Annotated in this window: 44 protein-coding genes and 2 tRNA genes; 28 read left to right on the top strand and 18 right to left on the bottom strand. The window is 66.9% G+C overall.

Features of this window, described 5'->3' with window-relative positions; genetic code table 11:
* Positions 1-134: 134 nt before the first annotated feature.
* Together uraD and puuE are read right to left on the bottom strand one after the other, a co-directional pair.
* Positions 135-677, bottom strand: a complete 543-nt coding sequence (gene uraD / locus FZ029_RS29530) for a 2-oxo-4-hydroxy-4-carboxy-5-ureidoimidazoline decarboxylase (RefSeq protein ID WP_149273413.1) — start codon at positions 675-677, stop codon at positions 135-137.
* Between the two features lie 8 nt (positions 678-685).
* Positions 686-1,603, bottom strand: coding sequence for an allantoinase PuuE (gene puuE, locus FZ029_RS29525; protein WP_149273411.1), 918 nt, complete (start codon positions 1,601-1,603; stop codon positions 686-688).
* A gap of 309 nt (positions 1,604-1,912) precedes the next feature.
* Between puuE and uraH the strand changes: the two genes are divergently transcribed.
* From uraH to FZ029_RS29505, 4 genes are all read left to right on the top strand, one after another.
* Entirely contained in the window at positions 1,913-2,263 is a 351-nt protein-coding gene (gene uraH / locus FZ029_RS29520; protein ID WP_149273409.1) for a hydroxyisourate hydrolase, read from the top strand.
* 124 nt (positions 2,264-2,387) lie between these two features.
* Positions 2,388-4,157 (top strand): glyoxylate carboligase, encoded by a 1,770-nt coding sequence (gcl, locus tag FZ029_RS29515; RefSeq protein WP_149273407.1) that lies wholly within the window; start codon positions 2,388-2,390, stop codon positions 4,155-4,157.
* A 163-nt stretch (positions 4,158-4,320) separates the two neighbouring features.
* A complete protein-coding gene (locus FZ029_RS29510; RefSeq protein WP_149273405.1) occupies positions 4,321-5,241 on the top strand; it encodes a LysR family transcriptional regulator in 921 nt (306 codons plus the stop codon).
* A 113-nt stretch (positions 5,242-5,354) separates the two neighbouring features.
* A complete protein-coding gene (locus tag FZ029_RS29505) occupies positions 5,355-6,098 on the top strand; it encodes an SDR family oxidoreductase (protein ID WP_149273403.1) in 744 nt (247 codons plus the stop codon).
* Here the strand turns inward: FZ029_RS29505 and FZ029_RS29500 are convergent.
* The gene (locus FZ029_RS29500; protein WP_149273401.1) at positions 5,979-7,067 is read right to left on the bottom strand and encodes an AraC family transcriptional regulator; all 1,089 of its coding nucleotides are present in this window, start codon (positions 7,065-7,067) and stop codon (positions 5,979-5,981) included. The genes FZ029_RS29505 and FZ029_RS29500 overlap by 120 nt on opposite strands.
* Before the next feature lies 1 nt (position 7,068).
* Complete coding sequence (locus FZ029_RS29495) at positions 7,069-7,902, bottom strand: IclR family transcriptional regulator (protein ID WP_149200122.1); 834 nt, start codon at positions 7,900-7,902, stop codon at positions 7,069-7,071.
* 121 nt (positions 7,903-8,023) lie between these two features.
* Between FZ029_RS29495 and FZ029_RS29490 the strand changes: the two genes are divergently transcribed.
* From FZ029_RS29490 to FZ029_RS29460, 7 genes are all read left to right on the top strand, one after another.
* The gene (locus FZ029_RS29490) at positions 8,024-8,887 is read left to right on the top strand and encodes a GntR family transcriptional regulator (protein ID WP_247892555.1); all 864 of its coding nucleotides are present in this window, start codon (positions 8,024-8,026) and stop codon (positions 8,885-8,887) included.
* Between the two features lie 42 nt (positions 8,888-8,929).
* Positions 8,930-10,693, top strand: a complete 1,764-nt coding sequence (gene oxc, locus FZ029_RS29485) for an oxalyl-CoA decarboxylase (RefSeq protein WP_211104254.1) — start codon at positions 8,930-8,932, stop codon at positions 10,691-10,693.
* Positions 10,694-10,738: 45 nt separating this feature from the next.
* The gene (gene frc, locus FZ029_RS29480) at positions 10,739-12,013 is read left to right on the top strand and encodes a formyl-CoA transferase (RefSeq protein ID WP_149200121.1); all 1,275 of its coding nucleotides are present in this window, start codon (positions 10,739-10,741) and stop codon (positions 12,011-12,013) included.
* Between the two features lie 364 nt (positions 12,014-12,377).
* Positions 12,378-13,577 carry an ADP-forming succinate--CoA ligase subunit beta gene (gene sucC / locus FZ029_RS29475; protein ID WP_149273400.1) on the top strand — a complete coding sequence of 400 codons (1,200 nt, stop codon included), beginning with the start codon at positions 12,378-12,380 and terminating at the stop codon, positions 13,575-13,577.
* A gap of 1 nt (position 13,578) precedes the next feature.
* Positions 13,579-14,454: a succinate--CoA ligase subunit alpha gene (gene sucD / locus FZ029_RS29470; protein ID WP_149273398.1), complete on the top strand. Its 876-nt coding sequence runs from the start codon at positions 13,579-13,581 to the stop codon at positions 14,452-14,454.
* A gap of 122 nt (positions 14,455-14,576) precedes the next feature.
* On the top strand, positions 14,577-15,524 hold the full coding sequence (locus FZ029_RS29465; protein ID WP_149200118.1) for an IclR family transcriptional regulator: 948 nt from the start codon (positions 14,577-14,579) through the stop codon (positions 15,522-15,524).
* 406 nt (positions 15,525-15,930) lie between these two features.
* Complete coding sequence (locus FZ029_RS29460; protein ID WP_149273396.1) at positions 15,931-16,929, top strand: NAD(P)H-quinone oxidoreductase; 999 nt, start codon at positions 15,931-15,933, stop codon at positions 16,927-16,929.
* A 30-nt stretch (positions 16,930-16,959) separates the two neighbouring features.
* On the opposite strand, the gene FZ029_RS29455 is transcribed toward FZ029_RS29460, so the two are convergent.
* From FZ029_RS29455 to FZ029_RS29445, 3 genes are all read right to left on the bottom strand, one after another.
* Positions 16,960-18,429 (bottom strand): hypothetical protein, encoded by a 1,470-nt coding sequence (locus tag FZ029_RS29455; RefSeq protein ID WP_149273394.1) that lies wholly within the window; start codon positions 18,427-18,429, stop codon positions 16,960-16,962.
* A 12-nt stretch (positions 18,430-18,441) separates the two neighbouring features.
* Positions 18,442-19,161, bottom strand: a complete 720-nt coding sequence (locus tag FZ029_RS29450) for a BON domain-containing protein (RefSeq protein ID WP_247892554.1) — start codon at positions 19,159-19,161, stop codon at positions 18,442-18,444.
* A gap of 108 nt (positions 19,162-19,269) precedes the next feature.
* Positions 19,270-20,106, bottom strand: coding sequence for an N-acetylmuramoyl-L-alanine amidase (locus FZ029_RS29445; RefSeq protein WP_149273392.1), 837 nt, complete (start codon positions 20,104-20,106; stop codon positions 19,270-19,272).
* Between the two features lie 269 nt (positions 20,107-20,375).
* Between FZ029_RS29445 and FZ029_RS33260 the strand changes: the two genes are divergently transcribed.
* Positions 20,376-20,543, top strand: a complete 168-nt coding sequence (locus FZ029_RS33260; protein WP_167393191.1) for a hypothetical protein — start codon at positions 20,376-20,378, stop codon at positions 20,541-20,543.
* Between the two features lie 265 nt (positions 20,544-20,808).
* Here FZ029_RS33260 and FZ029_RS29440 read toward each other — a convergent pair whose 3' ends face one another.
* Positions 20,809-21,195: a hypothetical protein gene (locus tag FZ029_RS29440; protein WP_109074646.1), complete on the bottom strand. Its 387-nt coding sequence runs from the start codon at positions 21,193-21,195 to the stop codon at positions 20,809-20,811.
* A 221-nt stretch (positions 21,196-21,416) separates the two neighbouring features.
* On the opposite strand from FZ029_RS29440, the gene purU reads away from it, so the two are divergent.
* Positions 21,417-22,283: a formyltetrahydrofolate deformylase gene (gene purU, locus FZ029_RS29435; RefSeq protein WP_149273391.1), complete on the top strand. Its 867-nt coding sequence runs from the start codon at positions 21,417-21,419 to the stop codon at positions 22,281-22,283.
* Positions 22,284-22,307: 24 nt separating this feature from the next.
* Here the strand turns inward: purU and FZ029_RS29430 are convergent, their stop codons facing one another.
* The gene (locus FZ029_RS29430) at positions 22,308-23,111 is read right to left on the bottom strand and encodes a response regulator (protein ID WP_149273389.1); all 804 of its coding nucleotides are present in this window, start codon (positions 23,109-23,111) and stop codon (positions 22,308-22,310) included.
* An 885-nt stretch (positions 23,112-23,996) separates the two neighbouring features.
* Here FZ029_RS29430 and FZ029_RS29425 point away from each other — a divergent pair.
* Both FZ029_RS29425 and FZ029_RS29420 read left to right on the top strand, forming a co-directional pair.
* Positions 23,997-24,500 carry a hypothetical protein gene (locus FZ029_RS29425; RefSeq protein ID WP_149200111.1) on the top strand — a complete coding sequence of 168 codons (504 nt, stop codon included), beginning with the start codon at positions 23,997-23,999 and terminating at the stop codon, positions 24,498-24,500.
* A 355-nt stretch (positions 24,501-24,855) separates the two neighbouring features.
* The gene (locus tag FZ029_RS29420) at positions 24,856-26,490 is read left to right on the top strand and encodes an AMP-binding protein (protein ID WP_149273387.1); all 1,635 of its coding nucleotides are present in this window, start codon (positions 24,856-24,858) and stop codon (positions 26,488-26,490) included.
* Between the two features lie 9 nt (positions 26,491-26,499).
* On the opposite strand, the gene FZ029_RS29415 is transcribed toward FZ029_RS29420, so the two are convergent.
* Positions 26,500-27,411: a ChbG/HpnK family deacetylase gene (locus tag FZ029_RS29415; protein ID WP_247892553.1), complete on the bottom strand. Its 912-nt coding sequence runs from the start codon at positions 27,409-27,411 to the stop codon at positions 26,500-26,502.
* A 33-nt stretch (positions 27,412-27,444) separates the two neighbouring features.
* Positions 27,445-28,407, bottom strand: coding sequence for a DMT family transporter (locus FZ029_RS29410; RefSeq protein WP_149273385.1), 963 nt, complete (start codon positions 28,405-28,407; stop codon positions 27,445-27,447).
* 401 nt (positions 28,408-28,808) lie between these two features.
* Between FZ029_RS29410 and FZ029_RS29405 the strand changes: the two genes are divergently transcribed.
* The 8 genes from FZ029_RS29405 to FZ029_RS29370 all read left to right on the top strand — a co-directional run bounded on the left by FZ029_RS29405 (position 28,809) and on the right by FZ029_RS29370 (position 36,820).
* On the top strand, positions 28,809-30,407 hold the full coding sequence (locus FZ029_RS29405) for an ABC transporter substrate-binding protein (RefSeq protein ID WP_149273383.1): 1,599 nt from the start codon (positions 28,809-28,811) through the stop codon (positions 30,405-30,407).
* Between the two features lie 221 nt (positions 30,408-30,628).
* Positions 30,629-31,639: an ABC transporter permease subunit gene (locus FZ029_RS29400; protein ID WP_109074654.1), complete on the top strand. Its 1,011-nt coding sequence runs from the start codon at positions 30,629-30,631 to the stop codon at positions 31,637-31,639.
* A 9-nt stretch (positions 31,640-31,648) separates the two neighbouring features.
* The gene (locus FZ029_RS29395) at positions 31,649-32,572 is read left to right on the top strand and encodes an ABC transporter permease subunit (RefSeq protein WP_188052112.1); all 924 of its coding nucleotides are present in this window, start codon (positions 31,649-31,651) and stop codon (positions 32,570-32,572) included.
* A gap of 4 nt (positions 32,573-32,576) precedes the next feature.
* Complete coding sequence (locus FZ029_RS29390) at positions 32,577-33,566, top strand: ABC transporter ATP-binding protein (RefSeq protein WP_149273381.1); 990 nt, start codon at positions 32,577-32,579, stop codon at positions 33,564-33,566.
* Entirely contained in the window at positions 33,566-34,591 is a 1,026-nt protein-coding gene (locus FZ029_RS29385; protein ID WP_149273380.1) for a peptide ABC transporter ATP-binding protein, read from the top strand. Before FZ029_RS29390 ends, FZ029_RS29385 begins: the two co-directional genes overlap by 1 nt.
* Positions 34,592-34,682: 91 nt before the next feature.
* Positions 34,683-35,630, top strand: coding sequence for a lysozyme inhibitor LprI family protein (locus tag FZ029_RS29380; RefSeq protein ID WP_149273378.1), 948 nt, complete (start codon positions 34,683-34,685; stop codon positions 35,628-35,630).
* 96 nt (positions 35,631-35,726) lie between these two features.
* The gene (locus FZ029_RS29375) at positions 35,727-36,215 is read left to right on the top strand and encodes a YajQ family cyclic di-GMP-binding protein (protein ID WP_149200103.1); all 489 of its coding nucleotides are present in this window, start codon (positions 35,727-35,729) and stop codon (positions 36,213-36,215) included.
* A gap of 197 nt (positions 36,216-36,412) precedes the next feature.
* On the top strand, positions 36,413-36,820 hold the full coding sequence (locus FZ029_RS29370) for a hypothetical protein (protein WP_149200102.1): 408 nt from the start codon (positions 36,413-36,415) through the stop codon (positions 36,818-36,820).
* Between the two features lie 17 nt (positions 36,821-36,837).
* On the opposite strand, the gene FZ029_RS29365 is transcribed toward FZ029_RS29370, so the two are convergent.
* A complete protein-coding gene (locus FZ029_RS29365; RefSeq protein ID WP_149273376.1) occupies positions 36,838-37,053 on the bottom strand; it encodes a hypothetical protein in 216 nt (71 codons plus the stop codon).
* A gap of 373 nt (positions 37,054-37,426) precedes the next feature.
* On the opposite strand from FZ029_RS29365, the gene oxlT reads away from it, so the two are divergent.
* Positions 37,427-38,722 carry an oxalate/formate MFS antiporter gene (oxlT, locus tag FZ029_RS29360; protein ID WP_149273374.1) on the top strand — a complete coding sequence of 432 codons (1,296 nt, stop codon included), beginning with the start codon at positions 37,427-37,429 and terminating at the stop codon, positions 38,720-38,722.
* A gap of 13 nt (positions 38,723-38,735) precedes the next feature.
* Here oxlT and FZ029_RS29355 read toward each other — a convergent pair whose 3' ends face one another.
* From FZ029_RS29355 to FZ029_RS29345, 3 genes are all read right to left on the bottom strand, one after another.
* Complete coding sequence (locus FZ029_RS29355) at positions 38,736-39,626, bottom strand: S49 family peptidase (RefSeq protein WP_149273372.1); 891 nt, start codon at positions 39,624-39,626, stop codon at positions 38,736-38,738.
* 63 nt (positions 39,627-39,689) lie between these two features.
* Positions 39,690-40,412 carry a methyltransferase gene (locus FZ029_RS29350; RefSeq protein ID WP_247892552.1) on the bottom strand — a complete coding sequence of 241 codons (723 nt, stop codon included), beginning with the start codon at positions 40,410-40,412 and terminating at the stop codon, positions 39,690-39,692.
* 44 nt (positions 40,413-40,456) lie between these two features.
* Positions 40,457-40,663: a DUF2007 domain-containing protein gene (locus tag FZ029_RS29345; protein ID WP_109865295.1), complete on the bottom strand. Its 207-nt coding sequence runs from the start codon at positions 40,661-40,663 to the stop codon at positions 40,457-40,459.
* A 117-nt stretch (positions 40,664-40,780) separates the two neighbouring features.
* Here FZ029_RS29345 and FZ029_RS29340 point away from each other — a divergent pair, with 117 nt between their 5' ends.
* The 3 genes from FZ029_RS29340 (at position 40,781) to FZ029_RS29330 (ending at position 42,291) form a co-directional block, all read left to right on the top strand.
* The gene (locus FZ029_RS29340; protein ID WP_109153361.1) at positions 40,781-41,797 is read left to right on the top strand and encodes a polyprenyl synthetase family protein; all 1,017 of its coding nucleotides are present in this window, start codon (positions 40,781-40,783) and stop codon (positions 41,795-41,797) included.
* A gap of 133 nt (positions 41,798-41,930) precedes the next feature.
* A tRNA-Pro gene (locus tag FZ029_RS29335) sits at positions 41,931-42,007 on the top strand.
* A gap of 207 nt (positions 42,008-42,214) precedes the next feature.
* Positions 42,215-42,291: transfer RNA gene (locus FZ029_RS29330), tRNA-Pro, on the top strand.
* Between the two features lie 59 nt (positions 42,292-42,350).
* Here FZ029_RS29330 and FZ029_RS29325 read toward each other — a convergent pair.
* The 3 genes from FZ029_RS29325 to FZ029_RS29315 form a co-directional block, all read right to left on the bottom strand.
* Positions 42,351-42,755: a carboxymuconolactone decarboxylase family protein gene (locus tag FZ029_RS29325; RefSeq protein ID WP_174757516.1), complete on the bottom strand. Its 405-nt coding sequence runs from the start codon at positions 42,753-42,755 to the stop codon at positions 42,351-42,353.
* A gap of 171 nt (positions 42,756-42,926) precedes the next feature.
* Complete coding sequence (locus FZ029_RS29320; protein WP_149273369.1) at positions 42,927-43,727, bottom strand: metallophosphoesterase family protein; 801 nt, start codon at positions 43,725-43,727, stop codon at positions 42,927-42,929.
* A 99-nt stretch (positions 43,728-43,826) separates the two neighbouring features.
* Positions 43,827-45,269: a tetratricopeptide repeat protein gene (locus tag FZ029_RS29315; RefSeq protein ID WP_149273367.1), complete on the bottom strand. Its 1,443-nt coding sequence runs from the start codon at positions 45,267-45,269 to the stop codon at positions 43,827-43,829.
* Between the two features lie 124 nt (positions 45,270-45,393).
* Between FZ029_RS29315 and FZ029_RS29310 the strand changes: the two genes are divergently transcribed.
* Positions 45,394-46,656 (top strand): ABC transporter substrate-binding protein, encoded by a 1,263-nt coding sequence (locus FZ029_RS29310; RefSeq protein ID WP_149273365.1) that lies wholly within the window; start codon positions 45,394-45,396, stop codon positions 46,654-46,656.
* Positions 46,657-46,833: the final 177 nt, after the last annotated feature.

Below are 46,833 nucleotides of genomic sequence, written 5' to 3'. Positions count from 1 at the left end.
AAAAGCCCCGCGCCGCGGGGGTGGGGGGGCCCCTCTTTTTTGGGGGACCCCCCCCCCCCCCCCGGGGGGGGGGGGGGGGGGGGGGGGGGGGGGCGCGGCGGGCCTACACCAAAAATCCTACATGTGCGTCCCCCTCACCCCATCCCTCTCCCCGGGGGGGAGAGGGGGAGTTCCACCAGATCGTCCAACCGGAACCCCGCGATCCTGTAGATCTCCTCCAGCGCCCGGCCGAACTCCACATCCGGAACGTTCGCCACGCGCTCGCGCATCGCCGCCAGGATCTCCTGCTTGCTGCTGAAGCGCACCGCCATGATGAAGGGGAAGCCGAAGCGCTCGCGATAGGCGCGGTTCAACTCGCGCTGTTCCTGCGCTTCGGCTTCCGTCAACTCGTTCAGGCCGGCCTTCGCCTGTTCGGTCTGCGAAAAGGCGGTCAGGTTGGCGGCGCGGGTCGCGCGGTCGGCAAGGTCGGGGTGGGCGAGGATCAGCGCGCGCTGCCGCTCCGTCCCGGCATTCCGGACGATGTCGGTCATCGTCGCACGCAAGCTGTCCGTATCGGCGAAGGGACGCTTGTCCCAGGCGGCCTCGGCCACCCAGGGGCTGTCCTCGAACACCGCGCCCAGCGCCGCGACGAAGGCGGCGCGGTCCATCCGGTTCAGATCGTCCAGGCTGTAGGGCATGGAGGGCCTCACTTCGCGGTGTAGGGATGTTCGGCGATCCAGTGGCGGGCGATGTCGAGCCGGGTCGCCACCCACGCCTTGTCGTGACTGCGCACATAGTCGAGGAAGCGCGCCAGCGCCGCGGCGCGGCCGGGACGCCCGACCAGACGGCAATGCAGGCCGATGGACATCATCTTCGGCGCCGTCTCGCCCTCCGCATAGAGCGTGTCGAAGCTGTCCTTCAGATAGGCGAAGAACTGGTCGCCGCTGTTGAAGCCTTGGTTCGTCGCGAAACGCATGTCGTTGGCGTCGAGCGTATAGGGCACGATCAACTGCGGCCGGCCATGGCTGTCATCCCAATAGGGCAGGTCGTCGGCGTAGGAATCGGCGTTGTAGACGAAGCCGCCTTCCTCCGCGACCAGCCGCCAGGTGTTCGGGCTGCACCGACCCAGATACCAGCCGAGCGGCCGGGTGCCGATCACACGGGTATGGACCTCGATGGCGCGCATCATATGCTCGCGCTCCACCTCGGGCGGTAGATGCTGATAGTCGATCCAGCGCCAGCCGTGGGTTGCGATCTCCCAGCCGGCGGCCTTCATGGCGGCGACCACCTCCGGATTGCGCTCCAGCGCCATGGCGACGCCGTAGACGGTGACAGGCAGGTTGCGCTCGGTGAACATCCGGTGCAGCCGCCAGAAACCGGCGCGCGAACCGTATTCGTAGATCGACTCCATGTTCATGTGACGAGCACCGAGGATCGGCTGGGCGCCGACGATCTCTGACAGGAAGGCCTCCGACGCGGCGTCGCCATGGAGGACGCAATTCTCGCCGCCCTCCTCGTAATTGATGACGAACTGCACCGCCACCCGGGCGCCGCCCGGCCAATTGGCCTGCGGCGGGGTGGCGCCATAGCCGATCATGTCGCGGGGATAGGCGGTCTCGGTCATCGTCGTCTCGCTTGCTGCGGTCGAAGCGGGGACTACGCTAAGCCATTGGCGGCAGGGGGTTCAATCGGCAGTTTGGGCGGCGGATCGGGCGCGGGACTGAAGACAGTTTCCGGATTTCGGAGGGTGGGCAGGGGTAGGGGGCTGATCTATCGTCGGCTGACGATGCCCCCTCCCTAACCCTCCCCCGCTTCGCGGGAGAGGGAACTCCGCCGAATTCCCGCAAAGCTCCTGCCCCCTCTCCCGCGGAGCGGGGGAGGGATGGGGAGGGGGCACGCGAAGCAACCACCCAACTCCAAGGAGACCACCACCATGGGCCGCCTCACCACCCACGTCCTCGACATCGCCGCGGGCCGTCCGGCGCCGGGCATGCGCATCCGGCTGACGGCGCTGGATACCGGCGCCGTTCTCGGCGAGTTCACAACGAACGCCGACGGCCGGCTCGATGCCCCGGCGCTCCAGGGCGAGGATTTCAAACCCGGACGCTATGAATTGCTGTTCATGGCCGGCGAATATTTCCGCCGCATCGGCGTCATCTCCGGCGACGGCCCGGACTTCATCGACGAGGTGCCGCTGCGCTTCGGCATCAAGGACGCTGCCCAGCATTACCATGTGCCGCTGCTGGTTTCACCCTGGGCCTATTCCACCTATCGGGGCAGCTGACGCCCTCTGCCCCCTTCGCGCCGCTTTCCAGCCTGTGGAAAAGGCAACCCATTGATTTGCCGCACCCACCATCCGCGCGCTTAGCTGTCCTCAGGAATAATCGCGTTTGGTGAGGAGTCGAGCGATGGCGAGAATGACGGCGGCGGAAGCGGCGGTGCGGGTGCTGGAGCGGGAGGGCATCGACGTCTGCTTCGGCGTCCCCGGCGCCGCGATCAACCCCTTCTACGCGGCGATGCAGCGGCGCGGCACGATGCGCCATGTGCTGGCCCGCCATGTGGAGGGCGCCTCGCACATGGCCGAGGGCTACACACGGGCAAATGCCGGCAACATCGGCGTGTGCATCGGCACCTCCGGCCCGGCCGGCACCGATATGATCACCGGCCTCTATTCGGCGATCGCGGACTCGATCCCGATCCTGTGCATCACCGGACAGGCGCCGCGTGCGCGCCTGCACAAGGAGGATTTCCAGGCCATCAACGTGCCGGACATCGCCCGGCCGGTGACGAAATGGGCGCTGACCGTGCTGGAGCCGGCCCAGGTGCCCTACGTCTTCCAGCAGGCCTTCCATCTGATGCGCAGCGGCCGGCCCGGCCCGGTGCTGATCGACCTGCCGATCGACGTGCAGATGGCGGAGATCGAGTTCGACGACGAGGCCTACGAGCCGCTGCCGGTCTACAAGCCGGCGGCCACCCGCCAACAGGTCGAAAAGGCGCTGGCGATGTTCGCGGCGGCTGAGCGTCCGCTGGTGGTGGCCGGTGGCGGCATCATCAATGCCGATGCCTCCGACAAGCTGGTGGAGTTCGCCGAGCTGCTGGGCGTGCCGGTGATCCCGACGCTGATGGGCTGGGGCACCATCCCCGACGACCATCCGCTGATGGCCGGCATGGTGGGGCTGCAGACCGCCCACCGCTACGGCAACGCGACGATGCTGAAGTCCGACTTCGTGCTGGGCATCGGCAACCGCTGGGCCAACCGCCACACCGGATCGGTCGAGGTCTACACCAAGGGCCGCAAGTTCGTGCATGTCGACATCGAGCCGACCCAGATCGGCCGGGTGTTCATGCCCGATCTCGGCATCGTCTCGGACGCAGGCGCCGCGCTGGACATGTTCATCGCGGTGGCGAAGGAGTGGAAGGCTGCCGGCAAGTTCAAGGACCTCGGCGCCTGGGTCAAGGACTGCCAGGGCCGCAAGCGGTCGATGCACCGCCGCAGCGACTTCGATCAGGTGCCGATGAAGCCGCAGCGCGTCTATCAGGAGATGAACAGCGCCTTCGGCCAGGACACCACCTACGTCACCACCATCGGCCTGTCGCAGATCGCCGGCGCGCAGTTCCTGCACGTCTACAAGCCGCGCCACTGGATCAACTGCGGCCAGGCCGGCCCGCTGGGCTGGACCCTGCCGGCGGCGCTGGGCGTCCGGGTGGCCGATCCGAAGCGGCGCATCGTCGCCCTGTCCGGCGACTACGACTTCCAGTTCATGATCGAGGAGCTGGCGGTCGGCGCCCAGCACAAGCTGCCCTACATCCATGTGCTGGTGAACAACGCCTATCTCGGCCTGATCCGGCAGGCGCAGCGCGCCTTCCAGATGGACTTCCAGGTGCAGCTGTCCTTCGAGAACATCAACGCGCCGGAGATCGGCGTCTATGGCGTCGACCATGTCGCGGTGGCGGAAGGGCTGGGCTGCAAGGCGATCCGCGTCACCGAACCCGACCGCATCCAGGACGCCTTCGCCCAGGCCCAGGCCTGGATGGACGAGTATCAGGTGCCGGTCGTCGTCGAACTGGTGCTGGAACGGGTGACCAACATCGCCATGGGCACCGACATCGACAACGTCACCGAGTTCGAGGAAACCCTGGACCTGCCGGTGGAGGAGGGCGAGACCGTGCTGGTCTGACGATCCTATCCGTCTGACGAAAGCCGCTGGGACGCCGATGCGCTCCGGCGGCTTTCTTTTTTGACGGATTTGCTGCATCGCGCAAATTCCCTCGCCGGAATGCGCGTGCTAGCGTTCCTGCCGCACCTGAGAACTACCGGTCCGGCAGGGAGTCCGCGCGAGCATGGCGTTGCTTGAGAACATGCGCATCTTCGTCCGCGTTGTCGAGCTGGGCAGCCTGTCGGCTGCCGGACGGAACCTGCGCATGTCGCCGGCCATGGTGAGCCACCGCATCCAGCAATTGGAAACCCATCTCGGCGTCCGGCTGCTGAACCGCACGACGCGGCAGTTGCAGGCGACCGAGACCGGCATGGACTTCTACCAGAGCTGCCTGGAGGTGCTGGAGGCGGTGGAGCGTGCGCACAGCAGCATCGCCGCCGGGTCCGGCGTGCCGTCGGGCAGCGTGCGGGTGACGGCGCCGCTGGGCTTCGGCCGCCGCATCCTGGCGCCGTTGGTGCCGGACTTCTGCGCCGCCCACCCGCTGGTGGAGGTGCGGCTGCGGCTGTCCGACCATCTGCTCGACCTGCTGCGCGAGGCGGTGGACGTGGCCGTGCGGATGGCGGCGCTGAAGGATTCCAGCTTCGTCGTGCGCAAGATCGCGGATGTGCGGCGCGTGCTGGTGGCCGCCCCCTCCTACCTGTCGGAGCGCGGGGTCCCTTCGATGCCGGCGGACCTGTCCGGCCACAACTGCCTGCTTCTGCGCTTCCCCGGCACCCAGCAATATCAATGGAGCGTTCTGGAGAATGGCGAGCCGGTGAAGCTGCCGGTGTCGGGCCGCTTCGACGCCGATGACGGCGACGTGCTGACCGGTTGGGCGCTGGACGGCCGCGGCATCGCCATGAAGCCGCTGTGGGAGGTGGCGGAGCATCTCGCCAGCGGAGCCCTGGTCCCGGTGCTGCCGGACTTCCCGCCGGAAGCGGTGACGCTGGCGGTGCTCTATCCCCATCGCGCGCTGGTGCCGGCCAAGGTGCGGGCCTTCGCCGACCACATGGTGCCGAAGATCAAGGCGGCGCTGACGGCGATCTCGCCCGATACGATCCAGTAGGGCGGTGAGTACCGTCATTTCCTGAACGATCGCGCAGATCTTGCGAACGCCGGCGCATTCAGCGTTCGGCGCCCGGCGTCTATCGTTTCCGTCCACCACAACGGAGACGACTCATGAACACCTCGACATCCACTCCGAAGGTCGTGGCGATCACCGGTGCCAGCAGCGGCATCGGCGAGGCGACGGCCCTGCGTCTGGCCGCGTCCGGCGCGAAGCTCGTCCTCGGCGCCCGCCGGGCGGATCGGCTGGAAGCGCTGGCTCGACGCATCGCGCAGGCCGGCGGCGAAGCGGTCTTCCTGCCGACCGATGTCCGTCGGCGCAATGACCTGACCGCTCTGGTCGGGCTGGCGTGCGAGCGGTTCGGACGGCTCGATGTCCTGATCAACAACGCGGGGATCGGTCCGATCTCGCCGCTCGACGAACTGCGGGTCGAGGATTGGGAAGACATGGTCGACGTCAACATCAAGGGCGTGCTCTACGGCATCGCCGCGGCGCTGCCGGTCTTCCGCGCCCAGGGAAGCGGCCATTTCGTCACCACGGCATCGACCGCTGCACACCGCACGGTGCCGACCATGGCCGTCTATGCCGGGACGAAGGTCGCCGTCCGCACGATCTGCGAAGGGCTGCGGCAGGAGGCCGGCGAGACACTTCGGGTGACGGTCGTGTCGCCGGGCTTCGTTCGCACCGACTTTATCGACGGCATCAACAATGCGGAGGTGCGGGCGAGGCTTGCCGCATCACGCGACGCGCTTGGGATCCCGCCGGACGCCGTCGCCCGTGCCATCGCTTTCGCCATCGACCAGCCTGCCGATGTCGACATCAACGAGATCATTGTGCGCCCCACCGCGCAGGCCTGACCGCCGCGTCGAAAGAGCGGTTGCCGCATGCCGGTTGCGGTAGAGGCTCGGCGCCATCCCGAAGGTTCGCTTGAAGGCGTTGCTGAAAGCGCTTTCCGACAGGTAGCCGAGCGACAGGGCGATGGCCGACACCGGCGCCGTGCCGCAGCACAGTTCCCGTTCGGCCAGCCGCATGCGCCAGCTCAGCAGATAGGTGAGCGGCCCGACCCCGGCCGCCGCCTTGAATCGCACGGCGAACACCGTCCGCGACATGCCCACCGCCCGTGCCAGTTCCCCGAGTTGCCAGGCGCGGCCGGGGTCACCGTGCATCAGCCGCAGGGCGGGAGCGAGGCGTGCGTCGCGCAACGCGCCGGCCCAACCGGGACCGAGCGGACCGGATGCGGCGAGATGGGCGCGGATGATCTGGACGAACAGCATCTGCGCCAACTGCGCGGCCACCAGCGTGGTGCCCGGCCGCCCGCAGGCCAGTTCGGTCCCGAGCTGGTCGAGCAGCCAGCGCATGGCCGGCGCCTCCGGCGCTCCCGACCGAACATGGATCAGCGGCGGCAACACGTCGCGGAACAGGTGGCCACGGATTGGATCGAGCGTGACATGCCCGCCGACCGCCAGGAACTCCACGCCGTTGCCGACCGTCACCCGGTCACCCTTCGTCGGATCGCCGGCCGCCGCGGCAAAGGCGACGGCGCCGTCCGCCGCCGGCAGGTCAAGGTCGCTGCCGAGCCGAAAGGGCCGCTCCGCGCCCAGCATGATCACATCGCCGGTGTCGAGGTGCCGCGGCTCATCGATCCCGTCCACGGCCAGCCAGCCGTTGCCCGTCATGATGGCGATGAACTTGATCATCACCGGCGGCGGAAAGCGCAACGCCCAGTTCCCGCCAGCCTCCAGCCGGCCGGACACGGCGCAGCGGCTGCCCGCCAGCGTCAGGATGTCCGAGAGTGGATCGCCGTCCGCAAAAGGGCGGACCTCCACATCACACCCCCCGTGAGCGCACCAGCAGCACCCGCGCCTCTTCCGCCGCGCGGGTCAGGTGGGGCAGGAACTGCACCTCCATCTCCGGGCAGGTGACGCGGGCGGCCTGGGCGCTGATGTTCATCGCCGCGACCACGCCGCCGGTGGCGGTGCGGATCGGCACGGCGATGGAGCGCAACCCCAACTCCAGCTCCTGGTCCACCAGTGAGAAGCCGCGGTCGCGCACCCGCTCCAATTCGCGCTTCAGGGCGTCGGCCGCAGTGATGGTCCGCTCCGTGTAGGGCTTCAGCGGCACCCGCGCCAGATAGGCGTCCAGTTCCGATTCCGGCAGCGCCGCCAGCAGGACGCGGCCCATCGAGGTGCAATAGGCGGGCAATCGGCTGCCGACATTCAGCCCGACCGACATGATCCGTTTGGTCGCCGCGCGGGCGATATAGACCACGTCGTCCTCGTCCAGCACGGCGGCGGAGCAGGATTCCTGCACCGCCCCGCTGACCTGTTCGATCAGCGGGTCGAGGATCGTCGCCAGCGGGGCCGACGACAGGAAGGAATAGCCCAGCGCCAGGATCTTCGGCCTCAGATGGAAGGTCCGGCCGTCCGACCCGGCATAGCCCAGCTGCATCAGCGTCAACAGGCAGCGCCGCGCCGCCGCCCGCGGCAGCCCGGTGATCTTGGCGATGTCGGCGATGGTCAGGTTCGGCTCCCGCTCCGTAAAGGCGCGAATCACCGACAGCCCACGGGCCAGAGAGGTCATGAAGTTCGGGTCGGACGCTTCCTCCGCCGCGCCGGACGACGGCTCGTCCGCGGCCTTGGCCAGATGCTGAGTGTCGGCCATGCGATGGCTCCTTCCCCGAAGAGCGGTCCTAGAACGGCCAAATTAGGGCGATTACCGCGCAATATCCAGAAAAATCGAACAAAACCACCCGAAACTCCGTCTGCGGCAGAAATAGTTCGAGGTGCCCGCAATTGATGTTGCGGGTGTCTGGCATCTGGTATACCGTATCGATAATTCAAAACGACGCGCCGCTCACAACGACGCACCAGAGGGCGATCATCCGAACGCTCGCACAGGAACGCTCACGACAACAAGCGGCGCCGATGGCGTCGGCGCGCAAAGGGTCGGAAACGTGATGAACCGAGAACGATTCAGTGTCGAACCCCTCGAACAGGGGATGAGCTTCAAGGCGAAGGCCTACCAGTCGCTGCGACAGGCCATCACGCAGATGAACATCTACGGTCAGAGCAGCGAGATCAGGTTGGACGAACGCCGGCTGTGCGAAGCGTTGGGTGTCAGCCGCACCCCGGTGCGTGAGGCTATGGCGCTGCTGGAACAGGAGGGGTTCATCCGCTCCCAACCGCGGCGCGGGATCTTCGTGGTGCGCAAGACGAAGGCCGAACTGGTGGAGATGATCACGGTGTGTGCCGCCCTGGAAGGCATGGCGGCACGCCTGTTCGTCGAAAACGCCACCACGGAGAAGCTGGAACTCCTGCACGCCGCGTTCGACAAATACACGAAAGCCGAGTTGGCGGAACATGTCGCGGAGTATTCCGACGCCAACATCGTCTTCCATCAAAGCATCGTCCAGGCTTCGGGCTCCACCCTGATCTCGGACCTGACCGACCGCTTCTTCATCCATATGCGTGCGATCCGCCGCGCGACGATGGGCCTCGGCGACCGTGCCGACCAGTCCATCCACGAGCATCGGGACATCATCGAGGCGCTTGCCGCCCGCGATGCCGATCTCGCGGAACGCCGCGTCCGGGAACACACGCTCGGTCTCGCACAGTACGTGGAACGGCATTGCGCCTTCCTCGACTAACCGATCTTGAACCTTTTGGAGCCTCGGGGAGGAGTCACCCATATGTCTACTGCGGCTGCAACGATCACTAAGAACCAGGCCACGGAAGCATCTGTTGTCGAAGACGCGCCGGCGCTGACCGACGGCTTCCAGCTCGTCATCGACGCGCTCAAGCTCAACGACATCAACAACCTGTATGTCGTCCCCGGTATTCCGATCTCCGACCTGCTGCGCATGGCGCAGGCCGAGGGCATGCGCGTCGTTTCGTTCCGCCATGAACAGAATGCCGGCAACGCCGCCGCCATCGCCGGTTTCATGACCAAGAAGCCGGGCGTCTGCATGACGGTGTCGGCGCCGGGCTTCCTGAACGGCCTGACCGCGCTGGCGAACGCCACGACCAACTGCTTCCCGATGATCCTCATCAGCGGCTCGTCGGAGCGCGAGATCGTCGATCTGCAGCAGGGCGACTATGAGGAGATGGACCAGCTTGCCATCGCCAAGCCGCTGTGCAAGGCCGCCTTCCGCATCCTGCACGCCCAGGACATCGGCATCGGCGTGGCGCGTGCCATCCGCGCCGCCGTGTCGGGCCGTCCGGGCGGCGTCTATCTCGACCTGCCGGCCAAGCTGTTCTCGCAGGTGATGGACGCCGCGGAAGGCGCCAAGTCGCTGGTCAAGGTGGTCGATCCGACCCCGGCGCAGTATCCGTCGGCCGACGCGGTGAACCGCGCGCTCGACCTGCTGAAGGGCGCCAAGCGTCCGCTGGTGATCTTCGGCAAGGGCGCCGCTTACGCCCAGGCCGACGAGACGATCCGCTCCTTCGTCGAGAAGAGCGGCATTCCCTTCCTGCAGATGAGCATGGCCAAGGGCCTGCTGCCCGACACGCATCCGCAGTCGGCCGGTGCCGCCCGTTCGCTGGTGCTGCAGGAAGCCGACGTGGTCATGCTGGTCGGCGCGCGCCTGAACTGGCTGCTGTCGCACGGCAAGGGCAAGACCTGGGGCAAGCCGGGCTCCAAGAAGTTCATCCAGGTCGACATCGAGCCGCGGGAGATGGACAGCAACGTCGAAATCCACGCTCCGCTGGTCGGCGACATCGCCTCGGTCATGGAAGTGATGCTGAAGGGCATCGAGGGCGGCCTGACTCCGCCGACCGAGTGGATGGCCACCGTCGCGGCCAAGCGTGAGCAGAACGTCGCCAAGATGGCGCCGAAGCTGATGAGCAACGCGTCGCCGATGAACTTCCACGGTGCGCTGGGCGCTCTGCGCCGCGTCATCAAGGAGCGGCCGGACGCCATGCTGGTCAATGAGGGCGCCAACACCCTCGACCTCGCCCGCGGCATCATCGACATGTACGAGCCGCGCAAGCGTCTGGATGTCGGCACCTGGGGCGTCATGGGCGTCGGCATGGGTTACGCCGTCGCCGCGGCGGTGGAGAGCGGCAAGCCGGTTCTGGCGGTGGAAGGCGACAGCGCCTTCGGCTTCTCCGGCATGGAGGTGGAGACGATCTGCCGCTACAACCTGCCGGTCTGCATCGTCATCTTCAACAACAACGGCATCTATCGCGGGACCGACACCAACCCGACCGGCGGGGCCGACCCGTCGCCGATGGTCTTCGTCCCCGGCTCCCGTTACGACAAGATGATGGAAGCCTTCGGCGGCGTCGGCGTCCATGTCACCAACCCGGACGAGCTGTACCGCGCGGTCAACGAGGCGATGGACAGCGGCCGTCCGACCCTGATCAACGCCGTCATCGATCCGGCGGCGGGCACCGAAAGCGGCAACATCGGCAGCCTGAACCCGACGAGTTCGGTCCGCAAAATGCCGTCTTAAAAGAAACGCCGACCACACGACACTAAAAAGCAGGGGGAGAGATACATGGGCAAGGCACTTCAGGGCGTGCGGATTCTCGACTTCACGCATGTGCAGTCGGGGCCGACCTGCACCCAGTTGCTCGCCTGGTTCGGCGCCGACGTCATCAAGGTCGAACGGCCGGGCGAGGGTGACATCACCCGCAGCCAGCTGCGCGACCTGCCGGACGCCGACAGCCTGTATTTCACCATGCTGAACCACAACAAGCGGTCCATCACCCTCGACACCAAGACGCCCAAGGGCAAGGAGGTGCTGGAGGCTCTGATCAAGACCTGCGACGTGATGGTCGAAAACTTCGCCCCCGGCGTGCTCGATCGCATGGGGTTCACCTGGGAACGCATCCAGGAACTGAACCCCGCGATGATCGTCGCGTCGGTCAAGGGCTTCGGCCCCGGGCCGTTCGAGAACTGCAAGGTGTACGAGAATGTCGCCCAATGCGCGGGCGGTGCCGCCTCGACCACCGGCTTCGACGACGGCCCGCCGATGGTCACCGGCGCCCAGATCGGCGACAGCGGCACCGGCCTTCATCTGGCGCTGGGCATCGTCACCGCGCTGTACCAGCGCAAGGAAACCGGCCGGGGCCAGAAGGTGCTGGCCGCCATGCAGGACGCCGTGCTGAACCTGTGCCGCGTCAAGCTGCGCGACCAGCAGCGTCTGGCCCACGGGCCGATGAAGGAATATCCGCAATACCCGAACGGCGAGTTCGGCGACACGGTGCCGCGCGCCGGAAACGCGTCGGGCGGTGGCCAGCCGGGCTGGATCCTGAAGTGCAAGGGCTGGGAGACCGATCCCAATGCCTACATCTACTTCATCGCCCAGGCGCCGGTGTGGAAGTCGATCTGCAAGGTCATCGGCAAGGAGGAGTGGATCACCGATCCCGACTATGCCACTCCGGTGGCGCGCCTGCCGCGCCTGATGCAGATCTTCGGCACGGTGGAGGAATGGACCAAGACCCTGACCAAGTTCGAGGTCATGGACATCCTCAACAAGTACGACATCCCCTGCGGCCCGATCCTGTCGATGAAGGAGATCGCCGAGGACAAGTCGCTCTACGAGACCGGCACGCTGGTCGAGGTGGAGCATCCGACCCGCGGCAGCTACCTGACGGTCGGCAACCCGATCAAGCTGTCCGACAGCCCGACCGAGGTCACCCGCTCCCCCCTGCTGGGCGAGCACACCGACGAAATCCTGCGTGACGTCCTGGGTTTCGGTGAGCGTGAGATCGTCGAAATCCGCGACAGCGGCGCCATCGGTGCCGTGGAGCGGTTAGCGGCGGAGTAAGGTCACTCCATGATGCCCCCTCCCTAACCCTCCCCCACCTTCGGTGGGAGAGGGGACTGCCGCCGCCCTGGCGCTTACTCCCTCTCCCGCGAAGCTCTCGCACAAAGCTACGCTTTGTGCTGACGCGACAGGCGGACCATAGGTCCGCTGAGAGCGGGGGAGGGTCGGGGAGGGGGCAAAACGTTGCACCCATAGTGTCTTCAAATACTCCACCGCGCCTCCCTCTCCCCCGACCGTCCCCTTCCCGGTCGCCCGAGAGCCGAAGCTCGCAGTTTTTAAAAATCCGCCGCCCGTCAGCCGATGAATTCCCGGCTCCCCGCGGCCTCCAAAAGACAATTCCCGAACAGGGTCAGAGACGCAAATCATGAACATTCACGAATATCAGGCCAAGGATCTGCTGCGGGGGTACGGCGTCGCCGTTCCGCGCGGCGGCGTGGCCTTCACCCCGGAAGAGGCTGCATCGGTCGCCCGTGAACTCGGCGGTCCGGTCTGGGTGGTGAAGTCGCAGATCCATGCCGGTGGCCGCGGCGCCGGCCGCTTCAAGGACAACCCCGAGGGCAAGGGCGGCGTCCGCGTCGTCAAGTCCATTGAGGAAGTCGGCAAGAACGCCGCCGAGATGCTGAACCACGTCCTGGTGACCAAGCAGACCGGCCCCGCCGGCAAAGAGGTCAAGCGCCTCTATGTCGAGGAAGGCGCCGACATCAAGCGCGAGCTGTATCTCGGCCTGCTGATCGACCGCGCCACCGGCCGCGTCACCATCATCGCCTCGACCGAAGGCGGCATGGAGATCGAAGAGGTCGCCCACAACACGCCCGAGAAGATCGTCAAGGTCGCCGTCGACCCGGCCACCGGCATCCAGGGCTACCACACCCGCAAGGTCGCCTTCGCGCTGGGCCTGGAAGGCAAGCAGGTCGGTGCCGCCGCCAAGTTCATCCAGGCCGCCTACAAGGCGTTCGTGGATCTGGACTGCGCCATCGTCGAGATCAACCCGCTGATCGTCACCGGCGCCGGCGACATCCTGGCGCTCGACGCCAAGATGAGCTTCGACGACAACGCCCTGTTCCGCCACAAGGACGTCACCGCACTGCGCGACGAGGCGGAAGAGGACCCGGCGGAGATCGAAGCCGCCAAGCACGAGCTGAATTACGTCAAGCTCGACGGCAACATCGGCTGCATGGTCAACGGCGCCGGCCTCGCCATGGCGACGATGGACATCATCAAGCTCTATGGTGCCGAGCCGGCCAACTTCCTCGATGTCGGCGGCGGCGCCACGAAGGAGCGCGTCACCGCGGCCTTCAAGCTGATCCTGTCCGACAGCGCGGTCGAAGGCATCCTGGTCAACATCTTCGGCGGCATCATGCGCTGCGACGTGATCGCCGAAGGCGTGGTCGCCGCGGCGCGCGAAGTGCACCTGCACGTCCCGCTGGTGGTGCGGCTGGAAGGCACCAACGTGGCGCTGGGCAAGAAGATCCTGGCCGAATCCGGCCTGCCGATCCTGTCCGCCGACAATCTGGACGACGCAGCCAAGAAGATCGTCGCCGCCGTCAAGAAGGAGGCCGCGTGAGATGGCTGTTCTCGTCGACAAGAACACGAAGGTGATCTGCCAGGGCTTCACCGGAGCCCAGGGCACCTTCCACTCCGAACAGGCCATCGCCTACGGCACCAAGATGGTCGGCGGCGTCACGCCCGGTAAGGGCGGCGCCAAGCACCTCGACCTGCCGATCTTCGACACCGTGTCGGAGGCGGTCGAGAAGACCGGCGCCAACGCCTCCGTGATCTACGTGCCGCCGCCCTTCGCGGCCGACGCGATCCTGGAAGCCATCGATGCCGAGATCCCGCTGGTGGTCTGCATCACCGAAGGCATCCCGGTGCTGGACATGGTCCGCGTCAAGCGCGCGCTCAATGGCTCGGCAACCCGCCTGATCGGCCCGAACTGCCCCGGCATCATCACGCCGGATGAGTGCAAGATCGGCATCATGCCGGGCCACATCCACAAACGCGGCAAGATCGGCATCGTCTCGCGCTCCGGCACGCTGACCTATGAGGCCGTCGCGCAGACCACGGCGGCCGGCCTTGGCCAGACCACCTGCATCGGCATCGGCGGCGACCCGGTCAACGGCACCAACTTCGTCGACAGCCTGGAGCTGTTCGTGAAGGACCCGGAGACCGAGGGCATCATCATGATCGGCGAGATCGGCGGCGACGCCGAAGTCCGCGGCGCCGAGTTCATCAAGGCCTCGGGCACCAAGAAGCCGGTTGTCGGCTTCATCGCCGGCCGCACGGCTCCTCCGGGCCGCCGCATGGGCCATGCCGGCGCGGTGATCTCCGGCGGCAACGACACCGCCGACTTCAAGATCGACTTCATGAAGTCGGTCGGCATCGCCGTCGCCGACAGCCCCGCCAGCCTGGGCTCCACCATGCAGTCGATCTTCAAAGGTTGACCGATACCCGCGGGACCGCCGTCCGCGACGGTCCCGCGGTTTCAGCGAAGCTTCTGTCACTCACGCCATCAGCCGCAACAGACAGGCGCAGCCAAAGCGCCGGACCCCGAGGGAGATGGGACATGAAAGCGCAAGCCCGCACGAGCAGCATGACCTCCAACAGCATGACGGCCGGCACCATGGCACGCCGCATCATTCACGACGACCCCAGCGAGGGCGCCGCCGCGATCATCAAGACCGCGATCATCGAGACGCCGCGGGTGAAGAACGACAACGGCAAGGACGCCAAGGCCGATCGCGGCCAGGTGGTCCAGTCGCTGTGCCGCGCGCTGAACATCCTGACGATCCTCGGCTCCAATGACGGGCCGATGACCCTGACCGAACTGTCGGAGGCCGCGAACCTGTCGCCCTCCACCACCCATCGCCTGCTGACGACCCTGCAGTACGAGCGCTACGTCCGCTTCGACCAGAGCGCGCGCGGCTGGGTGGTCGGTGTGCAGGCCTACATGACCGGCGCCAATTTCCTGAAGACCCGCAATCTGGTCGACGTCGCCCGTCCGCGCATGCGCCGCCTGATGGAGGAGAGCAGCGAGATCGTGAATCTCGCCGTCGAGGAGAATGGCGAGGCGCTCTATCTGGCCCGCGTCGGCGGCCCCCGCGCCGCCCAGGTCGCGGTTCCGCAGACCGACCGCACGCTGCTGCACTGCTCGGCCGTCGGCAAGGCGCTGTTGGCCGGCATGCCGGAGACCAAGGTCCAGACCATCGTCACCCAGCGCGGCATGCGCCAGTTCACCCGCAGCACCCTGTCGTCGCTGCCGGCGCTCTACCGCGACCTGACGCTGGTCCGCACCCGCGGCTATGCCCTGGACCAGGAGGAGCGGGTGTCCGGCCTGCGCTGTGTCGCCGCCCCGATCTTCGACGAGAATTCCCGTGTGATGGGCGCCCTGTCGCTGTCCGGCTCCAGCCGGCGCATCGAGGACGCGCGGCTGCGCGCCCTGGGCGAGATGGTCAAGCGCGCCGCCGCCGCGGTGACGCAGGAACTGGGCGGCCGCGTGCCGGTTCCCAACTGACCCGTCCACCGAAGGGACAAACAGACGCCAAGAGCTGACGGCAGGTGGTGCACGTTGGCATTCCTCCCTGGCGCACTCAGGGCCGCGTTCCTCACGGAGCGCGGCCTTTTTTCTTAAGAAAAGAGCCATTTCCACGGAATGGAAAAGCGGCCTTTTTCTCGGGTAAATCGGGCCGATCGGTGCGATTGTCTGTCTCGGGAAAGGCGTTCCTTTCTCATCGGGCGGATGTGTTGTTTTGCATGTTCGCGCTTCTCTCGGAGACTGGCCGTGCTGTGTGCAGCACGGCCATTTTTTTGACTTTTCCGCAGGACGAAATCGGATCCATCGCCGCGTGGACGGGTGGTCCGCAACGGCGACACAGTGCCCCCAAACCCATCACGACGACAGGGCAGGGGGGACGACCCGAATGACAGACTCCAGAAGCATGACGGCCATCGAGGTGAGTCAGCCCGGCAAGCCGGAGGTGCTTGTCCCGGCGCGCCGCCCGGTCCCGGACCCGGCGCCGGGCGAGATCCGCATCGCCGTCCAGGCGGCCGGCGTCAACCGGCCCGACGTGCTGCAGCGGCTGGGCAAGTACAATCCGCCGCCGGGCATCACCGACATCCCCGGCCTGGAGGTGGCGGGTACCGTCGACGCGCTGGGCGAGGGGGTGGAGGGTTGGCAGGTCGGCGATCCGGTCTGCGCCCTGCTGGCCGGCGGCGGTTATGCCGAGTTCTGCGTGGTGCCGGCGGCGCAATGCCTGCCGATTCCTGCCGGCCTGTCGATGGCCGAGGCGGCAGCCCTGCCGGAGACCTTCTTCACCGTCTGGTCGAACGTGTTCGAGCGCGGCGCCCTTCAGCCCGGCGAGGCGTTGCTGGTCCATGGCGGCACGTCCGGCATCGGCACCACGGCGATCCAGCTGGGGGCGGCCTTCGGCGCCCGCGTCTTCGCCACCGCCCGCGGACCTGAGAAATGCGATGCCTGCGTCCGGCTCGGCGCCGAACGTGCCATCGACTATGCCGAGGAGGATTTCGTCGCGGTGGTCAAGGAGGCGACCGGCGGTGCCGGCGTCAATGTGGTGCTGGACATCGTCGGCGGCGATTACGTCGCCCGCAGCATCGACGCGCTGGCGGTCGAGGGCCGCTATGTCTGCATCGGCTTCGTCCGCGGGGCGACGGCCAACGTGAACTTCTTCCCCGTCATGACCAAGCGGCTGGTGCTGACCGGCTCCACCCTGCGGGCGCGCCCGATTGCCTACAAGCAGGCGGTGGCCGACCAGTTGAAGGCCCGCGTCTGGCCGCTGGTGGCCGCAGGCAAGGTCAAGCCGGTCGTCCACGAGGTCTTCCCGCTCGCCAACGCCGCCGACGCCCACCGGCTGATGGAGAGCAACCAGCATGTCGGCAAGCTGGTGCTGGCGGTGGGGTGAGGGAGTTCCCTCTCCCGTCAATCCAGCACCTCAATCCAACATCGGCAGGCCGGTCTCGATCCTGACCAGTGCGGCCAGCAGCGGGGCGCCGATGTCGCGGCGGACGAAGTTGCTGGCCTTTTCCGCCGCGTTGATCGCCTGCTGGAAGGTGCGGCGCCAGCGGTCGTCGTTGTAGAAGGCCTTTTCCGCCTTGGCCCGCTGCGCCAGCAGGCCGGGGCGGCGGCCGGCGGCATCGTCCGCCAGCTTGGTCAGGCGGTTCATCAGGTCGTTGGCGACGGCCGGCTCGCCGCGCTTCATCGCCCCTTCGATCAGCTCTGCATAGGCCTCGCCACGGGTGTCGATGTCGGTGACCTGTTCGGCATAGGCGACGGCCATCGCCGTCTCGCCGCGCTTGGCCAGCCGCCCGAGCACCGCCGGGATCGTCCACGGGTTCTCGTCCTGCACGGTGCTGAGCAGGCCCAGCGCCAGCTTCGGCTCGCCGATGTCGGCCGCCGCCACCGCCAGCTCCGGCGGGCAGCAGTCGCCGCGGGTTTCCTTGAATTTCGAGAACTGCGTCTCGACCGTGTTCAGGAACAGGGTGCGGGCCTGCGCCTCCTTGCCGGCGCGCAGCAGCGTCTGGGCGACCAGCCCCAGCTCCCACGAGCAATTGTGGCTGGAGGCATAGCCCTTGGCCTCGTCGGCCAGCGCGTTGGTCAATGCCGCGTCGCCGCGCCAGGACGCCGCCTTGGCGATGTCGGCGAGGTTGTAGATCCGGGTCGAGCAGTCGTTGATCTGCCGCGTGATGTCGAGCGCCAGCGACGTCTGCCCCATCAGCGACAGGGCGCGGGCGACGAACAGATCCTGGCCGGAGCTGTCGGCGACGCCGCCGCGGCGCACCGCGCTGACGAAGGGCGCCATGATCTCCTTGGCGCGGCCGGTGTCGCCCAACTGCTGGTAGGCGACCGCCAGCGACAGCCAGTCCCAGCGCGCGGCGGTGATCGGCGTCTCCACCGGCGGCAGCATCTCGCCGATGCGGTGGAGGAAGCACAGGCTGTTCAGCGCGTCGTTGCAGACCAGCGCCCGGATGCGCGAGCGGAATTCGTAGAAATCGAAGTCGCCGACGAACTGGTTGGTGACGAGCTGCACCGCCAGCGGACTGTCGGGGTATTTCGTCACGATCTCGTTGAACAGCTTGTCGGCCTCCTTCAGAAGGCGCGACTCCTCGGCGACGTCATAGGTGTTGTCGGCCTGCCGGATCAACTGCAGCGCCTGGACGAACAGGCGGTTGGCCGGACCCGGCGTGCCGGCGGCGGGGGAGTCCGCCCCGCCGCCATCCTGATCCTGGGCCATCACATCTTGCGCCACCACCTCCGGGGCTCCCGGTATGCCCTGCGCTGCCCCCTGCGTCGCCGCATCCTGCGCCAGAACGGGACCGGCCGCGACCGCCGCCGGCAGGATCAGGGCTGCGGCGACGGCGGCGGTGCGGAGAACGGCGAGGACGCGGGATAGGGCGGAGGCCATGGCGGTCGGGTTTCAACCCTGGAGGTTTTGGTTTGAGAGCAGACGCACGTAGCTGACGACGCGTTGAACGTTGGGCACCGAACGGGCGTGCTGGAGCACGTTGTTCAGCTCTTCCTGTGAACTGGCGACACCCATCAGATAGACAACACCATCGACGGTATCGATGCTGTAATTTTGGCTATGAATATTCGCATCGAACGTGATCCGGCTGCGAATCTGGGTTGAAATCCAGGTGTCGCGCGCGGTGTCGACGATGCTGGACCCGTTGTCGATCTGGATTTCGTTGATGACTTCCTTGACGCCGTCGGCCTGCCAGGCGAGACGCACCGCGTCGAGGCGCATCTGCGCGTCGGCGGCGCGGCCGGTCAGCAGCACGCGGCCCTGGTCGACGGTCAGGCCGATCCGGTTGGTCAGGTCGATCGAATGCTGCAGCCACAGCGAATTGATGCGGGCGCGGATTTCGGTGTCGCTGACGAAGCCGCTGAAACCGCGCTCCTGCGAGGCCACGACGGCGGCGCCGCCCGCGGTACCCAGCACCAGCGGCCCGCAACCGGCCAGCGAGGTCCCTGCGGCGCAGGCAAGTGCGAACATCGTCCAAAGGCGGCTCAAACCCGTCACAGCGTGCCTCCCTTCGCCTGCGTGTCGAGCGCCGGGAAAATGCGGCGCGCGGCCGGAAAAAGTCACGGCGGAACGGTCTTTGCAATGGGGAAATTCAGGGCTTTCACCAGTCATCGTCACTTTGTCCCGAGGTGATGCACGGATGTTGCAGTCGCTGCGATTGCGAAGGAGCGGCCGCGCCGGAAGTTTCGCCGCAGCGTCTCGTGCAGTCTCGGGGCAAATTCAGGCGAAAGCTGGGCTGGAGAGTACCCTTGCGATCTCGCGGGCCAGGACGCGCGAAACCACCCGCCGCGCCGTGGCGTCGCGCAGGATTTCCTCGTCCCTGGGGTTGGACAGGAAGCCGGTCTCCACCAGCACCGACGGCACGTCCGGCGCCTTAAGCACCGCGAAATTGGCCGAGCGCATCGGGTTTTCCAGCAGGTGCAACTCCTTGCCCGCGCCTTCCACCAGAAGCTGGCGGGCGGCCAGCGAGGCATGGCGGGTGTGGCGCGCCGTCAGGTCCAGCAGGATGTCCTTGACGATCCGGCCGCCGCCGAGCGATCCCGGCTTTCCGAACCGGTCTGCCTGATTTTCCTGTTGGGCGAGGCGCGAGGCGAAGGAGTCCGACGCTTTTTCCGACAGGATGTAGGCCGACAGTCCGCGTGCATCGGCATTGGGGGCGCTGTCGGCGTGGATCGACACGAACAGGTCGGCCCCGGCCTCGCGCGTCAGCGCCACCCGCTCGTCCAGCGCCAGGAAGCGGTCGTCGCGCCGCGTCAGCTTTACCGCGACGTTGGTCCGGTCGGCCAGGATGCGTGCGACCTCGTGGGCGATGTCGAGCGTCACCTCCTTCTCGAAGGTGCCGCGGGTGCCGATCGCGCCGGGATCGTTGCCGCCATGGCCGGGATCGAGCATGACCAGCCGGGGCCGCGACGGACCGCCGCCGGCCGGTTTGCGGCCGGGTCGCGGCTCCGCAGCCAGGGCCGAGTCCGGCGGCTGGGCCAGGGCGAGCGCCGCCGTGCCGAAAGCGGTTAACCAAAGTTTGCTCAGCCCGAGCCCAAGCAGCTGTCGTCGATCCATCGCCAGAAATACCATGCTGCAAAGGTGGGGAGACCGCAGCGTCAGGTCGCCCGACCCGCTGCGTCACCCGTTGGTCTAGCCCGATTCATTAACCAATGCGGCTGCAAAAAAGTATTGTCAAGACCGGGCAGGTTACCGTTTCTGAATATTTGTGAGCCTCCGGTCATATGGGCACACTTGAAAGGCTGAGAATTCGACAGAGGTGATTGGTTGCTTGATGACCGATTGAAAAAGCGCTAAAATTTTAGCGATCAGCTCGGGAGGTGTCGATGTTGAGGAAAGCCCTGTTCAACATCATCCGGCAAGAGCAACGCGATATCGAGGACAAGCTCGAACGCGAGGAACAGCAGCCCAGTCCTGACGTCCGCCGGATCGTCGGCCTGCGGCAAGAGGCGACCAGCCTGCGTCGTGAGTTGGAACATTTCCACGACGTGTAAGTCCGGGTGACGGCCATCATCCGGCCACCGGGCGTCGCTATGGAAGGTTGCCACTGAATATGTGACCGATCGGTCGCGCCCCTTCTCCGCAGGATCGCGGAGGAGGGGATTTTTGTTTCTGCGTCCCGGCGGGAGCCGCTCTCGGCCGTCATCCCCGCGAAGGCGGGGAACCAGGAAACCTTTCTGGCAAACTGCTGAAATGGCTGGATTCCTGCCTGCGCGGGAATGACGGCCGAAGGAGCTTTCCTTAAAAAATGCCCGCGCCTCACCCCAGCTTGGCGTATCCGCGCTCGATCACCCGTTCGGCGGCTTCATAGACGGCCAGCATCTCCTCGTAGGCCGCGCGCAGCCGGGCGAGGTCGGTGACGGTGGAGGAATCGGGATGCCGGGATTCGGACATCTTCAGGCCGGCGCGGATATAGTCGGCGCGCAGTTCCGCCACCCGCACCGCCATGCGCAGAAAGCTGTCGCGGTCCAGGTTCGGCAGTTCGCGCCCGATGACCTCGCAGTTGGCCTCCAGGATCGCCGCATCCATGTTTTCCAGGAAATGGCGGATGCGCTGGCTGCGGCTGCTGTCGGCGGCATCCGCCGTCATCAGCTTGTCGACCTTGCCCTTGGTGTATTCACCGATGATCTTGCCGCCGGTTGCCATGGGTGACCCCGCCTTCCCGATGCCGGCCAGTCCGGCCGCCGCCGATTGTCGCACCGCCGGCGCGTCCGCGCCAGAGCGGCGTGGGGAGGGCGGGTTCGGGGGCAATCCTGCGTGACGGTGCAGCCATGTGCGCATCCGCTCATGAAGCGGGTGCAACATCGCGGCGTTCGTGCTAGGGAAGCTTCCCCCTTATTCTTGCTGTACGCCATGGTGGACGCGCGATGTCTGAGACCGGCTCCGACTATATCCTCACCGTTTCCTGCCCCGACACCGTCGGCATCGTCTTCGCGGTGTCCGGCTTCCTGGCGGAGCGGAGCTGCAACATCATCGACAGCGCGCAGTTCGGCGACCGCATTTCCGGCCTGTTCTTCATGCGCGTCAGCTTCAACGGCAATCCGACCGGGCCGACGAAGGAGCAGCTGGAGGCCGAATTCGCCGCACAGGTGGCGGAACGCTTCGGCATGACCTGGCAGATTCATGACGCTCGCCGCCGGCCGCGCGTGCTGATCATGGTTTCGAAGTTCGGCCACTGCCTGAACGACCTGCTGTACCGCTACCGCACCGGCTACCTGCCGATCGAAATCCCGGCCATCGTCTCCAACCACCGCGACTTCTACCAGCTGGCGGCGTGGCACAACATCCCGTTCCACCACCTGCCGGTCGGCCCCGACAACAAGGCGCATCAGGAAGCCCGCCTTCTGGAGATCGTGGACGAGGAGAAGGTCGACCTCGTCGTGCTCGCCCGCTACATGCAGGTGCTGTCGGGGGCCTTGTGCGAGCGGATGGCCGGCCGGGTCATCAACATCCACCACAGCTTCCTGCCCAGCTTCAAGGGGGCCAAGCCCTATCATCAGGCCCATGCGAGAGGCGTGAAGCTGATCGGTGCCACCGCGCACTATGTCACTTCCAACCTCGACGAAGGCCCGATCATCGAGCAGGAGGCCGAGCGCGTCGACCACACGATGACGCCCGACGACCTGGTGGCCATCGGGCGTGACATCGAGAACATCGTGCTGGCCCGCGCCGTCCGCTATCACGTGGAGCACCGCGTGCTGCTGAACGGCAACAAGACGGTGGTCTTCCGCTGAAGCCGGACCAGGCGGCGCCGCCCCTCAGTGGGGCTGCGCCGTCTCGCGGGCGTCTTCCGGCTGGGGCATGAACACCGCGCGGGTGATCGCCTGTTCGATCTGGTCGCGGGTGAAGGGCTTCGGGATGACCGGACCCAGATGGTCCAGCCCGTGCTTGGCCAGATCATCCGGAAAGGCGGTGACGAAGATCACCGGCAGGAACCTGCGGGCCCGCAACGCGCGCGCCACCTCCAGACCGTTGTCGCCGTCGGCGAGCCGGATGTCCATCAGGGCCAGCGTCGGCCGGTGTTCCGCCGCCAGCGACAGCGCCTCGTCCATCGTCGCCGCGTTGCCGCAGACGATGTGGCCCATGCCGCGCACCGTTTCCGCCAGATCGAAGGCGATGATGGCATCATCCTCGACGATCAGGATGGTGGCGGTCAGCCGGGCGCGGACACGTTCGCGGGCGTGGTTCAGCCGCTCCATCGCGTCTTCCGGGGCGATGCCCAGGACGGCCGCGGCCTCGCTGACCGGCAGATCCTCCAGATTGACCAGAAGGTAGAGCCGACGGTCGGTCTCCTCCAGCGTCATCAGCGCCGATTCGACCGGATGGTACGGCGCCACCGCCGGGGGCGAACCTTGTTCGTCCTGCAACTCGTTCAGATGGCGATAGAGCGTGCCGCGGGACAGGTCGCCGCCACGGCCGGTCTCCGCCTCGTCCGCCTCCAGATACCATTCCAGGGTGCGGGTCACCAAGGCGTCCCCCCGCCCGTTCGTCCCGGTCAGCGCGCGGGCATAGCGGCGCAGGTAGGGCAAATGCTGCATGAAGTGACCGGTGTACTGCTCCATCTCTCTCCCCGTGCCTTTCTGCGGCGCGTGTTCCTGGCATCCACCCGACATGCCGCCCCGGATACCCGATGCGGCCGGTGCAACCCGATCCTTCCGGGCTTGGGTGTTCGGCGACGAATCCCGGCGACGAATTCCGGAGGTCGGTTCCCGCCGGAGGTCGCGACGCCGTCGACGCTGCTTCCACAGCAGACTGACGCATCGCGACCTGCAACGGTCAAATTCATATGGCGCAGTCCACGGCCTAACGGGAGTGAACCCGAAAGATTTATTCGAGATACCTGCAACGGATTACTCAGTATGCATGGTATGCAACAGGGCATGACAGGGTCCGGCCGGCCCGGCCGGCGGCCTATGACCACCGCCGCATAGGGGGTTGCGGAGGGGAGGATTTAACCGTTCCGAAAGACTTACCGGCCTACTCTGACTTTGCCCTCCGGCATCTGCTGTGCATCTGCCGTGTGAGGGCGAGGCGAGTGTTCCCGATCCTCGTACGCGCCGGCCACCCCCAGGCCGGCGCGTTTTTCTTTCCGCGCATCGTGACTTTCGGGTAGCGCGGTCCGGTTATTGAAAAAACCAAGCACGCCGCCCGGGAACCAACCGGCAGGAGCCGTGTTGGAACCGCCAATGGTGTGATTCCTCCCTGAACCGCCAATCCTTTCGCCGCCGGGCGCCGCCGCGACATCATGCGGACGGGCGTCGGCGGCGAATTTTTATCTGGATGGATAACGGTCCTGTCACCGCTTTCATTTCGTCAATTGGTGACTTTCACCACCCGACGCTTGCAACCCGTTTAATCCAACGTTAAGGACATCGGCACACGGTTGGGGTTGGGCGTCATCGGGTCCGGGTTTGTGCATGGAAGACCAAGAGTTGGATCGGTCCCTGATGGATGGCATTCCGCCGGATGAACTGGCCGACTTCGTCCGGTGGCGGCAACGCGTGCGCGGCACGAACATTTCCGAAAAGACGCTGCTGGCGACCGACTATCTCAATCACTTCAACGAAATCGTGATGCTGATCGAGATGATCCCGGACATGCCGGACATGCTGGAGGAATGCCGCATCTGGCAGCCCAAGAGCTATGCCGAACATTTCCGCGACAGCGGCTTTTCCGACAAGGAACTGGCGATCGAGGCCTACGGCCATGTGCCGTCGAAGTTCCTCCGCCCCTTCGAGGACACCATCGCCCAGGCCCATCAGGTGATCGCCCACACGCTGGAACGGATCGGCACCGACATCGACAGCGGCGATCCCGACAAGCTGCGGATGGACTGCCAGGCCTCCGTCGCGATGATCCACCGCATCATCCAGATCGCCAACGGCATCATCCACGGCACCGCCCATGTGATGGAGCAGGGCGAGATCGACATCTATCTGCAGAACGGCTGAAAATTGGTACGCCGACCCGTACTTTTGGCCCGAATCATGCGTCTTACCAACGAAAAACAGGCGTTTTCAGTCACTTGTCCCGGCACGAATGGCGATTGATGGTGCACCCACCATTCGTTCGTTGCATGGCTCACTTGCATCCCCTGGCACTATAGTCGGAGCATAAAAGATAAGACGGAGGCGTGTTCATGCGTCCTCTGCGGGGGGAGATGGAGCATTGCCCATGAAGGGATGCGCATTCGCGCCGGCCGATGGCATGGCCGTGTCTGAACCGCGCGTGTGGCGGCCGGTTCCGCCCACCGATCACGCCGGCCCCATCCTCCCCGTCAGCCAATGGGGGGAGGCAGCACCGCGCATGACGCCATCCGGACATCTGGACAGCTTCACCCGTGACCGGCTGCCGGCGCCGGCGCAACGCCCCGACCTGATTCTCGAACGCCCCGAACTCCAATACCCGAAGCGCCTGAACGCCGCCTCCGTCCTGATCGACGGCTGGCGCGAGCGCGGCTGGGACGGGCGTCCCTGCCTGATCGGCGGCGACGGCGAGGTGTGGAGCTATGGCCGGATGCGCGACACCGTCGACCGCATCGCCCGTGTCCTGACCGAGGATTACGGGCTGGTCACCGGCAACCGCGTCCTGCTGCGCGGCCCCAACACGCCGATGCTGGCCGCCTGCTGGCTGGCGGTCATCAAGGCCGGCGGCGTTCTGGTGCCGACGATGCCGCTGCTGCGCGCACCGGAGCTGGCCGACGTGCTGAAGCGCGCCGCCATCGACATGGCGCTGTGCGACACCCATTTCCTCGACGATCTGGAAGAGGCGGCGCTGCCGTCGCTGCGCATCATCGGCTTCCGCGACGGCGAGCTGGAACACCGCATCGCCACCAAGCCGGCCGGGTTCGAGGCCGCCGACACGGCGCAGGACGACGTGGCGCTGATCGCCTTCACCTCCGGCACCACCGGAACGCCGAAGGCGGCCGCTCATTTCCACCGCCATCTGCTGGCGATTTCCGACCTGTCGCCGCGCTCCGTGCTGGGGACGACGGCCGAGGACGTATTCTGCGGCTCGCCGACGCTGGCCTTCGCCTATGGGCTGGGCGGCCTGCTGCTATTCCCGTTGCGCATCGGCGCGTCCGTCATCCTGCTGGAGCGCGGGACCGCCGACCGGCTGCTGGAGGCCGCCACCCGCCACCGGGCGACGGTGATGTTCACCGTGCCCACCGTCTATCGCGGCATGATCGGCCGCATGGCCGCCGACCCCGTGCTGGCGAAGGGGCTGTCCTCCCTGCGCCTCTGCGTTTCGGCTGGGGAGCCGCTGCCGCAGCAGACCTTCGAGGGCTGGCACGACGCCACCGGGCTGCAGATCCTCGACAGCCTGGGCACAACCGAGCTGCTGAACGCCGTGCTGCACGCCGTCCCCGGCGACGTCCGGCCGGGGTCCACCGGCAAGCCGGTGCCGGGATACGAGGCGATGGTGGTCGACGACCAGTTCCGCCGGCTGCCCCCCGGTCAGGTCGGACGGCTGGCGGTGCGCGGCGCGACCGGCTGCCTCTATCTCGACGATCCGCGCCAGGAAAGCTATGTCCAGCAGGGCTGGAACCTGACCGGCGACGCCTTCCACGTCGATGAGGACGGCTTCTTCTGGTATCACGCCCGCACCGACGACCTGATCGTCTCGGCCGGCTACAAGATCTCCGGCCTGGAGGTCGAGAACATCCTGCTGAGCCACGAGGCGGTGCAGGAATGCGCGGTGATCGCCGCCCCCGATCCGGTGCGCGGCACCATCCCCAAGGCCTTCGTCGTGCTGCGCGACGACATCCGCCCCGACGAGCGGCTGGCGGAGGAACTGCAGAGCTTCGTCAAGGAGCACATCGCTCCCTACAAGTACCCCCGCGCGGTGGAATTCCTCGACGCGCTGCCGCGGACGGAGACCGGCAAGGTCCAGCGCTTCAAGCTGCGCCGCCGGGCCTGGCAGCCGGACGACGAGGAGTAGGGCCTTCCTTTACCGGGGAAAGCCGGCGAAGCGGGTCAGGCGGATGTTGCGCGCCTGCAGCAGGGCGGCGAACGCCGGCCCGCGCAGATAGTCGTATTCGGTGCGCCTCGGCTCGACCAGACTGTCGACGCGGCGCAGTTCCTCGTCGGGCAGGCCGGGGTGGACCATCACCAGGGTCCGGCCGCCGATGCCATCCAGGAAGCGCGGCATCAGCTCGGCGAAGGGCCGGTTGCCGGCGAAGTCGTAGACTCCGGCGAAACGGTCGTTGGCGGGAATGCCGCGCGTCCGCACCATGCGCCTCAGCCCGCCCCCCAGCCCGCCGATCAGCAGCGTCTTCGGCACTGCCACGCCCCGGCGCAGCACCGCCGCCACCGGCTCCCCGCACAGGCGGACATAGGCGCCGGGCAGGGTGGCCAGCGCCTCCACCACCGCATCGCGCACGCCGGGCAGCTGGTGGATGTGCTGGTGGCCGTCGATATAGTCTGGCGGCGCTCCCCAGGCGTCGGTGAAGGCGGCGATCTGGCGTGACAGTTCGTCACGGATTTCCGCCCGCGCCGCCGGCGTGCTCAATTTTCCGCGATAGGCCCAGCCCATCAGCCGCCCCAGCGGCGGCAGCCGCCCGTCCGGCGCCAGCGTCGGCATGGCCCCCAGCGGCGGCTGGTCGGTCAGGGTGAAATGCAGCCCGACATCGGCCTTGTCCTTAAGCTCACGCAATGCCGCGGCCCCCTCTCGCCAATGCGGGCAGAGGCTCATGACGGAGGTCGCGGTCAGCCGCCCCTGGGCGATGAGGTCGCGGATGGCGGCGTTGACGCCGGGCGCCAGACCATAATCGTCGGCGCAGAGCAGGAGCGGGGTAGGTGCGGTATCGGGCATGACCGGACGGAAGCAGGATGCGGCGTAGGGATGCGGAGTTCCGGCCAAGATGGGCGGGCGACCCCGATCAGGCAAGACCAATCAAGCCGCTTCGGTCGCCGGTTCCGCCACCGGCTTGCGGGCTTGCAGGGTGGCCAGCATCACGCCGGGCAGGACCAGCGCCACTCCCATCAGGTGAAAGCCCTGCAGCGGTTCGGCCAGCAGAACCCAGGAGGCCAGCGCCGCCCACAGAGGCGACACGTACAGCGCGGTGGAGGCGCGCGCGGCGCCCATCATCGCGATGGTCTTCTGATAGGCCAGCAGCGCCAGGACCGAGGCGAACAGCGCCACCGCGACGATCGACAGGATGGTGGAGACGGAGAAGGGCACCGGCCGCACCGCCACCGTCTCCCAGGCATAGAAGGGCGCCAGCACCAGCACCCCGGCGAAGGCGTTGGCGGCGAAGGCGGTGACCACCGGCAGGGGTGTGCCCGATTGCCGCAGCAGGATGGTGTAGACCGACCAGGACACCGCCCCGGTCAACACCAGCAGGTCGCCGGAATTGAAGGACAGGTGGCGCAAGGCGTCGAGATCGCCGCGGGTCAGGATCACCAGCACGCCGGCCATCGCCAGCAGGATGCCCAGCACCTGCCGCGGCCGGATCGCATCGCCCAGCCAGACGGCGGCCAGCGCCAGGATCATTGCCGGGCTGGTGGCATAGATCAGGCTGGCGTTGGTGGCGCTGGTCCGCTCCAGCCCGTAATAGACGATGGCGCCCGAGATCCCCTGGCCCAGCACGCCCAGCAGCAGGTAGCGCCGCCACTGCCGCTTCAACTGAACGCGGTGGGTCAGCAGCCCCGGCAGGGCGAAGGGCAGCACGATCAGGAAGGCGATCAGCCAGCGCCAGAAGGCCAGCCCGATCGGCGGCACCACATGCGCCACCGCCCGCCCGACCACCGGGTTTGAGGCCAGCAGGGCGGAGCCGACGATGTAGAGGCCGTAGGCGGCCACCGGGCCGGCCAGCGGGCCGGTTCGCAGGAAGGACGGCAGGAGCGGAAGCGACATCGCCGGACCGGTATCCGAAAAAGGGTTCCATGACAGGTGCAACCGAGCCTAGCATGAGGCGAGATGGCGCCCTTCACGGCGGCTGTGCATGGCTGCCGTCCGACTCCCGTCGGCTGCGGGCATTGCCGGAATGGTCCACCCGGATAACCTGATTCGCAGGGGAAGGAAGCTATCGATTCGGTCAACCGGATGGTTGGCTTTGCAACTGTTTCGTTTTCAGGGGCGAAAATGTGTCCATACGGACGTATTGGTGCCCAAAAATATGCTCTGCGCCACGGTATAGCCACGTATGCATGTTGGCGTTGACAGGCGCCTTTGCCACGCGCCAAATGGCGACGCTATTTCCAAAAGCGTTCTGGCAAATTTCCGTACGCTCCAACCGGAATCGGGAGGCAAGACGAATGAAGCGCATCCTGCTGGGTGCCGGGCTTGGTATGGCCGCGGCGCTGGCGCTGTCGGCGCCGGCCCAGGCGGCGAAGACCCTTGTTTATTGCTCCGAGGGTAGCCCCGAAAACTTCAACCCCATGTTGAACACGACCGGCACCAGTTTCGACGTTGCTCTCCCGGTCTACAACAACCTCGTCCAGTTCGAGCATGGCGGCACCAAGGTCGTTCCCGGCCTGGCGGAATCCTGGACCATCTCCGACGACGGGCTGGTCTACACCTTCAAGCTGCGCGCCGGTGCCAAGTGGCACAGCGTCGGCGATTTCAAGCCGACCCGCGACGCCAACGCCGACGACGTGATCTTCTCGTTCGAGCGCCAGTGGAAGCCGGATCATCCCTTCCACAAGGTCTCCGGCGGCGCCTACGACTACTTCAACGACATGGCGATGCCGAAGTTGTTGAAGTCGATCGAGAAGGTTGACGACCTGACGGTCAAGTTCACGCTGAACGCGGTCGAGGCGCCGTTCCTGGCCAACCTCGCCATGCCGTTCGCGCCGATCATGTCGGCCGAGTACGCCGCGATGCTGCTGAAGAAGGGCACGCCGGAGAAGCTGGACCAGGTTCCGGTCGGCACCGGTCCCTTCCAGTTCGTCGCCTACCAGAAGGACGCCGTCATCCGTTACAAGGCGTTCGAGCAGTATTGGGGCGGCAAGCAGCCGCTCGACAACCTCGTCTTCGCGATCACGCCCGACGCGGCGGTCCGGCTGGCCAAGCTGAAGGCCGGCGAATGCCAGGTGATGCCGTACCCGAACCCGGCCGACATCGACAGCATGAAGAAGGACAGCTCGATCGTCGTCCAGGAGCAGGAAGGCCTGAACGTCGGTTACGTTTCCTTCAATGTGACGAAGAAGCCGTTCGACGACGTGCGCGTCCGCCGCGCCGTCAGCATGGCGATGGACAAGAAGGCGATGGTCGCCGCGGTCTATCAGGCCGCCGGCGTCCCGGCCAAGAACCCGATTCCGCCGACCATGTGGTCGTACAACGACTCGATCGAGGACTATCCGTACGACGTCGAGCGGGCGAAGAAGCTGCTGGCCGATGCCGGCTATCCCAACGGCTTCGAGACCGACCTGTGGGCGATGCCGGTGCAGCGCCCGTACAACCCGAACGCCAAGCGCATCGCCGAGATGATGCAGGCCGATCTGGCCAAGGTCGGCGTCAAGGCGAAGATCGTTCAGTACGAGTGGGGCGAATACCGCAAGCGGATGCAGCAGGGCGAGCACCAGATGGGCATGCTCGGCTGGACCGGCGACAACGGCGACCCCGACAACTTCCTCTACACCCTGCTGGGTTGCGAGGCGGCGCGTCCGGGTGGCAACAACCTGTCGAAGTGGTGCAACAAGGAATTCGACGACCTCGTCGTCCAGGCCAAGCGCACCAACGACATCGCTGCCCGCACCAAGCTGTACGAGCAGGCGCAGGTCATCTTCAAGGAAGAGGCCCCCTGGTACACCATCGCCCATTCGGTGGTTTACATGGGTCTCGCCAAGAACGTCGTCGGCTACAAGATGGATCCGTTCGGCATCCATCGCTTCGAAGGCGTCGATCTGAAGTGATGCGTGGCGCGCCTCCGCAAAAAGGGGGTGCGGCGCCGGGTGTATAGGGTTGGAGGCGTGGGTTTCCGCGCCTCCAACCCTTTGAACAGAGTGGCATTCCCGACCCTGCGCAAGTGGGGGAGGGCCGGAGTGGGGGCAGGTGCCCCTGATGGAACGGGGCGTTGCCAAGTCAGCGCTCCGTTCCAGTTTTCACCATAGTTTTAAAAAACGAGTACCCGTCGATGCTTCGCTTCATCCTGACGCGGGTGAGCTTGGTGATTCCGACATTTCTCGGCATCACCTTTCTGACCTTCATCCTGATCCGGCTGGTTCCCGGCGACCCCATCGAGGTGCGAGTCGGCGAACGGGGTATCGCGCCCGAACGGCTGGCCGCCTTCCGTCATGAACTGGGTCTCGACCAGCCGCTCTGGCAACAGTTCCTCGACTATGTCGGCCACGTGCTGTCGGGTGATTTCGGCTTGTCGCTGGTCACCCACAATTCGGTGCTGAGCGAGTTCCTGACGCTGTTTCCGGCGACGCTCGAACTGGCGCTGTGCGCCATGCTGTTCGCGACGCTGATCGGGCTGCCCGCCGGCATCCTGGCGGCGGTGAAGCGCGGATCGCTGTTCGACCATGGCGTCATGGGCGCCAGCCTGACCGGCTATTCGATGCCGATCTTCTGGTGGGGCCTGCTGCTGATCCTGTTCTTCTCGGTCGCGTTGGGCTGGACCCCGGTGTCGGGCCGCCTGGATCTGGTCTATTACGTGGAGCCGGCGACCGGCTTCATGCTGATCGACACGCTGATGGCCGGCGATTACGACGCGTTCCGCTCCGCGCTGTCCCACCTGATCCTGCCGACCATCGTGCTGGGCACCGTACCGCTGGCGGTGGTGGCGCGCATGACGCGGTCGGCCATGCTGGAGGTGCTGGGCGAGGATTACATCCGCACCGCCCGCGCCAAGGGGCTGGCCGACGGCCGGGTCATCGGCATGCATGCGTTGCGCAACGCGCTGATCCCGGTGGTGACCGTCATCGGTCTGCAGGTCGGCACGCTGCTGGGCGGCGCCATCCTGACCGAGACCATCTTTTCCTGGCCGGGCGTCGGCAAATGGCTGATCGAATCGATCAACCGCCGCGACTATCCGGCCCTGCAGGGCGGTGTCCTGCTGATCGCCACCTCGGTGATCCTGGTCAACCTGCTGGTGGACGTGCTTTACGGCGTCCTCAACCCCCGCATCCGTCACGCGCGGTGAGGCCAATCCATGTCCGCTGAATTTTCGACCAACGCAGAACCCGCCACCCCCGAACCGGTGGCCGTGTCGCGCCCGCCGCACCCGCTGACCGAGTTCTGGTATCACTTCCGCCAGAACAAGGGCGCGCTGGGCGGTCTGGTGGTGATCCTGCTGATCGCGCTGATCGCCATCTTCGCCGGAGTCATCGCCCCGCACGATCCCGACATCCAGTACCGCGATGCGATCCTGACCCCGCCGGTCTGGCAGGATGGCGGCACCTGGACCTACCTCCTCGGCACCGACGACATCGGCCGTGACATGCTGTCCCGCCTGATGTACGGGGCGCGGCTGTCGATGATGATCGGCCTGATCGTCGTCACCCTGTCGCTGGCCGTCGGGCTGGGGCTGGGGCTGATCGCCGGCTTCTTCGGCGGGATGGCCGACGTTCTGATCATGCGCGGCATGGACATCCTGCTGGCTCTGCCCTCGCTGCTGCTGGCCGTCGTGGTGGCCGCCATCCTCGGGCCGGGGCTGGTGAACGCCATGCTGGCGGTGTCGGTGGTGGTGATCCCGCACTATGCCCGCCTGACCCGCGCCGCCGTGATGGCGGAGGTGAACAAGGATTATGTCATCGCGTCGCGCGTCGCCGGGGCCGGGCCGCTGCGCCTGATGCTGATCGTGGTCCTGCCGAACTGTCTGGCGCCGCTGATCGTGCAGGCGACGCTGGGCTTCTCCACCGCCATCCTGGACGCGGCCGCGCTGGGCTTCCTCGGTCTCGGCGCGCAGCCGCCGACGCCGGAATGGGGCACCATGCTGGCCTCCTCGCTGCAGTTCCTCCAGCGCGCGCCCTGGGTCGTGACCTGGCCCGGCATCGCCATCCTGGTGACCGTGCTGGCCTTCAATCTGTTGGGCGACGGTCTTCGCGACGCGCTCGACCCCAAGCTGAAGCGTTGACCTCATGCCTCTTCTCGACATCAAAAACCTGTCGGTCGAGTTCACCACCCGCGCCGGCACCTTCCGCGCGGTGGATGGCATCGACCTGACCGTGGACGAAGGCGAGGTCGTCGGCATCGTCGGCGAATCCGGCTCCGGCAAGTCCGTGACCTCGCTGGCCGTGATGGGGCTTCTCGGCTCCAACGGCCGGGTGGTCGCCGACCGGATGAGGTTCGCCGGCAACGACCTGCTGACCATGCCCGCCGCCCAGCGCCGGAAGATCACCGGCAAGGACGTCGCCATGGTCTTCCAGGAGCCGATGACCAGCCTGAACCCCTGCTTCACCGTCGGTTTCCAGATCATGGAAACCCTGCGGGTGCATGAGGGGCTGTCCGGCAAGGCGCTGCGCAACCGCGCCATCGCCCTGCTGGAGCAGGTCGGCATTCCGGCGCCGGAGTCGCGCCTGTCCGCCTTCCCGCACCAGCTGTCGGGCGGCATGAGCCAGCGCGTGATGATCGCCATCGCCATCGCCTGCAACCCGCGCCTTCTGGTGGCGGACGAGCCGACGACCGCGCTGGACGTCACCATCCAGAAGCAGATCCTCGACCTGCTGGTCCAGCTGCAGCGCGAGCGCGGCATGGCGCTGATCCTGATCACCCACGACATGGGCGTGGTGGCGGAGACGGCGCAGCGCGTCGTCGTCATGTATGCCGGTCAGGTGGCGGAAACCCGGCCGGTCGGCGCCCTGTTCGAACGGCCGCGCCACCCCTACACCGGCGCCCTGCTCGACGCCCTGCCGGAGCGGGCGCTGGGCAAGCGCCGGCTGCCGACGATTCCCGGCATGGTGCCGGGCATCGCCGACCGGCCGGCCGGCTGCCTGTTCAGCCCGCGCTGCCGCTTCGCCGACGCCCGCTGCCGTGCCGAGCGCCCGGCCCTGTTCGATGTGGACGACGGGCGCGCCCGCTGTTTCTACCCGCTGCCGGACGGCCATCTCGCCGCCGGGGAGGCGCTGTGATGAGCACCCAGACCGAACCCCAGAACGGGCCCCATATCTTCGAGGCCGCGGCCGAGCGAACGGTCGTGCTGGAGGCGCGCGATCTGCGCAAGCACTATGCGGTCAAGCGCGGCGCCTTCAAGCCGCTGGCGACGGTGAAGGCGCTGGACGGCGTGTCCTTCCGCCTGCAGGCCGGCAAGACGCTGGCGGTGGTCGGCGAGTCGGGCTGCGGCAAGTCGACGCTGGCCCGCTCCGTCACCATGATCGAGCCGCCGACCTCGGGCGAGCTGCACTATGACGGCCGCGACGTGGTCGGGCGCAGCGCGGCGGAGATGAAGGAGCTGCGCCGCACGGTGCAGATGGTCTTCCAGAATCCCTACGGCTCGCTGAACCCGCGCAAGACGGTGGGTTCCATCCTGACCGAACCGCTGGTCATCAACACCGACATGGACAAGCACGAGCGGCGCGACCGCGCGGTGGCCATGATGGGGAAGGTGGGCCTGCGTCCCGATCAGGTCGACCGCTATCCGCACATGTTCTCCGGCGGCCAGCGCCAGCGCATCGCCATCGCCCGCGCCCTGATGCTGAACCCGCGCGTCGTCGTGGCGGACGAGCCGGTGTCGGCGCTCGACGTGTCGATCCAGGCGCAGGTGCTGAACCTGATGATGGATCTGCAGGAGGAGCTGAACCTCGCCTATCTGTTCATCTCCCACGATCTCAGCGTCGTGCGGCACATCGCCGATTCGCTGATGGTGATGTATCTGGGCAAGCCGGTGGAGCATGGCGCCAAGGATGTGGTCTTCACCCGGCCGCGCCATCCCTACACCCGCATCCTGCTGGCGGCGACGCCGCGGGTGAACCCGGACCTGCGTATGGACCGGGTGGTGCCGAAGGGCGAATTGCCGTCGCCGCTGAACCCGCCGCCGGGCTGCGCGTTCCACAAGCGCTGCCCCTTCGCCACCGACCGCTGCGCCGCCGAGGTTCCGGCCCTGCGTCCGGTCGATGAAAGGCTGGTCGCCTGCCATTACGCCGAAGAGATGAACTGAAGGGCTGCGGAAGAATGACCCCGGCCGCTCTTGCGGTGGTCGGGTTGCCTCTGCTCCACTGTCGCAGTTTCCTTCGACTGGACACTGCGACATGGCCCGCCTTCCTGCCGCCGCTTTCTGCCTGGCTCTCGTCCCCGCCTTTGCCGGTCCGGCGGTTGCCGCCAGCTTCGACTGCGGCAAGGCCGGCAGTGCGGTCGAAAAGTCGATCTGCTCGACCCCGGCGCTCGACGCCGCCGACGTGGCGATGGGCGCCGGCTACAAGGCGCTGCTCGGCGATCTGGCTGCCGACGAGGCGGGACGGAGCTTCGCCCGCGCCGAACAGCGCGCCTGGACCTTACGGCGCAACCGCGCCTGCGGCTTCGACGCCAAGGCCGGCAGCAATGCCGGTTCGGGCTATGACGATCCCGCCGATTGCCTGCAGGCGGAGACCGAACGACGGACGAGGCAGCTTGCCGCCCTGCGGGCCGACCCCGCCCTGGGCGCGCGGCTCCTCACGGTGCTGCTGACCGAAGGACGTCCCGGCTCCAGCCTCCATATCCAGGCCGAACGGCCGGAGATCGCCGATCCGGCCCATCCCGGGGCGGTGGCTTTCAACGACACGGTGCGCCGCTTCGTCGATGGCGAAATCCGCAGGTTCCGCGAAAGCTCCGCCGATCTGCCCGACCGGATCGAAGCCGAATTGATCCTGACCGCCGACAGCTATGTCGTCACCCCCGCTCTGCTGTCCGTCCAGTTCCGTGGCGAGGGGGTGCAGGGCAACGGCTTCCGCTATGCCGCCGCGCTGACGGTGGATTTGGTGCGCGGGGATGTGCCGACCCCGGCGCGGATGTTCGGCGCGGAATCCTGGCTGACGGTGGCCATCGCGGCCTGCCGAAGGGAACTTGCCGCCGATCCGGATCTGGTTCCGGAATGCGACGGCCCCGACCTGCGGGATCCGCGCAGTTGGCGCTTCGAACCGGATCGGGCGGTGGCGACCCTGCTGCTGCCGGGCAAGGAACTGCGGGAAATCGCCATTCCCTTCCATCCGCCGACCCGTTGACGGGAACCCGGCCTCAGCTGTCTGTTGAGTGTGGCGGCCGTCTTCTTTACGGTGCGGCCGATTCGTTCTTCAGCCGTCCATAGGGAGAGAGCCGCCATGCCGTCCTTCGACATCGTGTCCAAGACGGACGTCCACGAGGTCGACAACGCCATCGCCGGCGTCCGTCGCGAGATCGAGACCCGGTTCGACTTCAAGGGCTCCAAATGCACGGTCGAGCGGACCGAGAACGAGATCGTTCTGCTGGCCGACGACGCCACCAAGCTGGAGCAGATGCAGGAGCTGCTGCGCGTCTATGTGACCCGCCGCAAGCTGGATGCCGCCGCGCTGGACTTCTCCGCCAAGCCGGAGCGGGCGGCGGGCGATGCGCTGCGCCATGCCGTGACGATCAAGCAGGGAATTGCGCAGGATCTGGCGAAGACCATCGTCAAAGGGATCAAGGACAGCAAGATGAAGGTCCAGGTCTCGATCCAGGGCGACGAACTGCGGGTGACCGGCAAGAAGCGCGACGACCTGCAGGACGCCATTGCCCTGGTCAAGCGGCTGGGCATCGAGCAGCCGCTGCAGTACCAGAACTTTCGCGACTGATCGGCCAAGGTCGATCGGCCGCGATCGATGGGCAAGGCTTGCCGGCCGCTGGGAAACTTCTGCCGGGCGGCTGGGTAATTTTTGCCGGTCAAATCGTCGCAGGGGCGGGTGGGACCCTTGCGACCCGCCGGTTGTGTTGATGGCGTGATTTTTGCGTGTGTCCTTGCGGTTCGCCACTAACCGCAGGGAATCGTCCCATGTCGATGATGGCCAACAGCGAGGCCACGCAAGCCATGCGCATCAGGGCGGAAGACGTCCTGGAGCGCAAAGGGACGTCTGCGTCCCGGCAGGCGGGTGCGCTGGCCGGCCAGTTCGCGGCGATGCTGGAAACCCTGAACGGGGTGGGGGAGGCCGGTGCCTCCGGCGCCGACGGCACCGGGGTGGTGCCGAACGCCCAGCCCTCCGTCCGTCTCGGCGTCGGCGCCGTCACCCTGTTCGCCCAGGAAGACGGGCAGGGCGACGCCGCCATGGACCCGGCCGCAGCGGTGCCCGACCCCCAGGACCCGGCGACCGCGATGCAGGTGGTGGAAAGCGCCATCCAGGCCGGCGACGGATCGAACTTCCGCTGGCTGACCACCCTGCTGACGCAGAACTCCGCGGCGTAGCGCTTTAAGACGACCGCTCAGAAGCCCCGCCCGAACTCGGCCCAGGACTGCGCGACATCCGGCGATTCCGGCTTGCGCTTGCCGCCGCCGTGACGGGTGCGGAAGCCGGCGAACAGATCCGCCATCGCGATCTGCGGCAGGGCCTCGGCAAAGGTGAACCCGGCGGGAGCGATTCCGGCGGGCGCCAAGGTGGCGGGACCGGCGAACAGGCGGCTCAGAATGCTCGACATCATGTGATTTCCCCTTGCTGCGGCACCGTTCGCCGGCGCCGTCGACCATGAGCGGATCATGCGCCCGGCTCTGCACCGCAGCAAGATATTCTGTATACCAGATACCGTATTTCAAATATGTGTGCGCCGCATGGCTCGGCCTTGACGGTTTTGTTCGAGTGCCAAGCAATGCGCGCATGCCAGCAATCGCGAAAAAGCGAGCCTTTTCAAGGCATTCCACGATGTGGAAAAGAATAACGCATTCGGTATCCGGTATTTGGAATACGCATTGTTGAGGCGCACAGTCATCTCCGAACGGCGCATGATGCGGTGCGATACGGATGGACCGCCGCACTCCGAGGATCCTGCGCCCCCACGTTCAACGGGACTTTGGGGCATGACCACAGAGACGACCGAAGACCGCGGTCTTCTGACAAACAAATGGTTCCAGCTCAGCGTCGGCCTGCTGTGCATGGCGATGATCGCCAACCTGCAATATGGCTGGACGCTGTTCGTCGATCCCATCGACGCCAAGCATGGCTGGGGGCGTGCAGCCATCCAGATCGCGTTTTCCATCTTCGTCTTCACCGAAACCTGGCTGGTCCCGGTCGAAGGCTGGTTCGTCGACCGCTACGGCCCGCAGGCGGTGGTGCTGGTCGGCAGCCTGCTGGTCGGCGGCTCCTGGGTGATCGACAGCCAGGCTTCCTCATTGCCGATGCTCTACACCGCGGCGGTGATCTCCGGCATCGGCGCCGGCTGCGTCTATGGCACCTGCGTCGGCAACGCGCTGAAATGGTTCCCGCAGCAGCGCGGTCTGGCCGCCGGCGTCACCGCCGCCGGATTCGGCGCCGGTGCGGGCGCGACGGTCATTCCGATCGCCAACATGATCGCCAACCAGGGCTACGAGCATGCCTTCCTGGTCTTCGGCATCGGGCAGGGCGCGGTGATCTTCGTGCTGTCCTTCTTCCTGCGCAAGGCGCCGAAGTCGAACGCCATGGCGCGCAAGACCGGCCCGGCCCAGACCAAGATCGACCATCCGCCGGCCCGCGTCATCCGCACGCCGGTCTTCTGGCTGCTCTATGTGATGTTCGTGATGGTGGCGTCCGGCGGCCTGATGGCGGCGGCCCAGATCGCGCCGATCGCCCATGACTTCCATGTCGCCGATTCGCCGATCAACATGTTCGGCTTCATCCTGCCGGCCCTGACGCTGGCGATTTCGCTGGACCGCGTGCTGGATGGCGCCGGACGGCCCTTCTTCGGCTGGGTGTCCGACCGCATCGGCCGCGAGAACACCATGTTCATCGCCTTCGGCACCGCCGCCATCGCCATCGTCCTGGTGACGCAGCTGGGCCGCAACCCGGTGATGTTCGTGATCTTCACCGCGATGTTCTTCTGCGTCTTCGGCGAGATCTACAGCCTGTTCCCGGCCACCGCCGGCGACACCTTCGGCTCGAAATTCGCGACGACCAACGCCGGCATGCTCTACACCGCCAAGGGCACGGCGGCGCTGCTGGTCCCGCTCAGCAGCATCATCGCCAGCCATTTCGGCTGGCAGGCCGTGTTCTACATCGCCGCCAGCTTCAATCTGGTCGCCGCCATCCTGGCGATGTTCGTCCTGAAGCCGCTGCGCGCCAGCTTCATCCAGGCCGACGATTACGGATTGCAGACCGCAACCGTCACCGCCGACCGCTGACGGCAGACATCCGTCAAAGCCCCAGCTTCGCCCAGGCCGCCCAATCGTCCAGCGACTTGCGGGCGGCCGCCACCAGGGCATCGGCGAAGGCCTCATGCGCCCCGGCCTCCAGCGCCGGGGCGTTGCCGTATCCGGCCCTCAAGCCCAGCCGCCGCAGCATTCCGCGCTCCTGCTGCACCACGCGCAGCCGCACCTTCTCGCCGAAACGGCCGCGCATCACCGAGCGCAGATCGCCCAGCCCGTCGATCAGCCCGAGAGCCAGCGCCTTGCGCCCGGCCCAGAAGGCGCCGGAAAACAGCTCCTCCTCCGATCCGGTCAGCCGCGTGCCGCGCCGCGTGCGCACCATCGCCTTGAACGCCTCGTGCACGTCGGCCTGCAGGGCCTTCAGATGGGCGACGCCGTCCTCGCGCTCCGGCGAGAAGGGGTCGAGCAGCACCTTCTTGTCGCCGGCGGTGTAGAGCCGCCGCTCGATGCCGTGGCGCTCGATCAGCGCATGCAGCCCGAAGCCCGACGACACCACGCCGATGGAGCCGACGATGGAGCTTTCGTCCGCCCAGATTTCGTCCGCCGCGCAGGCCAGCCAATAGCCGCCCGACGCCGCCGCGTCCTCGCAGAAGGCGAAGACCGGCACCTTCTTTTCCTCCGCCAGATCGCGGATGCGCTTGGCGATCAGTGCCGACTGCACCGGCGACCCGCCCGGCGAATTGATGATCAGCGCCACCGCCTTCTGGTCCTTCGGCGCGAAGGCGCGTTCCAGCAGCGGGGCGACGCCGGCCAGCGACAGGCCGGAGCGGAAGGGGCCGCCCTGGCCGATGACGCCGGTCAGGCGGACGACGGACACCAGCGGCCCGGCCTTGCGCCAGGGGCCGAAGGGGAGTTTGGCGAGGAGGGATTGCAGGCTCATGCCGGCAGAGATGGGATTGAAGTCTTCCGATTGAAAGGCTCGGTTCCCGCTAAATTGGCCCCGTTAAATAGCCAGCGCTTCGGCGTCCCTCAGGATCCGCTCAGCCGCCGGGCTGTAGCCGCCTTCGGCGTTGTGCACGGTCAGGCCGGCGGTCAGGCGGGCCGGCGCCTTGCCGCCCTTGCGGGCGACCAGCAGCAGCCGCTTGGCCTCCACCCCCGGCTTGGGCCACAGCGGCACCAGGACGAGGCTGCCGAACCGGCCGCGCAGCGCGTGCAGGATGTCGTCGATCCGGTCGGCGCGGTGCACCATCGTCAGCGTGCCGCGCGGCTTCAGCATGCGGTCGGCGAAGCGCACCCAGTCGGCCAGCCCCGCCGCCCCTTCCACATTCGCCGCGGCCTTCCAGTCGTCGGGCGGGACGCTGGCGGCACCCGACTTCAAATAAGGCGGATTCATCATCACACGGTCGAATCCGAAGGTCCCGAGTGCCTCGGGCGGGGCCAGCAGGTCGCCCTGGACCACCGTCACCCGATCCGCGACGCCGCTGAGCGCGGCATTGCGGCGGGCGAAGTCGCAGGCGTCGGCCCGCTGTTCCAACCCGACGACCGCCACGCCCGGCACCCGGACGGCGAGGCACAGTGCCGCAGCCCCGGTGCCGGTGCCGACATCCAGCACCCGCTCGCCGGCGGCGGCGGCGGTGATCGCGGCGAGGAAGACAGGGTCTATGGCGGCGCGATAGCCGCCGTCCGGCTGGTGCAGCCTGACCCGGCCGTTCAGCAGAAAGTCCACCGGTGTTTCCAGGCCTTGTTCCCGAGTCGTAACGATATGGCCGCTCACGCTTCGCCGGCCTCGCGCAGGATGCGGACGGCCTGTGCGGCGTCCTCCGTGTCGACCATCAGCCGCCGGGGAATGGCGCCGATGGAGCCCTCCAGGATGCTGGTGTGGCTGTCCAGCACGATGGCCTCGATGCCCGCATCGGCCAGTAGGGCGACCAGCCAGGACAGGCGGACGGGGTCGGTGGTGCGCAACAGTTCGGTCATGGTGTCTCGGAAGAACGGGCGTCTCGAAAGAACGGGCCCCTGCGGACTTGACCGAAGAGGCTAGGCCGTTATGCTCCCTAGCGCAAATTCTGGCGTCAATCACCCGTGGAGTCGACCTTGGCGGTCGTGACCAACTTCGAGCCGAAACGGCGCAAGTCTACCCCGCTCGACGACCTGACCGCTTTGGTGGCCGAGGACCTCAGCGCCGTCAACCAGATCATCCTCGACCGCATGCAGTCGCAGGTCGAGATGATTCCCCAGCTGGCCGGCTATCTGATCGCGGCCGGCGGCAAGCGTCTGCGGCCGGTGCTGACGCTCGCCGCCGCCAACATGTGCGGTTATCAGGGGGAACATCACCGGCTGCTGGCGGCGGTGGTGGAGTTCATCCACAGCGCCACTCTGCTGCACGACGACGTGGTCGACGAAAGCGACCTGCGCCGCGGCATGGCCTCGGCCAACGCGGTGTTCGGCAACAAGGCCAGCGTGCTGGTCGGCGACTTCCTGTTCTCCCGCGCCTTCGAAATGATGGTGGAGGTGCAGTCGCTCGACGTGCTGCGCATCCTGTCCGGCGCCTCGGCCATCATCGCCGAGGGCGAGGTGCTGCAGCTGCGCACCACCAACGACACCGAGACCAGCGAACAGGCCTATCTGGAAGTCATCAAGGGCAAGACGGCCGAGCTGTTCGCGGCTGCCTGCCGCGTCGGCGCCGTCGTCGCCAACCGCCCGCAGGCGGAGGAGCTGGCGCTCTACGACTACGGCATGAATCTCGGCATCGCCTTCCAGCTGGTCGACGACGTTCTGGATTATTCGGCCCTGCAGGCGAAGCTGGGCAAGACGGTCGGCGACGATTTCCGCGAGGGCAAGATCACCCTGCCGGTCGTGCTGGCCTTCCGCCGCGGCAACGACGAGGAACGCGCCTTCTGGCGCCGGGTGATGGAGGAGCTGGACCAGAAGGACGGCGACCTGGAACGTGCCCAGGCGCTGATGGCCCGCCACAACGCCCTGAAGGACACGGTGGAGCGGGCGCGCCATTACGGCTCCATCGCCCGCGACAGCCTGGGACTGTTCGCCGACGGGCCGATCAAGCAGGCCCTGCTGGAAGTCATTGATTTCGTGATCGATCGCGATTTCTGACGGCGTCTCCGCCGGGCCGGGAGGGGGGCCGGATCTTTTTGGACGATGACGCATTTTTTGCGTTGCGCGCCGGAGCGTGAGCGTTTATACACCCCCTCCACCGGCGGACGACACCGCCCGCCGGTGCCATGATCGGAGAGTAGCTCAGCCTGGTAGAGCACTGCTTTCGGGAGGCAGGGGCCGGAGGTTCGAATCCTCTCTCTCCGACCACAAAGACAAGGGCTTCCGGAGAAATCCGGGAGCCCTTCGTCGTTTCGGGGTTCGGCCGGGCATGGCGAAGCGGCACGTCAATACAGCATGGCAAAAATGCACCCGTCAGGCTGTGACTTTGCATTGCACGAACGGCCGGAACCGTTTATACACCCGCTCCACCGGCGGACGGCGCACTCCAGAGTGACAGGCCGCCGGTGCCATGATCGGAGAGTAGCTCAGCCTGGTAGAGCACTGCTTTCGGGAGGCAGGGGCCGGAGGTTCGAATCCTCTCTCTCCGACCAACAAGACAAGGGCTTCCGGAGTGATCCGGAAGCCCTTTGTCGTTTCGGACCGGTGCCGATCAGGCGGCGCGCTGCTGTTGCGACATCTGGCTCCGCACATGGTCACAGGCCTGATCGACCTCCCGTGTGAAGGTGTCGTAATCCACCTGCATGCCATTCAGGTAGGCGCTCCAGCCCGCGCTGGACTTCGCGTAATGAACGGCGGCCTCGATCTCGTCCTGCGTTGCGCCGAACAGTTTGGCGAGCGCCGTATGATAGAAGGCGCAATACCGGCACTTCATGACGGCGGCAATCCCCAGACCGATCAGTTCGCGGTACTTCTGTGGGATCGGCCCGTCATCGACCTGCACGGCCTTGAACAGGCGCCATTCGGCTTCGATGGTGGCGTCGGGCAGTTCCTTGAAGAAAGATGGAACCAGCCCGAAGATGTCGGTGATTTCCTGGTATACGGCTTGGCGATCCATATGCCCCTCCCTGAGGTGAGGCGTGGGCATGCCGCAAGATGTGCGGGCACGCTCGCGTCGAAGGCGGCCATTATGCGCCGTGAAACGTCGGCTGGACCTTTCCATGGCGGCAGATGTGCTTTTTCGCCCTTGTTCCGGCGCCGATTCCCCCAATTCCGGCCAGAGCCCCTCTCACACCGTGCACAAGAACCGCCGGTCCGTCCCTTCCAGCACCAGGGCGGTCAGGCGGTTGGTGGCGTAGGCGCCGGTGTCGATGCCGATGCGGTTGGACAGCAGTTCCGGCTCCGGCGCGATGGTGTGGCCATGGACGACCACCTTGCCATGATCGGCGCGCGACGCCAGGAAGGCCTCGCGGATCCATAGCCGGTCCTGGTCCTCCTGCCGGTCGAGCGGGACGCCGGGGCGGACGCCGGCATGGACGAAATGATAGTCGCCGATGGTCAGGTGGCAGCGCAGACCGGTCAGGAAGGCGCGGTGGTGGGCCGGCAGCAGGCTGTTCAGCATCATCTGCGCCTGCTGCAGATGCTCCATCGGCGCATCGGGGCCAGGGGCGGGGATGCCGTAGCTCTCCAGCGTCGCGTCGCCGCCATAGGTCAGCCAGCCGGGCGCGACGCGCAGGTCCGACAGGAAGCCCAGCATGGTGTCCTCGTGATTGCCGCGTAGGAACACCGCGCCGAAGGCCGGCGGCAGCCCGCAGGCGAGCCGTTCGATCACCAGCCGCGAGTCGGGACCGCGGTCGACATAGTCGCCGAGGAACACGAGGTATTTCAGGAGGTTCGGCGCCTGTTCGGCATCGCGGACGATCTGGCCCAGCATCTGGTCGAGCAGGTCGAGCCGGCCATGGATGTCGCCGACCGCATAGACGCGCATGCCGCGCGGCACCGATGCCGGTCCCGCCCGGCCGCCAAAAGGACCGGCCGAGGGAGCGCCCGAAATGGCCTCCGCCCACAGTTTGCGTGCCAAGCTCAACACGAGATCGTTCTCGAATTCGTCACATCCCGTCCCCTCACCTGTGTCCGGGCCGTTTCCCCTTCAAGGGGTTCCCGGCGTTGCACCGCATTTGCGCCGCTTTCAACCCATCGGCGATGCCGCCAGATCGCGCGACGACAGCAGCGGCCGGCGCAGCCGTCCGGCGGCGATGTCGGCGCGCAGCGCCTCGCCGTCCGCATTCCGCACGCGCTCCAACTCCGCCCGGTTCGCCTCGAAGAAGGGATTCTGCTCCGACGAGTTCGCCGGCCGGGCATGCTCCAGATGGTAGAGCGGTCCCGGCACCCGCTCGACGCCGAGCCCGAGCCGGCGGAAGCGCTCGACGATCTCGTCGTCCTCGAAGCCCCAGGACAGGAAGGCCTCGTTGTAGCCGCCGTTGGCGAGCAGCCGTTCCCGGTCGAAGAAGGCGCCGCCGCCGGGGGAATTGCGGTGCATCAGCGGAAAACGTGGGCAGACGGCGTTCAGCGGGGCCGCCGACAGGGTGTGGCCGAAGCGCAGGACCTCCCGGCCCATGATCCAGAAGAACAGCCCGTTGTAGGGGAAGACCAGCCCGCCACCCCGCCGCACGGCGTCGCGCGCCAGCACATACTGCACCGGGTCCACCACGATGTCGGTGTCGTGCAGGGCGACGATGGGCGTGTCGGCCGCCTCGGCCATGCGGTTGATCAGGTGGGCCTTGTGGGTGAAGGGCGTGTCGTTGCCGCGAAGATGCAGATGGCGGCAGCGGGCGGCCAGTTCGGGGCCGAGCGCGTCCGGCACGTCGCTCGGCCCGTCCTTGTCCTCGCCGATCAGCAGGGTGGCGTCGACATGCTTCAGCAGGAAGCCGACGATCCAGCGCAGATTGCGCCTGCGGTCGTCGCTGTCGGCGCGGAACGGGATCAGGATGGTGGTGTCGCGCAGATCATGCCGTCCGTCCGGCAGCCGTGCCGCCATTGCCGCGCGGCGGATTTGGAAGACCTCCTCCTGCCGGGCCAGCCTTTCCCGCGACAGGTCGTCGGCGGGATTCAGCGCCAGCGCCATCTCGTAGAAATGCACCGCGGCGCCGGGCCGGCCCAGGTCCGCTTCGATGTCGCCATGCTGGCGCCAGCCGGCGGGATAATGCGGGTGGCGATCCAGCAACGTGCCCAGCGCCGCCAGCGCCTCGTCCAGGCGGCCGGCGCCCTGCAGGGCCTCGCTCAGGTGATATTCGGCATCGGGAAAATCGGGGCGCAGCGCCAGGGCGCGGCGGTAGGCGATGATTGCCTCCTCCGTCCGCAGGGCGCGGTGGTGCAGGGTTCCCAGGTTGAACAGCGCGTCGGCATCGGGCACCCGCTCCACCGAGCGGGTCAGCAGGTCCAGCGCCCGGTCCATGTCGCCCCGGCGGCCGGCGATGAAGCCCATCCGGTGCAGCGCCTCGGCATTGCCGGGGTCGGCATCGAGGATGCGGGCATAGAGGTCCTCCCCCTCGTCGAGGCGCCCGGATTTCAGGTGGTCGAGCGCGATGGCGAGCGCCTCGTCGAGGGTGACGGTCCGGCTGCCGTTGGGCATGAAGGTCATTCCGTTGCGTATTGAAGGACTTCGGCGATTCCACTTTGACACGGAGGGGGCCGGCGGTGGACTCTTCGGTCGAACCGAACCGCTTTGCGACCAGCCAAAAGGCATCCGCAGCACCATGACCAACGATCATAAGAACCGCTCCACCGGAGGACTCGCCCTTTCCCGCCGCACGCTGGGCCAGGCCGCCATCGCCGGCGGCGTGCTGGCCGGCTTCGGCCGCGCCCCGGTTTTCGCCCAGGACACCACGCTGAAGGTCGGCGTGCTGCTGCCGCGCTCCGGCCTGCTGGCCCAGGCGGGTCAGGCCTGCCAACGCGGCGCCGACATCGCGCCGGCGGTGCTGTCCGACCTCGGCTACAAGGTCGAAGTGATTTCGGCCGACACCGAATCGAACGCCGACGTCGCCCGCTCGCGCACGGAAAAGCTGATCAACGACGGCGCCCATGTCATCGTCGGCGCCTTCGACAGCGGCCAGACCGCCGCCGCCGCCCAGGTCTGCGAACAGCGCGGCGTGCCGCTGGTGATGAACATCGCCGCCGCCGACAAGTTGACGGAGCAGGGCTACAAGACCGTCTTCCGCAACTTCCCGACTTCCACCATGCTGGTGACGAACGGGATGTCGCTGATGAAGGATCTGTTCGCCGCCACCGGCACCACGCCGAAGACGGCGGTGTTCCTGCACGCCAACGACACCTTCGGCATGGCGAACAAGGCCGCCGTCGACGCGCTGTTCCCCAAGCTGGACATGCCGTTCCAGATCGTCGAATCGATCTCCTACGACCCGCGGGCGCAGGATCTGGCGGTCGAGGTGGCGAAGGCCAAGGCCACCGGCGCCGAGCTTGCCATCGTCACCACCCGCGCCAACGACGCCATCATGATGGTGCGCGAGATGGTCAAGCAGCGCTGGGAGCCGAAGGGCATCGTCTCCCCCGGTTCGCCCGGCCTGTATGACGAACAGTTCTACAAGGTGCTGGGCAAGTACGCCGACTACGCCATCACCAACCTGCCCTGGTACGACCCCAAGGCGGCGATGACCAAGCGGGTCGAGGCGGCCTTCACGAAGCAGTTCCCGAACGACCGGTTCGAGGGCTACGCCTTCAACGTCGCCTTCACCTTCGAGGCGATCCTGATCGCCGCCGACGCCTTCAAGCGCGCCGGCACGGCGGAGGCCTCGGCGATGCTGGCGGCGCTGCGCCAGACCAACCTGTCGGACAAGCTGATGGTCGGGCCGGCGATCACCTTCGACGAGAAGGGCCAGAACACCAACCTGATCTCCGCCTGCATCCAGAACCACAAGCTGCGCCCGACCGTGGTCCTGCCCAAGGCCTCGGCCGAAGCCGACCCGGTCTTCCCGATGCCGGGCTGGGGCAAGCGGGCGTGATGTAAAGGTCTCCTGACTCTCCCTCTCCCCCCCGGGGAGAGGGTCGGGGTGGGGGGGATGCATCGCGTGCCTTCCCAAAAGTCCCGCCACGCATCCCCCCCCCCCCCCCCCCCCTCCCCCGGGGGGCCCCCCCCCCCCCCCCCGGAGGGCGGGCCATTGTTGGGGAGGGGGCCCGTC

The sequence above is a fragment of the Azospirillum sp. Sh1 genome, assembly GCF_008365135.1.
GTDB lineage: Bacteria > Pseudomonadota > Alphaproteobacteria > Azospirillales > Azospirillaceae > Azospirillum > Azospirillum oryzae.
This window is presented reverse-complemented; position numbering and strand designations above follow the sequence as displayed.

Bases quoted from the DNA above. Each gene is read 5' to 3' on its own strand.
- uraD (WP_149273413.1), bottom strand. From the start codon at position 677: ATGCCCTACAGCCTGGACGATCTGAACCGGATGGACCGCGCCGCCTTC.
- puuE (WP_149273411.1), bottom strand. From the start codon at position 1,603: ATGACCGAGACCGCCTATCCCCGCGACATGATCGGCTATGGCGCCACC.
- uraH (WP_149273409.1), top strand. From the start codon at position 1,913: ATGGGCCGCCTCACCACCCACGTCCTCGACATCGCCGCGGGCCGTCCG.
- gcl (WP_149273407.1), top strand. From the start codon at position 2,388: ATGGCGAGAATGACGGCGGCGGAAGCGGCGGTGCGGGTGCTGGAGCGG.
- FZ029_RS29510 (WP_149273405.1), top strand. From the start codon at position 4,321: ATGGCGTTGCTTGAGAACATGCGCATCTTCGTCCGCGTTGTCGAGCTG.
- FZ029_RS29505 (WP_149273403.1), top strand. From the start codon at position 5,355: ATGAACACCTCGACATCCACTCCGAAGGTCGTGGCGATCACCGGTGCC.
- FZ029_RS29495 (WP_149200122.1), bottom strand. From the start codon at position 7,902: ATGGCCGACACTCAGCATCTGGCCAAGGCCGCGGACGAGCCGTCGTCC.
- oxc (WP_211104254.1), top strand. From the start codon at position 8,930: ATGTCTACTGCGGCTGCAACGATCACTAAGAACCAGGCCACGGAAGCA.
- frc (WP_149200121.1), top strand. From the start codon at position 10,739: ATGGGCAAGGCACTTCAGGGCGTGCGGATTCTCGACTTCACGCATGTG.
- sucC (WP_149273400.1), top strand. From the start codon at position 12,378: ATGAACATTCACGAATATCAGGCCAAGGATCTGCTGCGGGGGTACGGC.
- sucD (WP_149273398.1), top strand. From the start codon at position 13,579: ATGGCTGTTCTCGTCGACAAGAACACGAAGGTGATCTGCCAGGGCTTC.
- FZ029_RS29465 (WP_149200118.1), top strand. From the start codon at position 14,577: ATGAAAGCGCAAGCCCGCACGAGCAGCATGACCTCCAACAGCATGACG.
- FZ029_RS29460 (WP_149273396.1), top strand. From the start codon at position 15,931: ATGACAGACTCCAGAAGCATGACGGCCATCGAGGTGAGTCAGCCCGGC.
- FZ029_RS29455 (WP_149273394.1), bottom strand. From the start codon at position 18,429: ATGGCCTCCGCCCTATCCCGCGTCCTCGCCGTTCTCCGCACCGCCGCC.
- FZ029_RS29450 (WP_247892554.1), bottom strand. From the start codon at position 19,161: ATGACTGGTGAAAGCCCTGAATTTCCCCATTGCAAAGACCGTTCCGCC.
- FZ029_RS29445 (WP_149273392.1), bottom strand. From the start codon at position 20,106: ATGGATCGACGACAGCTGCTTGGGCTCGGGCTGAGCAAACTTTGGTTA.
- FZ029_RS33260 (WP_167393191.1), top strand. From the start codon at position 20,376: ATGTTGAGGAAAGCCCTGTTCAACATCATCCGGCAAGAGCAACGCGAT.
- FZ029_RS29440 (WP_109074646.1), bottom strand. From the start codon at position 21,195: ATGGCAACCGGCGGCAAGATCATCGGTGAATACACCAAGGGCAAGGTC.
- purU (WP_149273391.1), top strand. From the start codon at position 21,417: ATGTCTGAGACCGGCTCCGACTATATCCTCACCGTTTCCTGCCCCGAC.
- FZ029_RS29430 (WP_149273389.1), bottom strand. From the start codon at position 23,111: ATGGAGCAGTACACCGGTCACTTCATGCAGCATTTGCCCTACCTGCGC.
- FZ029_RS29425 (WP_149200111.1), top strand. From the start codon at position 23,997: ATGGATGGCATTCCGCCGGATGAACTGGCCGACTTCGTCCGGTGGCGG.
- FZ029_RS29420 (WP_149273387.1), top strand. From the start codon at position 24,856: ATGACGCCATCCGGACATCTGGACAGCTTCACCCGTGACCGGCTGCCG.
- FZ029_RS29410 (WP_149273385.1), bottom strand. From the start codon at position 28,407: ATGTCGCTTCCGCTCCTGCCGTCCTTCCTGCGAACCGGCCCGCTGGCC.
- FZ029_RS29405 (WP_149273383.1), top strand. From the start codon at position 28,809: ATGAAGCGCATCCTGCTGGGTGCCGGGCTTGGTATGGCCGCGGCGCTG.
- FZ029_RS29400 (WP_109074654.1), top strand. From the start codon at position 30,629: ATGCTTCGCTTCATCCTGACGCGGGTGAGCTTGGTGATTCCGACATTT.
- FZ029_RS29395 (WP_188052112.1), top strand. From the start codon at position 31,649: ATGTCCGCTGAATTTTCGACCAACGCAGAACCCGCCACCCCCGAACCG.
- FZ029_RS29390 (WP_149273381.1), top strand. From the start codon at position 32,577: ATGCCTCTTCTCGACATCAAAAACCTGTCGGTCGAGTTCACCACCCGC.
- FZ029_RS29385 (WP_149273380.1), top strand. From the start codon at position 33,566: ATGAGCACCCAGACCGAACCCCAGAACGGGCCCCATATCTTCGAGGCC.
- FZ029_RS29380 (WP_149273378.1), top strand. From the start codon at position 34,683: ATGGCCCGCCTTCCTGCCGCCGCTTTCTGCCTGGCTCTCGTCCCCGCC.
- FZ029_RS29375 (WP_149200103.1), top strand. From the start codon at position 35,727: ATGCCGTCCTTCGACATCGTGTCCAAGACGGACGTCCACGAGGTCGAC.
- FZ029_RS29370 (WP_149200102.1), top strand. From the start codon at position 36,413: ATGTCGATGATGGCCAACAGCGAGGCCACGCAAGCCATGCGCATCAGG.
- FZ029_RS29365 (WP_149273376.1), bottom strand. From the start codon at position 37,053: ATGATGTCGAGCATTCTGAGCCGCCTGTTCGCCGGTCCCGCCACCTTG.
- oxlT (WP_149273374.1), top strand. From the start codon at position 37,427: ATGACCACAGAGACGACCGAAGACCGCGGTCTTCTGACAAACAAATGG.
- FZ029_RS29355 (WP_149273372.1), bottom strand. From the start codon at position 39,626: ATGAGCCTGCAATCCCTCCTCGCCAAACTCCCCTTCGGCCCCTGGCGC.
- FZ029_RS29345 (WP_109865295.1), bottom strand. From the start codon at position 40,663: ATGACCGAACTGTTGCGCACCACCGACCCCGTCCGCCTGTCCTGGCTG.
- FZ029_RS29325 (WP_174757516.1), bottom strand. From the start codon at position 42,755: ATGGATCGCCAAGCCGTATACCAGGAAATCACCGACATCTTCGGGCTG.
- FZ029_RS29315 (WP_149273367.1), bottom strand. From the start codon at position 45,269: ATGCCCAACGGCAGCCGGACCGTCACCCTCGACGAGGCGCTCGCCATC.
- FZ029_RS29310 (WP_149273365.1), top strand. From the start codon at position 45,394: ATGACCAACGATCATAAGAACCGCTCCACCGGAGGACTCGCCCTTTCC.